Genomic DNA, 57,671 nt, shown 5'->3' on the forward strand with positions numbered 1-57,671 from the left:
CGGTCCTGCGGGTGGATTTGGCAGCGTCGGGCGCGGTGTCGGGCCAATGGGCGGCGCGGTCGGTGGCGTTGGTGGCTGCGCCCCGCGCAGGCGCGCTTCCGTTACCGGTGTGGCGTTCCCGTCCGGAAGAGCCCGGGCGGGTTGCTGCGGGGCGGTTGGCGCCGGTCCTGCGGGTGGATTTGGCAGCGTCGGGCGCGGTGCCGGGCCGACGGGTGGCGCGGTCGGTGGGGCTGGCGGCTGCGCGCCGTGCAGGCGCGCTTCCGTTACCGGTGCTGTGTTCCCGTTCGGGAGAGCCTGAGCGGGTTGCTGCGGAGCGGTTGGCGCCGGTCCAGCGGGTGGATTCGGTAGCGTCGGGCTTGGTGTCGGGCTGATGAGTGGCGCGGTCGGTGGGGCAGGCGGCTGCGCGCCGCGTAGCCGGGCTTCCATCACCGGTGCTGTGTTCCCGTTCGGGAGAGCCTGAGCGGGTTGCTGCGGAGCGGTTGGCGCCGGTCCTGCGGGTGGATTTGGCAGCGTCGGGCGCGGTGTCGGGCCAATGGGCGGCGCGGTCGGTGGCGTTGGTGGCTGCGCCCCGCGCAGGCGCGCTTCCGTTACCGGTGTGGCGTTCCCGTCTGGGAGAGCCTGAGCGGGTTGCTGCGGAGCGGTTGGCGCCGGTCCTGCGGGTGGATTTGGCAGTGTCGGGCGTGGTGTGGGGCCGACGGGTGGCGCGGTCGGTGGCGTTGGTGGCTGTGCCCCGCGCAGCCGCGCTTCCGTTACCGGTGTAGCGTTCCCGTCCGGCAGAGCCTGGGCGGGTTGCTGCGGCGTTGTCGGCACCGGCCCTGATGGCGGGTTTGGCGCCGTCGGACTTGGTACAGGGCCAATGGGAGGGGCGGTTGGGGGTGCTGGCGGTTGTGCTCCGCGCAGGCGGGCCTCAATTATTGGAGCAGCGTTCCCGCCCGGAAGAGCCTGAGCGGGTTGCCGTGTGGGAGCGGAAGCCTGTTCTGCCGCCGGCGTTGGGCGCGGTGTCGCGCCGACGGGTGGCGCCGGCGGGGCCGAGATTGGTCGTCCGCCCCCGGTCTCTGGCGGCGTGTCGGCAACGGTCTCGCCCGCTGGCGATGCGGGGGGAACGGGCTGGAGGGGTTGGGGGGCAACCTCTGCAGCCGCACGCGGCGATGGGCTGCCCGGTCCGGGAAGGGTGGGAGCGGCCAGGCGCTGTGGCTCTCTCTGCGGCAGGGGCAGCGGGGCCACGGTGTTGGCGGGCGCTGCCGGTGCCTGAGCATTCTCACCGACATAGGTTCGGATGGCTGCTGCGGGACTGGCCGAGCGGGCAACCGGTTGGGATGGCGGGGCTGCATCGAAATCGGCAAAGGTCAGCAAGCCGCTGGCCGGTGGTTGCGGCAAAGCCAGACGGCCGGGCCGGGGCGGCGGTAAGGGGGCCTCCGTCGCCGGCCTGTCTTTGACGACAGGGGTAGCGTTGCCGCCCGCTGCACCCTCCGATGGAAGAGCCGGTTCCGGTGCCGGTTGTCCCGATACTGGCGGGCTCACCAGCCCCGGCGCCGGCATGGGGGCTGCTGGTGGCGGGGGAAGCGGATTGGGTCCCGCCACCAGCAGTGCCGCCGCCGGCATGGGAAGCGGTGGGGCTGCTGGCGTGCCAGTGGCCGGTGGCGTGACGACTGGCACCGTCGGGGCGGCCGCACCCGGTGCAGGGGCGGCGGGGATCAGCGGTCCTGGCAGGGGCGTACCCGCTGGGGCTGGCAAGGGGTTCCCCCCTGGGACCGGCATCGGTGCCGGTTCCGGCAGGAGCGGCGCCGGTGGGGTGGCGGTGCCTTGTGCCACTGGCGGCTGAGGCCCTGTTGCCGCTGCCGGTGACGGCGTAGCGGGCAGGGGTGTTGTCGGCAAGGGTGTTGGCGCCGTAGACGCCGTTTGCGTCGGGCTGCCGCCTCCCTTGGACAGGCCCAGCAGCGTGGCCAGCGCCTCAGCATCCCGGTCGGGCGGTGGGGCTTGGGTGCTGGTCGCGCGCGGCGGGGGTGGCAGCACCACCACCGCTGACAGCACCGCGCCCTGGATGATCAAAGGCAGGGGGGGCTGCGGCGTGACGGCGGGTGTTGGAACCGGCGGGGGGGCTGTTGTCACCACCTGCGGGGCGGCAGCGGTGGCTGGCGGTGGCGGGGCCAGGGCGGTGGCGCGCGGCGCGGTGCCCGGCACGCTCACCGGGATTTGCAGGGTTACCGGCCGGTCGGTGGGCAGGCGCACCGGGGTTTCCAGCCGCACATCGCCGGCTGCGGTGCGCAGGGTGGCTTCGCCATCCCGCTGATCCACCACCATGCCGGACAGCACGACGGCGCGGTCAAACCGCGCCAGCCGCTCCGGCACGCGGGCCAGGGTAACCTCCGCCAGGGGCGCCAGATTGGGGCCGCTGCCACTGGTGGCATTCCCGGCAGCATTGCCAAGGGATGGCAGGGATGGCCCCGTCATGGTGCCGCCCCCCTTTCGGGTCAGCCGACAGTCAGGCGCTGGGCCAGCGCCATGATATCCTGGGCGGCATCAGAGGTGGGGGAACGCACCAGCAGCGGCGTCTGTGTCTTGATGCTTTCCCGTACCTTCATGTCGCGGCGGATCACCCCGGCCAGTTGCGGGCTTTTGCCCAAGAACTTACGGCAGGCAGCCAGCAGTGTCTCGTAGGTCTTGTTCCCCTCATTGCGGGTCTGGGCCATGTTCACCACGACGCGCAGATCGGCCAACGGGTTGGCCTGATAGGAGAGCTTCAGGAAGGCATAGGCATCGGTGATGCTGGTCGGCTCATCCGTGGTCACCACCAGGGAGACGCCGGCCGGACCGGAGAAGGTGCGGACATTGCGGTCCACCCCGGCACCCAGATCGATCACCACATTGTCATAGCTGCGCGCCATGTCGGTCAGATCGTTGCGCAACTGGGACAATTTTGCCGGGGGAAGATTTGCCAGGCTGCCGGAACCGGAACGGCCGGCAATAATGTCGAACCCGCCTTCCGGATAGCGCGTGGTGGACCCGGCCAGCGTCACCACCCCGTCAATCACCTGTCCCAGATCGCGCTTGGGCATCAGGCCCAGCTGGATATCCACGTTGGCCAGGCCCAGATCGCCGTCAAACAGCAGGGTCTTGCGGCCCAGCTTGGTCAGCGCGTGCGACAGGGTGATGGAGAAAAAGGTCTTGCCGACCCCGCCCTTGCCGCTGGCGACGGCGAAAATATTCCGCTGCCGCAAGGGCGTGACATTGGCGGGAACGGCCATGCTGGTGAAGTCGCTCATGCGTGCGTCCCCGTCTGTTTGGTGCGCCGTTCGTCGGCCTGCAGTTCCGGCATCATCATCTTGGCCAAAATGGTGGGCGTCAGGGGGATCAGCCCATCGGCCACTTTCGTTGTCGCGCTGACATCTGCAAAAGCCAGGCCAGCCCCATGGGCGGCGGCCAGCAGGCTGCCGTAACGGCGTGCCATGTCCAGTCGGGTGGATAACAGGCGCTTGGCACCGATCTGGCGGAAGGCCAGTGCCATATCCACCGCCTCCACCGGGTCCAGCCCGGCCGGCATCACCAGCACCGGTTCCATGTCGGCGGCAACCAGGAAGTCGCGCAAATCCTTCATATCGCTGGCGTTATAGGGGTTGCGCCCGGCACTGTCGACCAGCACCTGATCCATCCCGCGCGACACGTCCAGCGCATCGGCCAGTGCGGTGGGGTCTTCCACCGTCATCAGGCGCAGTTTCAGCACCCGGGTGAAGGCCTGTAACTGTTCGATGCCCCCGGCACGGATCGTATCGGTCGAAATCACCCCGACGGGACGTTTCTGCAGGGCGCAGCGGGCACAGAGCTTGGCCACTGTCAGTGTTTTGCCGCCACCCGGCGGCCCCACCAGCATGATCGGCCGGGTGGCCCGGCCATCGGGCAGCGGCTGGAAATGGAACACACTGTCCAGGGCTGCCGCCAGGGCCGACAGGGGATCGCGGGCATCCATGTCGGACAATGTATCCATCATCCGTTGGTTCAGCTCCGCCGGCACCCCATGGCGCAGCAGGGCCTCAGAAACGATATCAATCGGGTCGGGTGCGGCCGGTTCGGCGAAACGCAGCGGGCTTTGCGATGCCTGAATGGCGGGGTGGGGGGCCAGAACGCCCTCATCCTCCTCAATCGCCGCGGTGACGCGGACGCCCACACCTTCCTCTTCCCGCGTGGCCACGATGATGGCGTCATCGCCCAGCACCTCGCGGACCAGGCGCATGGCGTCCTGCATTGTCGGCGCGTGGAACGATTTCAGCCGCATTCTACCTCTGCTTTCCAGGCTGCCCGGTCACGGCCACAAGGCCCCGTCCGGTCACCCAATCCGATCATTATACGCGGCCCCATCATATTTGGCCCAGAGTCTTGATCTTCGCCTTGGGATGAATCTCATTTTGCGACATGACCACCGTGGCCGGCCGGAACCGCTCAATGATGGAGCGGACGAAGGGCCGGATCGCCGGTGATGTCAACAATACCGGTGCTTCGCCCTGCATGGCGAATTTTTCGAAGGTCTGGCGCACGGCGGTGATGAATTGCTGCAGGCGCGACGGCGCCATGGCCAATTGCCGGTCATCGCCTTCCTGAACGATACTTTCTGCAAAGGCCTGTTCCCATTCCGGCGACAGGGTCACCAGGGGGATATAGCCCAGATCATTGGTGTTGGAGTCGGAGATTTGCCGCGCCAGCCGCGCCCGCACATGCTCGGTAATCTGGGTCATGTTGCGGGTATAAGCTGTGGCCTCTGCCACCCCTTCCAGAATGGTCGGCAGGTCACGCACGGAAACGCGTTCGCCCAGCAGATTCTGCATCACCCGCTGCAGCCCGCCAATATTGATATGGCCTGGCACGACATCGGCCACCAGTTTCTGGTGTTCCTTGCCCATTTCGTCCAGCAGCTTCTGCATCTCCGCATAAGAGAGCAGGTCGGCCATATTATCTTTGATCACCTCTGTCAGGTGGGTGGTCAGCACGGTGGGCGGGTCGACCACCGTATAGCCCTTGAACAGGGCCTCTTCCCGATAGGCCATGTCGATCCACATGGCCGGCAGGCCGAAGGTCGGCTCCGTCGTCGCCTCACCGGGAAGGGAGATGCGGTCGCCGCGCGGGTCCATGCAGAGCAGCATGTTCGGCCTGATATCGCCCCGGCCCGCCTCAATCTCCTTGATGCGGATCAGATAGGTATTGGGCGGCAGTTGCAGATTATCCTGGATGCGCACGGCCGGCATGATGATGCCGATTTCGCCGGCCAATTGCCGGCGCAGCCCCTTGATCTGGTCGGTCAGCCGATGCCCGGCCTCCGTATTGATCAGCGACAGCAGGCCATAGCCCAGTTCCAGCCGCACCAGATCGATGGCCAGCGCGGTGGCAATCGGCTCCTCCGCTGCTGGGGCGGGGGCGGCGGCCTGCGCTTCCTGCTTGGCTTCCAGCGCCTGCTTCATCAGGCGGGAACGCGGCAGGAAATAGGCACCCGCCGCCAGACCAATGGCCAGCAGCCCGAAGGAGATTTTCGGCATCCCCGGCAACATGCCGACGGCCAGCACCACCGCCGCCGTCAGGCCCAGGGCGGTGGGATAGAAGGTCAGCTGGCCGACCACCGCCTTGTCGGTGGAGCCGGTGGAACCGGATTTCGACACCATCAGACCGGCGGCCAGTGAGACCAGCAGCGCCGGGATCTGGGAGACCAGACCATCACCCACGGTCAGCAGCGTGTAGCTGGCGCCGGCCTGGGTGAAGCTCATGCCCTTCTGGGCAATACCGATGATCATGCCGACGATGATATTGACGAAGGTGATGACCAGACCGGCCACCGCGTCACCGCGCACGAATTTGGAAGCACCGTCCATGGCGCCGAAGAACTGGCTTTCATCCTCCAGTTCCTTGCGTCGCCGCCGCGCCTCCCCCTCATCGATCAGGCCGGCCGACAGGTCGGCATCGATGGCCATCTGCTTGCCGGGCATGGCATCCAGGGTGAAGCGGGCCGCCACTTCGGCGATACGGCCGGAACCCTTGGTGATGACGCTGAAATTCACCAGCATCAGGATGCCGAACACCGTGACGCCGATGATGAAATTGCCACCCATGATGAAATTGCCGAACGTCTGGATGACGTGACCGGCCGCTGCCGCCCCATTATGCCCTTCGCCCAATATCAACCGGGTCGAGGCCAGGTTGAGCGAAAGGCGCAGCATGGTGGAGACCAGCAGAATGGTGGGGAAACTGCTGAATTCCAGCGGCTTCTGGATCGACAGCACCACCATCAGGATCAGGATGGAAAAACCGAACGAAATGGTCAGGCCCACATCCAGCAGGAAGGTGGGCAGCGGAATGATCAGTACGACCACGATGGTCAGAATGCCCAGCGCGAATCCCACCTCGCCGCGCTTCACCGCTTCCACGGTCAGGCGCAGGGCATCCTTGGTGGAGCCCAAGGGGGATTGTTGTTGCGGCTGGTCGGTCATGCCGGTTCGATCATTCTGCTTGGCAAAGTTTTATTCGATTCTCTTAGTGTCTGTCCGGAAAGTTTCACGCTATCTCAACGTCTTACACGTTTCATCTTTAAACAATCCCGTCACCCCGGCCTTCGCCGGGGTGACGGGATTAAAACATTAACATGTCGAGAAAGAGGGAAAACTTTTCAGACGGCCTCTCAACAAGGGTTCAGCCAAGGGCTTCCGATTCCATGCCACTGGCTGGCGGCGGCACGGCGATGCCGCCTTCGCTATATTCCTTCAGTTTGTTGCGCAGAGTGCGGATGGAGATGCCCAGGATATTGGCCGCATGGGTACGGTTACCCAGCGTGTGTTTCAAGGTATCGATGATCAGGTCACGTTCCACATCCGCCACCGTGCGGCCCACCAGCGTGCGGGTGGCACTTTCCCCGGTGGGGATCACCGGGGCTGGCTGGGCTGGGGGCGGCTGATAAGCGGGTTGTGGCTGGTAGGGGCTGGGCTGATAGGCCGGCGGCGGGGTGTAGCCGCCGGCATTGCCATAGCTGGCGGCCGCACGCGCCGCGGCCGGGGCCACCGGCGGGGCGGCTGCCGCCGGGGCGGTATAGCTGGGCTCGGCCCCTGTCAGCAGAATGGCGTCTGGCCCAATCTCCGTCCCGCGGGAGAGCAGCACCGCGCGGTGCATGGTGTTTTCCAGCTCACGCACATTGCCGCGCCAATGATGGCCCTGCAGCATGGCCATGGCCTGGGCCCCGACATTGCGCTGGGGCAGCCCGTTGGCTTCGGAGTATTTGGCGGCGAAATGCTGGGCCAGCAGGGCGACATCGGCCGGCCGGTCGCGCAATGGCGGCAGGTTCAGGCTGACCACGTTCAGGCGGAAATAAAGATCCTCGCGGAACCGACCGGCCTTCGCTTCTGACAGCATGTCGCGGTTGGAGGTGGCCAGGATGCGGATATCCACCTTCACCGGCTGGTTGCCGCCCACCCGGTCGATCACCCGTTCCTGAATGGCGCGCAGCAGCTTGGCCTGCAGGCGCAAATCCATCTCGCTGATTTCATCCAGCAGCAGGGTGCCGCCATTGGCCTCTTCGAACTTGCCGATGCGGCGAGCGACGGCGCCGGTGAAGGCGCCCTTTTCATGCCCGAACAGCTCGGATTCCAGCAGGTTTTCCGGGATGGCCGCGCAATTGACGGAGACGAAGGGCGCATTGGCCCGCCGGCTCTTGCGGTGCAGATAGCGGGCCATCAGCTCCTTACCCGTGCCGCTTTCACCGGTGATCAGCACGGAGGCGTCGGACGGGGCAATCTGGTCGGCCATGGCCAGGGCGGCGGCCATGGCAGGGTCGCGGCTGACAATAGCGTGGCTTTCCTCCGCCACCGCCTCCAGCACAGCGGCGATCAGGTTGGCATCCGGGGGCAGGGGGATATATTCCTTGGCGCCGGCGCGGATGGCACGGACGGCGGCCTGGGCATCGGTGCCCACGCCGCAGGCCACCACCGGCACGGCGAACCTTTCATTCTTCAGCTGATCGACCAGCATCCCGACGTCAAGCTTGACGTCGATCATCACCAGATCGGCCCCCTGACCGCCCCGCAGCGCGTTCATGGCGCCATCGATGCTGTCAGTATGCGCCACCTTCGCGCCCTTCTGCAGCGCGATCTTCCCGGCAGCACTGATATAGCCTTCCAGCGTTCCAACGATCAGTAGACGCATCGTCCTTACCCTCTTGCCGGTCGGTTCGGCCCAATCGAACAGTCACACATAAAACTCAGTCGAAGCTGCTGATCCGAAGATCGGGCGGCAGCATCGTATTGATCAGCATTTCCAGGCGGCGCGGATTTTCCTGCCGCGCCACCGATCCCGCCGCGAGCAGATAAAGCCCATCCACCAGGGCTTCGCGTTCCGCATTGCGGTCAATCTTGGCCGCCAGGGGGGATAGCACCATGCTGCCCAGGATGGCACCATAGAAGGTGGTGATCAGTGCCACCGCCATGGCCGGCCCCACCGATGATGGATCGGACAGGTTGCCCAGCATCTGCACCAGCCCCACCAGCGTGCCGATCAGCCCCATGGCCGGCGCCACCTCTGCCGCGCGGCGCAGCACGGCTGCCGCCGTGCGGGCGCGGGCCATGTTGGCCTCAATCTCCGTGCGCAGGATGCGTTCGGCATCGTCGGCCGGCAGCCCATCGACAATCAGTTCCACCGCCCGGTGCAGCACCGGCCAGCCCTTTGTCGCCGCTGCCAGCGGATGCAGCGACAGGGGACCGTTACGCCGCGCATGATCGGCCAGCGACAAGGCCGTGCGGGCAGCCGAGGCCACATCGGGCGTGCTGGCCACCATGGTGCGGCCGATGGCACGGGCCGCCGCCCGCATGTCGGGCACGGAGAAGGAGATGGTGGTGACCGCCGCCGTTCCCCCCAGCACGATCAGCACGGAGGCCAGATCGAAAAAGGCACCGGCACCGCCGCCCAGGGCCAGCGCGCCGATAATCAGCAGCAGGGCCGCCCCCAGACCCAGGATGGTGGCCAGATCCAGCCGTCGGCGCAGGCGCGGCAAGGCCGGCGGCCGGGCTGGGCGCGCACCAGCATCCGCCGCCGGCGGGCTGCTGGTGGGGGGCGGGGCCCCGGCGCGTGGTTGGGCGGCGCTGCGGTCGCTCATGACCGGTCCGTCTTGATGATTTCGGTCATGGTGACGCCCAGCCGGTCTTCCACCACCACCACTTCGCCACGGGCAACCAGCCGATTATTCACATAGATATCAATGGCTTCACCGACCTTGCGGTCCAGTTCCACCACGGCCCCCTTGTTCAGCCGCATCAGGGTGCTGACCTGCATGTTGGTCTTGCCCAGCACGGCGGAAATCTGCACCGGAATGTCGTAGACCGATTCCAGATCCTTGACGACGGGCAATGCCTCCAGTTCGCCGCCGCCGCCATTGCCGCGATTGCCGTCGAACTCGTTCAGGCTCATATCGTCTTTTGCCGCCATCTTGATCCCAATTTGTTCCGGCGTTACCGGTAACGCTTTTTTCTATCCGCTCAGGCCGCCTGGGCCGGGCCGCCCGGCATCTGCCGCAGCCCGTCCCCGGCAATCCGCTCGATTTCTGCCCAAAGACCATTCACATCCCGCTCCGCCCCGCCGGCGGTCCAGTCGGCCTTCACATCCATCTCATGCAGTTTCGGGTCTGCCAGCACGGTGACCTGCCCGGCAAAGCCGTGCCGCAGGGCCATATCACCGATCTTGCCGCGCAGCTCCTCAAACCAGCGTTCATGGACGCGGAACACCAGTTTCGGTTCTTCCGCCAGCTCTTCCAGAAAGCTGGCGATGACTGTTTCGATCTCTGCCAGCCCGTCGCGCGCCACCAGACCGGGCCACAGCTTGCGGATGATGGCCAGGACCAGCCGGCTGGTATTCTGACGCCGTAGCGCCGTTTCCTGGTTCTGCACTCCCAGCAGCTGGCCAAGGGCAGATTCAACCCCCCGCAAGGCTGCCGACAATTCCTGCTGGGCGGCGGTTTCCGCCTCCTGCATTCCCTGGACGCGGCCTTCCTGCAGGGCGGCCGCCCGCGCCTGCTCCCGCGCCATCCGCACCTGCGCCTGCAGCTCCTCCACCGAAAAGGTGGGGGGCGGGGGAGGTGGCGGCGGGGCGGGGGGCAGCTCCGGCTCGGGTTCCGGCTCGGGTGCTGCCAACATGGGGGCCGCCCCTTCGTCGAAATCCTGGTCGAAGACGAATTTTTTGATCGTTGCCATGGGCTGGTTCTATCCGCCTCAGCTTTCCTGGTAGAGCCAGTTGCGGATGATCGATACCGCCTCTTCCGGGTGCTTTTCCACGATCTCCCCCACCTTGCGCAGGGAAGAGGCGCGCACCCGGCCATCGACGCGGTTGATGTCGATCATCTGCTCCAGTTCCTCGTTGGCCTGGGCGGCCTCCATCGCCAGTTCGCGGGCCAAGGCCCCGCCACCGGGGCCGGCCAGTTGCGGCACGCCGCTGCCATCAGACAGCAGGTCGGGCTCTTCCTCCAACTGCGGTGTGCGGTCCAGCACGCGGGTGATCATCGGCTTGATCACCAGCAGGATCACCAGGATGGCAACGATGGCCATGATCAGCATCTCGGCGATGCGCAGCACATCTTCCTTCGGGATGCCCAGAATGGTCTCGTTCAGGCCCGCCAGCTCATCATCCGGCCGGGCGAACTGCATATTGACCACTTCGACCATGTCGCCACGGGCCGGATCGACGCCGACGGCCGACTGGACCAGCCGCTGCAGCTGCGCCAGTTCCGCCTCGCTGCGCGGCTGATAGGTCTTGGTCCCGTCTTCCGCCGTGGTGTAATTGCCATCCACCAGCACGGCAACGGACAGGCGGCGTACCAACCCCGTCTCCCGCTCATGCACCTTGGTGGTCTTGCTGATTTCGTAATTGGTGGTTTCCTCCGTCCGGTTCTTCTTCTCCGAAGAACCGCCGGCGGCATTGCTGGCAGCATCACCATTGGGCAGGTTGGCGGCCACCGTCACCGGATCAACGCCGTCCTTGTTCTGGCTTTCCGAATTCTCCGACACCGACTGGGTGCCGCGCACCACCTGACCATCAGGGTCATAAACCTCGCTGTTGGTGGTGATGCGGTCGAAATCCATTTCCACCGACACCCGGGCCTGCACCTTGCCATGCCCGACGGACCGGCCCAGCAATTCCTCAATGGTGGCGGTCAGTTCCTGTTCGCGGGCCAGCCGGCGTTCCTCCGCCGAGGCGGCCATGGCCTCCGGCGAATTCGCCTTGGCGCTGCGCGACAGCAGCTTGCCCTTGTCATCGATGATGGAAACGTTCGAGGGTTCCATCTGCGGCACGGCGGCTGCCACCAGGGTCTGGATGGCCAGTACCTGATCCTTGGAAAGCTGCGTGCCGGGGCGCAGTTTCAGCACCACGCCGGCCGTCGGCGTCTGGGCCTGCCGGGCGAACAGTTCCCGCTTGGGCAGCACCAGATGCACGCGCGCATTCATCACCGGCTGCAAGGTCTGGATGGAGCGGACCAGCTCCCCTTCCTTGGCGCGCAGCTGCTGCACATTCTGCATGAAGGCGGTGGTGCCCAGCCCTTCGGGCTGGTTGAAAATCTCATTCCCGACATTACCGCCGCTGGGCAGGCCCTGCTGGGCCAATGTCATGCGCAGCCGGCCGACCTGATCGGCCTGCACCTCAATCCGGGTGCCGTCCGCGCTGGCCTTATAGGGGATTTTCTGCGTTTCCAGCTGCTGGATGATCGCGCCGCCATCTGACGGCGACAGGTCGCTGTACAGCAGCGACATGGTCGGGGTGGACCAGGAACCGGCGAAATAGATGATGGCGCCGATCGTCAACAGAACGGCGGCGCCGATCCCGGCCAGACGCGCAGGGCCGAGACCCCGCAATGTTTGCAGAAACGACTCCACGGGAACCGCGCTCCTGTCAGGCAAGGATCGTAGGCCAGACTCTACAAGGGATTAGCTGTAATTTCGAGCAGGATCGCACGGCACCTGTGAATGTCGGGTTAATCAAGTGGGCAAATTTTGCCTGATTTTTTGCAGCTGTGGCATTTTTGGTACGAGATACATCGAATTTGTACCGACTCTGCAATCGTCTTTGCAAACTGCAACGGTGGCTCAACCCAGCGCGATCAGGGAAATGCCCCGCCCATAATCCGGCTCCCCGCGCAGGGTGGTGCGGCGATAGGAGAAGAAGCGGTCCTCCTGGGTCACCGTATCCTGGCCGGCATGGGCAATGCGGCTGATGCCGGCGGCGCGCAGCCGGTCATCGACATAGCCCGCCAGATCGAACATCCAGTGGCTTTCGCGCCGGCTGGGCTTGAACAGCTTTGCATTGTCGGCGGCCATGGCCAGGAACCGGTCACGGAATTCCGGCCCCACCTCGTAACTGTCCCAGGCGATATGGGGGCCGACGGCGGCGCGGATGCGGGCAGGGTTGGCCCCCAGCTCCGCCATGGCGGCGACGGTTGCCGACAGCACGCCACCTGCCGCCCCCTTCCAGCCGGCATGGGCGGCACCGATGACGCCGGCCTCTGCGTCGCAGAACAGCACCGGCACGCAATCGGCCGTCAGGATGCCCAGCGCGATGCCAGGCCGGTCGGTCACCAGGGCATCGGCGCGCGGTGCGTCGGCCGGGGACCAGGGGGCAGTGACACGGGCCACGTCGGGGCTGTGGACCTGATACACGGTGACCAGCGCCTCGGGCGGCAGGCCCAGCGCCTGCATCGCCCGGGCCCGGTTCTCCCGCACATGGTCGGGATTATCGTTGGAGCCCAGGCCGCAATTCAGCCCGGCATAGATGCCGGTGGAGACACCGCCTGCACGGGTCATGAAACCATGGCGGATGCCGGGCAGGTCGGCCAGCAGGGGCAGGGTGATCATCTCGTTCTCCTTCCCGATCAGGGATGGGGGGCAAAGCCGGCCGGGGGGCCGAAACCGGGGCTGGTCAGGGCGATGGTCTTGAACAGCCGCCCCATCTGCCCCGGCTCCGTCAGGCGGGCGAGCGCGTTGGCAATATCCGCGGCCTGTTGGGGGCTGGCCTGGCGGGAAAGGGCGGCAGCGCGTGCCTCAATCCCCAGGGCCCGCAGTAAGTCCCCCTGATCGATGGTGCGGCCGGGGCCGGGATGCGCGTCGGCCCCCCGCTGCTGGGCCGCCTGGGCCAGGGCGGTGAAATCCACATGGGCGGTCAGGTCTGCCAGGCCGGGATCATCCAGCACCGGCACCATGCGATGGGCCCGCAGGGCCTGCAGTGTATCGCCGATGGCGGGGCCGGCATAGCCATAGTCAACCAGCAGGGCGGCACCGGGTGCTTCGGCCAGCCGCTGGCCGATCTCCCGTGCGATACCGATCCCGGCAGGGCAGAGTTCCGCCACCGCCCCGGCTGGAATGCGCGGATCGGCGAAGACCGGGTGCAGGGCGGCGGCCACCGGTGCCGGTTCCAGCATGAAGCAGAGATCGCCGCTCTCATCCAGTCCGACCTTGCGTTCGGCCCAGCCGCGTGGGCCGCGCACAAACTGGCGGATGGGCAGGGCGTCGAAAAATTCGTTGGCGACCAGCAGCATCGGCCCGGCCGGCACATCGGCCAGACTGTCATGCCATTGCGGGGAATAATCCCCCAGAATGGCGGCCTGTCGGGCGCGCAGGGTGGGGCTGGTTTCCACCAGGGCCAGCCGCAGGGCGGCATGGAAGGCCGGCACCCGGTGGGTGGCGCGCAGCGCATCGGCCATCAGGGTGCCGCGCCCCGGCCCCAGCTCCACCAGGGTCACCGGATCGGGGCTGCCCAGCCGCAGCCAGCAATCGGCCAGCCAGACGCCCACCATCTCCCCGAACATCTGGCTGATTTCCGGGGCGGTGGTGAAGTCCCCCGCGCTGCCCAGGGGGTCGCGGGTGATGTAATAGCCATGCTCTGGATGGCCCAGCGCCTCAGCCATAAAGCTGGCGACGCTGATCGGCCCGCTCAGCGCGATGCGCCGGGTCAGCAGGGGTAGCAGCGCGCTGGTCACGGTGCCTTTTCCTGCGCCACCGGGGCCGGCACGGGCGTGCCGAACGGGGCCCGCAGCACCATCCACATGCCGGCCAGCAGCATCGGCACAGAAAGAATCTGCCCCATGGTGGTGCCAAAGGCCAGGAACCCGACCTGGGCGTCGGGCTGGCGGAAGAACTCACCCACGATACGGGCAATTGCGTAACCGATCAGGAAACAGCCGGACAGGGTACCGGTGCGGGCACGCAGCGCCTGATTGCGCACCAGAAGGAACATCACGATGAACAGGACAATACCTTCCAGCCCGGCCTGATAAAGCTGGCTGGGATGGCGCGGAATGTCACCGCCGGTGGGGAAGATCATGGCCCAGGGCACATCCGCCGGACGGCCCCACAACTCCCCATTGACGAAATTGGCCAGCCGGCCCAGCAGCAGCCCCACCGGGGCGGCGCAGGCCACCAGATCGCCCAGCGCGAAGGGGGAGAAACCCCGCCGCCAGGAGAAGATCAGCATGGCGACGATCACCCCGCTGAGACCGCCATGGAAGGACATGCCGCCGTGCCACACACGGAGAATTTCCAGCGGATCGGCCAGATAGGCATCCAGATTGTAAAAGATGACACTGCCCAGCCGGCCGCCGATCAGGATGCCGCCGGCCGCCCAGATCAGAAAATCCGACAAATCATCCGGAGTCGGCCGCAGGCCGGTATTGCGGGCCAGCCGCATCGTGTACCAGAGCGCGAAGGCAATGCCGACGGCATAGGCCAGCCCGTACCATTTTATCGAAACGGGCCCCAGGGACAAAGCCACGGGATCGAAGGCGGGAAAGGGGATGGCAAGCATCATCAGCACCGTCGTCGCGGTTGGCATCTGGTCGGCAGGTCCGCCGATCACCAGATGAAGGGGTAGGCGCGCCGTTGCGGCGTGTCCACTGTCGCGGCCTATATAGGTGTGTCTTGACAGGCGGGGCAAGCGGGGCGCGCTTGCGGCTAACGCCATGGACAGAGCCCGATGTCGTCACCATAATGCCGCCCGCTTTTGAAAGGGGTATCAACCCATGCAGATCGAGAACAAGCTGTTGGATGACCTGGCCCGTGTGGCCAGCGGCGCCGTCGGCGCCCTGTCGGGCATCCGCGCGGAGGTGGAGGCGCAGTTCCGCCAGCAGTTCGAACGCATCCTGTCACAGATGGATGTCGTTTCCCGCGAAGAGTTCGAGGCCGCCAAGACCATGGCGGCGGAGGCCCGCGCCCACCAGGAGGAACTGGAGGAGAAGCTGGCCGCCGCTGCTCCGTTGGAAGAACGCGTGGCCAAGCTGGAAGCCCTGGTGGCGGAATTGCAGGCAGCCCGCCAGGGCTGAATGACGCTTTATCGGTTTTACGGATTGCCGGCGCCCCGCCGCTTTGCGGTGGGGTTTTGCCATGGTCGGGAAGGCCGTCAGTAGAACATGTGACAAAGGGGGGTGGGCCGGCACTGGATTCAGGTTGCACACGCAAGTAGGCGCTGGCACCGTATCCATGGTGGCTCATCAACCATACGCCACAATATCTGGGTCAAACCAGGGTGGCGGGCCGGTCCCGGGGATCGGTGGGGGACTGAGGAGAGAGAGTATGACGGCCGTTTCCGTGGAACATGCGGCATCCACCCATAATCCGCTGGATATTCTGGAAGAGATCGTTGCTGCCAATGAGTGGGCCTTCGACCGCGTGAATGAAGAAGAGATGGTGGTGGAGATCACCGGTCGCTGGTGTGACTATCGCCTGTTCTTCATGTGGCAGTCGGAGGTGAGCGCGATGCAGTTCTCCTGCCAGTTTGACATGAAGGTGCCGGGTCCGCGCCGCGTCTCGGTGTCGGAATTGCTGGGGGAGGTCAATCCCAAGCTCTGGCTGGGCCATTTCGATGTCTGCCCAGATCAGGCGACACCGATGTTCCGCCAGACCACCTTGTTGCGCGGTGCCCGTGGCGCCAGTTCGGAACAGTTGGAAGACTTGGTGGACATTGCCCTGGCAGAGTGCGAGCGTTTCTATCCGGCCTTCCAGTTTGTCATCTGGGGTGGCAAGACAGCGCAGGAAGCGGTGGCCGCTGCCATTCTGGATACGGTAGGGGAGGCTTGAGAACCGGCTGACCTGAACCTCGTTCGAGGCAGGGGCCGGGCCAATGCTTTTCCGGGGAGGAATGTGATGAGCGCGAAATTGCTTCTGGTCGGTTGCGGCAAGATGGGCGGCGCCATGCTGGCTGGCTGGAAACAGGCCGATCCCGCCACCGTGATGGTGGTGGTTGAGCCGTTCGGCCCGCCCAAGGGGCTGCCTGACGATGTGCAGGTGGTGACCGATGCCGCCAACATTCCGGCGGATTTTCAGCCTGATGCCATTGTTCTGGCGGTCAAGCCGCAGATGATGGATCAGGTATTGCCGGCCTACGCTCGCTATGCCGACCGCGCGCTTTTCCTGTCCATCGCTGCTGGCAAGACGCTGGGTTATTTTCAGAAATTCCTGGGTGACGGGGCGCGCATCGTGCGCGCCATGCCCAATACGCCGGCCGCCGTTGGCCGGGGCATCAGTGCCCTGGTGGCCAACGCCAATGTCGACAGCCAGGGCCGCGCCCTGGCCCAGCAATTGCTCTCCGCCGTGGGGGAGGTGACCTGGGTGGCGGAGGAAAGCCAACTGGATGCCGTCACCGCCGTATCCGGCAGCGGTCCGGCCTATGTGTTCCTGCTGGTGGAAACGCTGGCGCGGGCGGGCGAGTCGGCGGGTTTGCCGCCCGATTTGGCGATGCAGCTGGCGCGCGCCACCATCGTGGGCTCGGGCGAGCTGCTGCGCCAGAGCCATGAATCAGCCGAACAATTACGCCGTAATGTCACCAGCCCCAAGGGCACTACCCAGGCAGCACTGGATGTGCTGATGGAGGAGGGGCCGCAGGGGATGGCGGCGCTGATGCGCCGGGCCATTGCCGCCGCGACCCAGCGTTCGCGTGAACTGGCGGGTTGATCGCCCATGGCCATCTCGCTCAGCCCCAGCGCCCAGAAGATTCAGAATCTGCTGAATGATCACGGGCACCCGATTCATGTGCTGGAATTCGCCGCGTCTACCCGCACCTCGGCGGAGGCAGCGGCCGCGATTGGCTGCGAGGTGGCGCAGATTGCCAAATCCATCATGTTCCGCACCCGTGACACTGCCCGGCCGATCCTGGTGGTGGCCTCGGGCAGCAACCGGGTGAATGAGGCGACGGTGGCGCGGCATCTGGCATCGGCCCTGGCCGGGGAACGTCTGGCCAAGGCCGATGCTGATTTTGTGCGGCAGAAGACCGGCTATGTCATCGGCGGGGTGCCGCCGGTTGGCCATAATGTGCCGCCCATCACCCTGTTTGACCGTGACCTGTTGGCCTATCCGGTGATCTGGGCGGCGGCCGGCACACCCAATACCGTCTTTCCCATCGCACCCGATGCCCTGGCGCGGCTGGTCGGCGGCCTGGTGGCAGACGTTACGTAGCCGGAACAAGCCGCCGGGCACCGCCGAAGCGGGTTTCGCCCTGGGCCTGCGCCCGTTCCAGCACCTGGGCCAACCTTTCAGCGGCCCGGCTGATCCTTTCCGGTGTAAAGGCGGCGTATCCCAGCAGCAAGGCGCCGGGATCGCCCGCCGGGGCCGGCCCATGGCGATAGTGCGAAAGGGCGGGCACATCCAGGCGGGCCGCCTGGGCCTGGGCCGACAGGCTGGTATCACCGATACCCAGCCCCGGTGCCAGCCGGGCCAGCAGATGCAGCCCGGCCCCGGCGGCCTCAAGGGTCAGCATCCCTTGCCAATAACGTTCGGCGGCGAACAGCAGCGCCTGCTGACGTTCCGCATAAAGCCGCCTTGTCCGCCGCAGATGGGAGCAGAAATGCCCCTCGGCCAGGAAATCATGCACCGCCATTTGTTCCGGCAGCGGAACGGTAATATCCATCCGGTTCCGTAACGATCTTGCAGCCCCCAGCAAGGCTGGTGGTACCACCAGCCAGGCCAGCCGCAGGGAGGGCACCAGGGTCTGGTCCAGGCTTCCCAGATGCAGCACCCGTTCGCTGTCATCCAGCCCCATCAGGGACGGTAGCGGCCGGCCGGTATAGCGATAACCGCCATCACGATCATCCTCCAGCAGCCAGGCGCCGGTGCGGCGGGCCCAGGTCAGCATGGCCATGCGGCGGCGCAGGGGCATGGTGCCGCCAAGCGGAAACTGCCAGCCGGGGCTGACCAGGGCCAACCGTGCATCCGGTGCCAGCCGTTGGGCGCGTTCCACATCAAGCCCGTCGCTGTCCATGGGGACGGGGACGGCGTGCAGGCCCCGGTTGCCGAAGACCAGATGTTGCAGGTTGCAGCCGGGATCTTCCAGCCACACCGTATCGCCCGCCCCCAGCAGCAAGGTGGCGGCCAGCTCCAGGGCGGTACGGCGGTCGGGCAGGATCAATATCTGTTCCGGGTCGCAGCTGATGCCCCGGCTGGTCTGCAGATGCCCGGCCAGCACGCGGCGCAGCGAGGCCCAGCCGGCGGCGGTATCGTTGCCCAGCAGCAGGCCGCCAGTATCGCGCCAGCGCTTGGCCAGCAGCCGGCGCCAGTTCTCCACATCAAATTCATCATAGGCCGGCACACAGGGCCGGAACGGCAGGATTTCGGCTCCGGCGGCCATCACCGGCAGGTTCTGCTTCGGCGGCCGGGGCGTGGCCAGCCGCAGGGCCGGGGCCATGGCATCATCGGGCAGGCTGCGGCTGACAAAGGTGCCGGAACCGATGCGGGCTTCCAGATAGCCCTCCGCGATCAGCCGGTCGATAGCGGCCACCACGGTATTGCGCGACACGCCCAGATCGGCCGCCAATGTGCGGGTCGAAGGCAGGCGTTCACCGGGACGGATGGCGCCATCCAGAATGGCGGCGCGCAGCCGGTCGAACAGGCGCTGTTGCAAGGGGGTGCCATCGGCATTGTCGAACAGGGACAGCAGGGGGCCTTGGGTGGGCTTCATGGGTCAGACCTCCTTCCGTTCAACAGGTAGGCTTTGGGTTCGGCGCGCTTCTCATGGTCTTGGTACCGGTGGGTGCTGGCCGGGATGGGGCCGGCAAGCACCCACCGGCCCGGTCGAAGGGGCGGCTGGTGGACAACCGGGAGCGCCGCCCCTTCCGCTGCCGGCAACGGGGATGGCCGGCAGCGGTTTGCGGGGGCCTTTATCAGCCCTTGATTTCGCCGGTGGCGGCGTCGATGGTCAGGGTCTTGAAGGGAATGCCATCGGCTGACTTCAGCACGACCTTGTATTCACCATTCCGTTGGGTGACATCGCCCACCCGGGCCTGCCGGACTTTGCTGTCCTTCAGATAGGTGCGGGCAATGTCGCGGGCTTCACGGCTGGTCAGCGGTTCGGTGCGGGCGACGGGGGCGGTGCTGTCCTTGGCGGCAACCTGTGCCGGTTCGGCTGCACCAGCGGCGGAAATACCGATAAAGGCGGCGGCGGCGATGGCGATCAGGGTACGCATGGGTGGTTCCTCACAGGTCGTCTCTCGGTCCATCCCGGCTCTCGTCCGTGGACAGTCTTAGGAAAACACCCTGATTTTTCTCCTCCATGACCAAGATGGGGGACTTGTGAAACACTGTGTTTCGGCCGATCAAAACGTTACCTTGCGTTAACAACATGGGCATCGGCAGATACCGGCCCACAGCGATAGAATTGCCGTCATGACCGATACAAGCACCCACCTTCTGGTCGTTGATGACGACCGCGAAATCCGCGATCTGCTGACGCGCTATCTCACCCGTCATGGCTACCGCGTCACGGCGGCCAAGGATGGGGTGGAGATGCGGCGCTTCCTGGCCGACCGCAATATTGACCTGATCGTCCTGGATCTGATGATGCCGGGCGAGGATGGTTTGTCGCTTTGCCGCGCCGTGCGGGCAGAGGGCGGGCCGCCCGTCGTCATGCTCTCCGCCATGGGGGAGGATGCGGACCGCATCCTGGGGCTGGAGATCGGGGCCGATGATTATCTACCCAAGCCCTTCAACCCGCGCGAACTGGTGGCCCGCATCAAGGCGGTGCTGCGCCGGGCCCAGACGGGCAGCAACGGCGCCCCCATCGCCAGCGGCAGCATCCAGTTCGCCGGCTTTCTGCTGGATCAGGCGCAACGCCGCCTGACCGACCAGAAGGGTGAAGAGATCACCCTGACCGCCGGTGAATATGAGCTGCTGGTGGCCCTGGCTACGCGGCCGCGCCGGGTGCTGTCCCGCGATGATCTGCTGGAAATCACCCGTGGCCGCTCTGCCGGCCCGTTTGACCGTTCCATCGATGTGCAGATCAGCCGCCTGCGCCGCAAGATCGAACAAGACCCGGCAGAGCCCACGATCATCAAGACCGTGCGTTCCGGCGGCTATATCTTCTCCCCGGAGGTGCAGCCGTCATGAGGGCGCTGACCGACCGCATGTCCTATTCCATTTTCGCCGTGCTGGTCGGGGGTATCCTTTTGTCCCAGGCCATTGCGCTGGGGCTTTACCGATCCGACCGGGCAGAGGCGGTGGCCGATGCCGAGGGCGGACAATTGGCCAATTGCCTGGACGGATTCGCCCGCGCCATTGAGGAACAGCCGACCGATGTGCGGCTGGCCGTGCTGCGCGGGCTGAAGGAACGGGAACTGACCGTGCGCACCAGCGCCGGTCACAACGTCATGCTGGATGTCTACGAGAAGGAACCGAAGAAGGAGGGGCAGCCGGAGAAATCGCCCGCCATCTCCATCCCGCCCTTCGGGATGCCGGTGCCGCCGCCGCCCGAACCGTCGGTGATCGAGGTGTCACGGCAACTGAAGGATGGCACCTGGATGCGGTTCCATGCCCCGGTTACGGCCACGGATGCGCTGCGCGAACCGGGTTTCCTGGCCTCACTGGCTGGCAGTGCGGCGGTGGCCATTCTGCTGTCGGCCTGGGTACTGGGTTTCACCACCAGGCCCTTGCGCCGTTTCGCCGCCGCCGCCAACCGGCTGGGCGTGGATATGAATGCCCCCTCACTGGATGAGGCGGGCCCGCGGGAGGTGCGGCTGGCCGCTGCCGCCTTCAACAAGATGCAGCGCCGCCTGCGCGCCTTTGTGGAGGATCGCACGCGGATGCTGGCTGCCGTCAGCCACGATCTGCGCACGCCCTTGACCCGGATGCGCCTGCGCGCCGAGTTCATTGATGATGATTCGGTGCGGGAAAAGATGCTGGACGATCTGGCGGAGATGGAGGCGATGATCGGCTCCACCCTGGCCTTTGCCCGCGACGAGGCGGCGCAGGAAGATATCCAGCCGTTGGAACTGAACGCCATGCTGGAACGGCTGGTGGAGGATATGCGTGATGGCGGCAAGCCGGCCAGCGTAACCCCCTCACCCTTTGCGGTGCCGATCATGGGCCGGCGGATGGCCTTGCGCCGGGCGATTGCCAACCTGTTGGAAAATGCCGTGAAATATGGTCAGCGGGCCGATATCGCCATCGCCATCACGGGTGAGAATGTCACCGTCACCATCGATGATGACGGGCCGGGCATTCCGGAGACTGAATTCGATAATGTCTTCCGCCCCTTCTTCCGCCTGGAAGGTTCGCGCTCGCGCGATACGGGCGGCACCGGGCTGGGCCTGTCGGTGGCCAATGATATTGTCCGCGCCCATGGTGGGGAGATCGGCCTGGCCAACCGACCAGAAGGGGGCCTGCGGGTCACCGTGGTGCTGCCGATGGCCGGGGAGGCCGTGGGGTAAGCAAAACGGGCGGCGGCAAGGTGGCGCCGCCCGTTTCTGACCCGCTTAATCTTCCAGCATATTGGCCAGCTTCATGGCCACGCCCATATTGCCCGATACTTTCAGCTTGCCGGTCATGAAGGCCAGGGTGGGGGCCAGCTTGCCTTCCGCCAGTTTCAGCAGATTGTCCGGGGAGATGGTCAAGGTGGTGTCCGGTGCATCACCCGTGCGGCCGACTACCGGCGGGGTGCTGCGGCCATTGATGAACAAGGCGTCGCCGCCACCGAAATCGAACTTAACCAGGGCACCCAGGCCGGTGAAATTCAACGCCCGCGCCCGCATCTGGGCTTCGATCTGGTCGATGTTCATCCCTAACTCCGCCTTTTGATATTAACGTTTACGTAAAGGGAATTATAGCGATTGCCGGATTAAACAGCAACAGGTGCCGTGGTGTCAGCGCGTGGCAACCGCGACAGCCACGCCCGCCATCAACCCGCCGGTGGCGCGGTTGATGACGCGCATATGGGATGGTTTGGCGATGAAGCGCCGGGCGCTGGCCGCCACCATCGCATAGGCCGTCATCACGCTGGTCAGCACACAGGCCATCAGGATGCATAGCTCCAGCACAGCCAGGGGTGTCATCTCATGCAAGTTGATCACCTGCGGCAGGATGGCCAGGAAGAAGATCATGGTCTTCGGGTTGCCCAGCGTCAGGGCGAGCCCGCCCATGGTCTGCCGCAGCCCATCCCCCTTCACTGCCGGCAATTCACTGGGCAGGGTGGCGGGGGCCCGCCACATTTTCCAGGCCATGTAGAGCAGATAGGCGGCACCAGCATATTTGATGATGGTAAAGACCATCTGGAAGCTCTGCGCCAGCACGCTCAACCCACCGGCCACCAGCCCGAACCAGGTGAGGTCGCCCAGCACGATACCGGCGATGAAGGGCAGGGTGCGGCGTGTATCCGTTGCCAGGGCGCGGGCCACGACGGCCGCCACGCCAGGGCCGGGGGAGGCCACGGCCACAGCATAGATGCCGGCAAAAATCACAAGCGCGGTCAGGTCGATCATGGTGGTGCCCAGCCAAAGAAAGTCGTTGCCAGCATCATAGCAGAAGGGCGGGCCGCTTACGCGCCCGCCCTTGGTGCAAATGGTGCTGTTCTGAAAGGCTTCAGGCACCCGGCTGGATGCGGATGTCACCCACCCGGTTCAGCGCTTTGGCCAGAGCATCCAACCGGCGCTGCACCGCCTCGCCGGTCAACATGGCGGCATCGTCGGGCAGCGCCAGGGTCAGGATCGACTCGCCCAGATGCAAGCTGGTGCGCTGCAGCAAGGTGGCGGCACCGCCCGTCAAGGTGTGAGCCAGCCGCAGGGCCAGCCCCAGCATGGTGGCGCGGGCCAGCACATTTTCCTTCAACAGCCCGCGCGCCGGGGCCAGCACGGCCCCTTCCAGCGTGCCGGCATAGCGGACATAGACACAGGCCGCCAGGAAGGCCCGCTCCCCATGGTCCACCCCGGCAAAGGGCATCCGCAGGATGCGCAGGAAGGCATGTTCGGCGCGGTAATCGGGATGTTCGATCCAGCCCAGATCTGACAGCAGGCAGGCCGCCTGCCGCAACCGCCGCGCCGCCGGGTCTTCCCCGGCGAATAGCGGCGCTGTCCAGGCCGACAGGATTTCCGCATGGCCAAAGCGCCCAATCCGGGCCGCCACATCGCCACAGCCGGTCAGCAGCGGGTCCATCTGCTGTTCTTCGGCCGGCAGCAAATCATAAAGATGACCTTCACGCAGCCCATAGGCGGAGAAGGTGACGCGGGAAGGCTGCACCGCCTTCAACACCCGCTCCATCACCAGGGCGGCGAGCGGCAGCGTATCCAGCCGCCGCTTGGAGACACCCTGCATCTTTTCCAGCGCCCCGCGCGAGGCGCGCGCCACCTGACCGGCGAATTCCGCCATCACGGAGCCATCCACCGAATATTGGTGGATGATGTGCAGCGGGTGGTTGATCTGCTCCAGATGCATCTTGGCCAGCGCGCGCCAGGCGCCACCAACCGGATAGAAGGACCGGCCCTTGCCCTTGGCCAGCCAATCCAGCTTGCCCAGATGCTGGTCGATCAGCTTGGCCGCACTGCCGGCTTTGCCCTCCGTCGCCTCCAGCAGGCGCAGCGGCCCCAGCGGGGTGGTCACCTGCGAACCGATCTGCCCCTTTTCCAGCAGCACCAGTTCCAGGCTGCCGCCGCCCAGATCGCCGGCCAGACCGTCGGCATCGGGGGCACCGGAAAGCACGCCCAGCGCCGCCAGCCTTGCCTCTTCCTCCCCCGACAGCACATCGACGGTGAAACCGGTCCGGCGGGTGATTTCTGCCACAAAGGCGGGGCCATCGGCGGCGTCACGCACCGCCGCCGTGGCCAGCACATCCACCCGCCGCACCTGCATCGCTTCCAGCAGGCGACGAAAGCGGGTCAGGTTGTCCAACGCCAGCCGAACCCCATCGGGATTCAGCCGGCCGGTTTTCTCCACCGTGCGGCCAAGGCCGGGCAGAACCTTTTCGTTGAACAGGGCGACAGGGGAACGGGTCAGCCGTTCATAGACCACGCAACGCATGGAGTTCGATCCGACATCGATCACCGCGAGGCGATCATCCGCATGGACATGATCCAAGGCCGTTTGGTCCGCTTTTAAGGATATCATCGAGAAAAATGACACCGATTTACGGGAAGTTACTCAATACCAGCTTCGGCGGCAGACGGGCGGCGCTCATCGCACTGCCCCGACCGGAGAGACTGGGATTGGTCATGAAGTAGGTATGTGCATTGAAGGCCTCAGTGCAAGGCTCCATACGGTGATAGGTGGCATCTGGCTGCAAAACCCAGCTCTGCGTATTGTCCTTCAGGTTGGCGACCATGATCTGGTCCAGCACCTGCTGATGCACGGTTGGATTTTCAATCGGCACCAGGGTTTCGATGCGACGGTCAAGGTTGCGCGGCATCCAGTCGGCCGAGGAAATGAAGATTCGCGCCTGTGGCGAGGGCAGGCCATGGCCATTGCCGAAGCAGACGACGCGGCCATGTTCCAGGAACCGGCCGACGATGGATTTGACGTGGATATTCTCTGACAGGCCCGGCACGCCGGGCCGCAGGCAGCAGATGCCACGGATGACCAGTTCGATCTTCACGCCCTGCTGCGATGCCTCATACAGCTTGTCGATCAATTCGGCATCAACAAGGCTGTTCAGCTTCACCCAGATCTGGGCCGGGCGACCGGCCTGGGCATGGGCGATCTCGGCATCGATCTTGTCCACCAGCCGCTGACGCAGGGTGGTGGGGGCGATGGCGATCTTCTCCAGCGATTTCGGCGTGGCATAGCCGGTCATGTAATTGAACATGTGGGCCGCATCATGGCCCAATGCCGGATCGCAGGTGAAGAAGGACAGGTCGGTGTAAACCTTGGCCGTGATCGGGTGGTAATTGCCGGTGCCGAAATGCACATAGGTGCGCAGGCCCTGGCTTTCCCGCCGCACCACCAGTGACACTTTGGCGTGGGTCTTCAGGTCCACGAAACCATAGACCACCTGCACGCCGGCGCGTTCCATGTCACGCGCCCAGCGGATATTGGCTTCCTCGTCGAAACGGGCCTTCAATTCCACCAGCGCGGTGACGCTCTTGCCTTGTTCGGCCGCCTCGATCAGGGCGGCAACGATGGGGCTGTTCTTGGAGGTACGATAGAGCGTCTGCTTGATAGCCAGCACATTGGGGTCGGCTGCGGCCTGACGCAGGAACTGCACCACCACGTCGAAGCTTTCGAACGGGTGGTGGACAACGATATCCTTCTGGCGGATGGCGGCGAAACAGTCGCCGCCGAAATCGCGGATTCGTTCCGGGAAGCGGGCATTATAGGGCGGGAACAGCAGGTCCGGCCGGTCATCGGTGATGATCTGCTTGGTATCGGACAGGCCGATCAGCCCATCCAGCACGAACACATCATCTGAGGAGACGTGCAATTCGTCCGTCAGGAAGGCCCGCAGCTCCTTCGACATGCCGGCATTGACGGCCAGCCGGATGACGCTGCCGCGCTTGCGGCGCTTCAGCGCGCTTTCAAAGGTGCGGACCAGATCTTCGGCTTCTTCCTCGATTTCCATCTCGCTGTCACGCAGTACGCGGAAAACGCCGTGACCCTTCAGGATGAAGGGCGGGAACAGCCTTTCGATGAAGGTCAATACCACCTGTTCCAGCAGCACATAGCGCGTATCGCTGCCCGGCAGGCGCACGAAACGGTCAAGCTGTTGCGGCAGCATCACCAGCGCATCGACATCCCCGCCGCGATGCGGGTCGAACAGCTGCAGAGCGAGCGCGAAGCCGCCGCTGGGCAGGAAGGGGAACGGGTGGGCCGGGTCGACGGCGATCGGCGTCAGCACCGGGAAGATATCGTCGATGAAGCGGGCTTCCAGCCAGTCATATTCGGACGGCGACAGCTCATCGATCTCCACCACGGCGATGCTCGCCTCGCGCAACAGGCCGCGCAGCATCAGCCAGCAGCTCTGCTGATCGCGCATCACCTCGGTCACCCGGTGGTTGATGGCGGCCAGTTGCTGGGCCGGGGTCAGGTTATCGTCCGATGGGGTTGTCACCTTGGCGGCCACCTGGGCCTTCAGGCCGGCGACGCGCACCATATAAAACTCGTCCAGATTGCTGGCCGAGATGGAGAGGAAGCGCAGCCGTTCCAGCAGCGGATGGCCGGGATTATAGGCTTCCTCCAGCACGCGCTGGTTAAAGGCCAGCCAGGAAAGCTCCCGGTTGATGAACCGTTCCGGGCTCTGCATGTCGATTTTGTCGGCATTGACGGCAGGGGCGGCGAAACCGCCACTGCTGGTCACGGACGGGGCAAAGTCGGGGTTGGCGGTCACGGTCGGCGTTTCCTTTGGTTCCGGGCGGTCCGGCAAAGTATATGTTGCTTCTGTGACGTTTTTCGGTTCGGTTGACACCGTTGTTGTTGTCGCCGCTGCGCGGCGGCGGCGTGGGGTTGAACCGCCTGTCGGGGTTCTGGGTGTCCGGGAAGTCGTCATGAAGAAGCTCTACCTGTTGCGACACGCCAAATCGGACTGGACCGATCCGAAACTGGCGGATCATGACCGGCCCCTCAACCCGCGTGGTGAGCGGGCGGCGCAGACGATGGCGAATTATTGGGCCACGCGCAAGGGTGGCCCGCCGCAACCGGATCTTGTTTTATGTTCCACCGCGCTGCGGGCCCGGGAAACCCTGCTGCGGGTGATGGCGGCATGGCCCGCCCCGCCGCCGGTGGAATATGAAGAAGGGTTATATCTGTGTGGGGAGGAATTGCTGCTGGACCGGCTGAAGGCGCTGCCGGACACTCTCGGTTCCGTCCTGCTGGTGGCGCATAATCCCGACCTGCAATTGCTGGCCCGCGATCTGTGCGGCCGGCAGGAACAGCCCGATGCGGCGGCCTTGATGGCTGAACTGACGGACAAGCTGCCGACCGGTTCCTTTGTGGCGATCGATCTGCCGGCAGGGCAGGGCTGGGCCGATCTGCGCTGGGGCTGTGGCCGGCTGGTGGATTTCGTGCGCCCGCGCGACATTGTGCCCAAACTGGGGGCTTAACCTAGGGCGCCGGCTGCGCTATCTGGACACTACCCTTCCTTTCCTTCTGGTATGGACCCGTCGGCACGTGAATGGCCTGAACAAAGCCCCTCTCCCCACCCCCGCCAACCAGTCGGTGCCGCGTGCCCGGCGTGGCGGCGGGCAGGAGATCGAGATCAAGCTGCTGGCGGCGCCTGCCGATCTGGGCCGGATCGCCGATCTGGCGCTTGTGCGCGCCATGATAAAGGGAGAGGTGCAGCGCGGGCGCGAATATACGACATATTATGATGCGCCGGACCTCAGCCTGGCCCGCCGCGGGCTGGCGCTGCGGGTGCGCCGCCGGGGTTCTTTGCGCATCCAGGCGGTGAAGACCTTGGGGCTGCGCGGTACGGCCGATGGGGCCGGTGTTGCCATCCGCCGGGAATGGGAATGGCCGCTGCCCGGCGACCAGCCGGATTTCACCCTGCTGCGCGGTGACGGGCTGGAGGAGATGATTCCGCCCGCCCTGACGGCCCGGCTGGCCGGTATTTTCAGCACCGATATCCAGCGCACCCTGATTCCGCTGCATCTGGGGGATGGGGTGGAGGTGGAAATGGCGCTGGACCTGGGGCAGGCGCTGGCCCTTTCCCGCGATACCGGTGCGGCGGCGGGCGGGCAGGCGCACCGCATCATCAGCGAGGTGGAACTGGAACTGAAGCGCGGCAGCATCGCCGACCTGTTCCGGCTGGCTGCCGCGCTGCATGGCCGGGTGCCGCTGCGCCTGTCCACCCGCAGCAAGGCCGATATCGGCTTTGCCCTGGTCACCGGTGCCCGGCCCGGCCCGACGCCGGCCCGGCCCCTGGCCATCACGCCCATCACCACGGTGACGGAGGCGTTCCGCCACGTCATGCGCAATGGTCTGGCGCATCTGCTGGATAATCAGGAAGCGCTGGTGACGGAGGATGGCACTGGCGATGCGCTGGCCTTGCGGGAACTGGCGGCGGCGACACGGCGGCTGGATGCCGGCTATGGCCTGTTCCGCCGGCTGATCCATACCGACCGGGGCGACGCGCTGCGCCGGGAACTGCGCCGCCATGCCAAACTGCTGGAGAAGGCCCGCGCCTGGCAGCGGCTGGCCCTGGCCCTGGGCAGTCTTGAGATGGATCAGCGCCGGCCCGTTGTGGGGGCGGTATCACAGGCCCGCGCCAAGGCGCTGGGCCGGGTGCGCCACTTGTTGAACGCGCCGGAATGGACAGCGTGGCAACTGGGTTTCGCGCAATGGCTGGAAGAGGGGGAATGGACCCGCCAGCCCCATGGCTGCCCCTTCGGCACCATGATGGATGAGATGGCGGGGCCGTTGCTGGCCAAGCGGATCGAGAAGGCCTTGCGAGTCGGCAGCCTGCCCGACCCGCGCCAGGTGCCCAGCCTGGAACAGGCGGCCAAGCTGGCCCGCCGGATGAAATATCTGCGCTACGCGTTGGATTATTGCCGCGCTGTCTGGCCGGCGGACCGGGTGCGGCCGCTGTTGGACATGGTGGATGCGCTGCTGGTCCCGCTGAAGGCGGCGTCGGGTGCGGCAGCCGGTGGTGCCATGCTGGACAAGTTGGGATATCCGGCGGCTGGCGATGCCATGCGCAACCAAGGGCGTGTTGCCCTGGCGCCGGTGCCGGCCCTGTGGGCCAGCTTCACCCCTTTGGCGGCCCGTTTCACTGAACGGCCAAAGGGGTGAATGGTTAATACCAAGGGTCATGATCCATGACCCTTGGAGGCCAGCGACCGCTGGCCCGCGGGCTCGTGCCCGCGCAAGCCAAGGGCGCGGATGCGCCTGCCCGGCGCTTGGGGCGCGGATGCGCCCGCCCGGCGCTTGAGGGAACCGCCAAAGCCTTAATGCGCCATCAGCAGGGTCAGTTCATTTTGATCCAACAGATCCTTGGTGACGCCACCCAGGATCAGTTCCCGCAGGCGGGAATGGCCATAGCCGCCCATGACCAGCATGTCGGCGCCAACATCACGGCATTGCGCCAGGATGCAGCCGGCCACCGTGGTGCCCTTGGCCGTCAGGCGGTGATGCGCCGAGGGAATGCCGTGCCAGGCCAGATATTCCTGTAACTGGTGCCCGCCCTCGGCATCCGTCTTGGGCGTGCCGACGGTGAGGATATGCACTTCGTCGGCCGTTTGCAGGACCGGCATGGCCAGCGCCACGGCGCGAGAGGCTTGCACCCGGCCATTCCAGGCGATGGCGACCTTGCGGCCCAGGGTGGAGGGCGGGTTGGCGGCGGAGACGATGACCGGCCGGCCGCCTTCCAGCAGCACCGCTTCCATGCCCGCCAGCACGGCCGTGCGCAATTCCTTGCTGAGCGGCGGGAAGACGGCGGCATCGGAAACGCGGGTGGCGCCCGTCAGCACATCCTCCGTCACGCCATCCACCTCCTGCCAGCAGGCGCTGACCTTGTCCGGCCCCGGCGCGCGGGCGCATTCAGAGGCGCCGACGGCGTTGCTGGCGGTCTTGAAATGCTGATAGGCCTGATCACCACGGGCCGCGTTTTCCTCCTCCAGCGACTTCATCACGTCCTGGATCATGGAGCCGGTCATGCCCTCACCGATCATCGGCATGGCGTCGCGCGGATCGTGACGCAGGAACAGGGCGCTGACATTGCCCTTGGTGGAGGCGACCAGGCTGAAGGCTGTCGCCAGGGCGGCGGCGTCACTGTCGGCGCCGGTCAGCACGCTGAGGATCTTGCGGTAGGCCATGGCGGGTTTCCCTTTCGCATTGTTGGGCGATACCATGGTTATGGGCATAGGCCGGATTGCAACCGCCGGCATTGACCTGGATCAGCCACTTTACACTTGCTGATCATCATAACATCGGCAGGGAAGGGGACGTTCCGCGTCCCCTTCATGGAAACCCGTCAGCGCCGCGCGCTTTCCACATGGCGCCGGGCGATGGCGGCGGTTTCACCCTCACTGCCATTGGCGGGGATCACCTCCCAATGCATGTCGCCCAAATCATAGGCGGCCTGCCGGCGCACGATATCGGCGTCGGCGTCAGAGGCATCGTCGCGCCGCCGTCTGACCCGGTCCACCTGGATGGCCTGATCGGCCACCAGCCACAGGCCGGTAAAGGGCGCACCAGCCGCCTTGGCCACCGATTCCAGTGTTTGACGCTGCTCCGGCTTGGCATAGACGGCATCGCAGATCACCGCATGGCGCCCATCCAGCACCAGCCCGGCCTGACCGGCCAGTTCGGCATAGGTGCGGTCGGTATGGGCGGGGCCGTAAAATTCCTTGGGCAGCGGTTGCAGCTCATCACAGCCGGCCAGTTTCTTGCGCAGCACGTCTGAACGCAGGATCACCGCGCCGGGTGCCGGGCCGATACCGGGGGCCAGCACGCGCGCCAGCGTACTTTTGCCCGTGCCGGACAGGCCACCGATGGCCACCACTTGCGCCGGGGGCGGGGAAAGCAGGCGGGAGGCCAGTTCCAGATAGCTTTGTGCCTCCGCCCGCAGGCCCTGGGCCTTCACGGCATCGGCCTGTCCCGCCACGGCCGCCGCGGTCAGATGCGCGCGGATGGCCGCCCGCACCGACATGAACAAGGGCAGCAGTGACAGTCCGGCCAGATCGCCCGTCAGTTCCAGATAACGGTTGAACAGGATATTGGCCAGGCTGCGCAGCCGCCGATGTTCCAGATCCATCAGCAGGAAAGCCAGATCATACAGCGTGTCGGTCACAGCGATGCGGTCGCCGAATTCCACACAGTCGAACGGCACCGGTTCCCCATCCAGCAGCACGATATTGCGCAGATGCAGATCGCCATGGCAGTGGCGGATATAGCCGGCATCCCGCCGCCGGTTGATCAGTTCCGCCTGGCTGCCCAGCACTGCCAGTGACTGGCGTAACAGCGCCTCCACCCGGCCCCGCTCAAACAGGCCATGCCGATGCATCTCCAGCGCGTTGGTTTCCACCAGATCGGTCATTTCCTCGGCCCCCGGCGCCATGGGGCGGGGTTCGGCGGCCTCATGGAACTGGGCGATGCCCTCCGCCAGCCGCCGCATGATGGCGGGCGTCAGCCGGCCTTCGGCGGCCATCCGGTCCAGCAGCATCTCCTGCGGGAAGCGGCGCATGGTGATGACATAATCCAGCACATCGGCCGCCGGCCCGCCGTCGGACCCGACCGGTGCATCCGCCACCAGCCGGAAGCCGCCGGCCCCATCCGCCACCAGCCCGCCGACCCCCAGATACAGTGTTGGTGCGGTGCGGCGGTTCAAGGCCACTTCCGCCTCACACGCCGATAGCCGTTGCGACAGGGTGCTGTAATCGAAGAAGGGGAAGGTGACGGCGCGTTTCAGCTTGTAGGCCCTGTCCCCGGCCAGGAAGACGGAAGCCGCATGGGTGTCAATCCGGTCCACCCGGCCATCCGACGGCAGGCCATGGGTTTCATTCCGGCCAAGCAAATCCAGCGCGCGAGCCTGATCGCGCGTGATATCTGCCTTTGCTGCTGCTGCCGGCTGATCGGCGTCATGCATCCGCGAACCCCATGGACGACCAATTATGTAAGGGTGCTGTGTTACAAACAACGCATCGTATCAAATAAGCTTGCATTGCGGATCGAATATGTCGGCGTTACCTAATCTGGCGTTGACAGAGGTAATGCCGTTACCTCACCCTGTGACGCTGCGCCGCAATAAGATGGCGCCCTCACCGATAACGGAAACGCTCCGATGCCGCTGGACCCGACGATGCCCAAAGCCGCCGCCCCCTCCGATCTGGAAACCCTGGCGACCACCACTGGCAAGGGGCCGTTGCTGTCCACCAAACAGGCGCGTTACACCCCCCCGAAGGGGCTGGATGCCAGGGCATTGGCCGGCGATCTGCTGGCCCAGTTCGACCGTTTTTCGGCCGAGGCCGGGCATGATCCCTTTGCCAACCCGGTGATGCTGCTGGCGCTGGACATCTCCCGCCGCCTGCAGGCCGGTGAGCTGTCGCCCGGTGCCCTGGAACAGTTGATCCATTACCTGTCCAGTGAGGGGTTCCTGGCCCGCGCCGCCCGCCTTTCCAATTATCTGGGGGAGGCGGGGCTGGATACCAATGCCGCCCGGCTGGAAGGGTTGCTGGAAACCGCCGCCGCCGGCAATGGCGGCCCGGCCCTGTCGTTCGAGGAATTCCAGAAGCTGGTGCAGAAGGAGGTGTTTGGCATCGTCATCACCGCGCACCCGACCTTCAACCTGTCCGGCGCCATGATGACGGCGCTGACCTGTCTGGCCACCGGCTATGACGCCACTGGCCGCAAGCTGACGGCCGAAGCGCGCGAGGCGCTGATCCGCCGCGTCGCCGCCTCCGACCATGCGCCGGAGGAGATGAGCCTGACGCGCGAGCATGAGCTGTCGCTGGATGCCATTGCCAATATCCAGCTGGCCATCCGCACGCTCTATCGCGCCGTGCTGCGCGTCGGCCGCCGCACCTATCCGGATCGCTGGACGGAGCTGACGCCCCGCCTGCTGACCGTGGCAAGCTGGGTCGGCTATGACCTGGATGGCCGTTCCGATATCCGCTGGTCCGACACGCTGCATAAGCGGCTGGTGGTGCAGCAGCGCCAGTTGAACCATTATCTGGTGATGCTGCGGGATATTCGCGGCCGCGTCCCGGCGCTGGAAGATTTGCGCCATACGCTCGCCCTGATCGAAAGCCGGCTGGCCCTGGCCCTCAATCAGGTAACGGATGAGATTGCCGCCTTTGGCGGGTCGGAAGCGCAGGATGTGGAACATCTGCGGCGCATCGCCAAGCGGATGCATGAAGGGCTGCCGCTGCGGCTGGTCGATGCGGGGGAGGCCATCGGTTTCGTTGACCGCGCCATCCGCCTCGCCGCGTCGGTGGAAGGGGATGATGCCATCCCGGTGGTGGAGGATCTGGCCGTGCTGCGGGCGGAACTGTCCGCCTTCGGCCTGGGCATGGCCCATACCCATGTCCGCCTGAACAGCACCCAGGTGCATAACGCCATCCGTAAGGCGGTGGGGCTGGAAACGGCGGCGGATGATCCGCGCTACCGTCAGTCCTATCTGAATTCCCTGACCGAGCTGCTGGACAAGGTGCAGCCGGTATCGATCAATTTCGGCAGCATCATCGCCGAACGCACCAGCGCCAAGCGCCTGTTCATGGTGGTGGCGCAGATGCTGAAATATTCCGATGCCCGCGTACCGATCCGCTTCCTGATCGCGGAATCGGAAAGCGCCTTCACCGTTTTGTCGGCACTGTATTTTGCCCGCCTGTTCGGCGTGGATGACCGGGTGGATATCTCCCCCCTGTTTGAGACGGAAAAGGCGCTGGAGGTGGGCAGCCGCGTCATCGAACAGTTGCTGGAAAACCCGCATTACCGCGATTATGTGAAGAAGCGCGGTCGCCTGTGCGTGCAGATGGGCTATTCCGATGCCGGCCGTTATCTGGGCCAGACGCCGGCCGCCGCCAGTATTGAACGCCTGCGCCTGCGCATCATGCGCCTGTTCAACCGCCATGCCCTGTCGGGCGTGCAACTGGTGATCTTCGACACCCATGGCGAAAGCATTGGTCGCGGCGGCCATCCGGCCAGCCTGACCAACCGGCTGGCCTATGTCAGCCCGCCGGCGACGCTGGCCTTTGCCGCCAAGCATGGGGTGGATTTCAAGCAGGAGGTCAGCTTCCAGGGCGGTGACGGATATCTTTATTTCGTCACGCCGGCCGGTGCCCTGGCCGTGGTCACCCGCATCCTGGAATATATGATCGGCACGGCCAAGCCCGATCTGGAACATGATGTGTTCTATGCCGAGGGGGACTATATCCGCGAATTCTTCACCACGGTGAAGGCCTTCCAGGTCAGTCTGGTGGAAGACCCGAATTATGGTGAGCTGCTGGCCGCCTTTGGCACCAACCTGCTGTTCCCCAGCGGCAGCCGCGCCATCAAGCGCCAGCATGACAGCGCGCCCGATGCCTCCGCCCAGACCATGGCCGGCCAGTTCCGCGCCATCCCGCACAATGCCATCCTGTTGCAATTGGGGCTGGCGGCCAATGTGCTGTCCGGTGTGGGGGAGGCGATTGACCGCAACCCCGACCAGTTCCGCCGCCTCTATGCCACCTCACCCCGGTTCCGGGAACTGATTGGCATGGTGGTCTATGGCGTCGGCGTCTCCAACGCCGACGCGCTGAAGGCCTATGTCGACACGCTGGACCCTGGCCATTGGCTGACCCGCGCCGCACGGACGGAGAATGTGGCCGAAGCGGAGGAAATGCGCCGCATCGCCGCCGTGCTGGAAGATACGCCGACGCATCAGCGCCTGATCCGCATCTTCCGCAAGCTGTACCGGGATTATGGCGTGCTGTTGCAGAATCTGGAGCGGGCAGGGGCCGCACCCGCCGCCAACCCCGATCTGGATCGCCATCTCAGCCTGCTGCACGGCGTCCGTCTGGCGCTGACGCACCAGATTTACAAGCACGCCATCCATATCCCGGAATTCTCCAGCCAGCATAACATCACCAATCAGGTGCTGGTGACGCGGCTGCTGCATCTGGATGTGCCATGGGCGCTGGAACAACTGGCCCGCATCTTCCCGGCCCGTGCCGATGCGACCGTCGATGAAGGGTTTGGCGAGGTCGCCACCTATGTCAGCGATGAGAGCCAGGATTACAGCCAGGAAAACCAGCATATCTTCAAGCCCATCGCCTCCCTGTATGAGCTGATCCGCCGTACCGGCAACGCGATGAGCCAGCGGATCGGCTTCTTCGGCTGATTGCTTTATCCCAACGGCTTGACGCCGGCCTCCCATGGCGCGACCCTTCCTTGATATGGACATCAGGGGAGGGGAAGCGCCATGGGGATGCAGTTCAGGGCATTGCTTGTCACCATCGCCATCGGGTTGATGGCAACCTCTGCCATCCGCGCGGCAGAGCCTGATCCTTATGCTGCCCTGGCGCCGTTTGTCGGCAAGGTCTGGCGGGGGGAAGGTTCGGGGCCGGATGGCAAGCCGATGGTGGATGTCACCCGCTGGGACTGGGCCTTGGGCGGCAAGGCGATCCGCACCACCCATGCCCTGACCAGCGCCCCCTATGGCGGGGAGACGATGATCTTCTGGGACAAGGCCACCAACGCCCTGATCTATCATTATTTCACCACCGCCGGCTTCCATACCCAGGGCACCATGGTGGCGGAAGCGCCGGGCCGGCTGGTGGCGGAAGAGGCGGTGAGCGGCCATCCCACCATCACCCGCGTCCGCTCCGTCTCTGTGCTGGACGCGGGGGGCAGCATGAATGTCTCGTCGGAATATCTGGATGGCGGGACATGGAAGCCCGGCCACAAGATGACCTATCGCCCGGCACCGGCGGGTGTGGAGCCTTTATTCCCCGATACCCGCCGGTGAACTCTGTCAGTTCACTGCACAGGCATCATTGCCCAACACCGGCGGATCATCGGGGCTCAACGGTGTCACATGGGTTGACACCGGCAGGCCTAAAGCCTTCAACCGGCCCGCCACCAGTGCTGCGATGGCACGGGCGCCCTTTTCGCTGAAATGCACATCATCGCTCACCCCATCCGGCCATTGTTTGTAACCGGCTTCCTTGGGATAGTGCAGATAATAGGCTTTCGACGGTTCCACACCCACTTTCTGCATATAGACGCGGCTGTCATAATTCAGGTCGATCAATGGGGTGGCGGTGGCGTACGCCACCTCCCGCGTGGCGTTGGCATAGGGTGTCAGGCTTTCACCGATGGCGCCCTTCTCATCAAAACGGCGGATGGCCACGGGGGTGATCAATACCGGCGTCGCGCCCTTTTCCCGCGCCATGGCGATGAAGCGCAGCAGATTGGTCTTGAATTCCGGGATGGGCGTATAGCGTTCCGGCTTCTTGTCATTGGCGTCATTATGGCCGAACTGGATCAACAATGTATCGCCGGTGGAAATGTCCTTGGCGATGGCGTCGAACCGTCCTTCCCCGATGAAGGTCTTGGTGGAACGCCCGCCCATGGCGCGGTTCTCCACGCTCTGGCTGCCATCCAGGCTGCATTTCAGCACCATGCCCCAGCCCATCTGCGGGAAACGGTCGGGCTTGTAGCTGGCTGCCGTGCTGTCGCCGGCGATGAAGATCTTGCCTTCCGCCAGCGCCGGGGCGGCCAGCAGCAGGGAACCCAGCGCCAGGGTGGCAAATCTCTTGGCCTTCGTCACGTTTCACATCCCCGATCTATTGGTTTCTTGAAATATGGAATATCATCCTGAAAAATGGAACTCACATTTGCGGGCTTGATCGGGGCAGCCATCGCGGGGCGGCACTTGTGGCGGGGTGGTTATGGCCCTTATAGTCCCGCGCTTTGGCCCTGCACGGGCCTGTTGCCAGGAATACTGCCCCCATGACACCCGCCGCCCGTCTGGCCACCGCCGTCGATCTGCTTGCCGAGGTGATGGACACGCCGCGCCCCGCCGATGCCGTCACCAGCGCCTTTTTCCGTGCCCGTCGCTATATCGGTGCCAAGGACAGGGCGGATATTGCACAGACGGTCTATGGCGTGATGCGGCGCTGGGCGCGGCTGCATTGGTGGCTGGAACGGGTGAACCATATGCCCGATCCCCGCGCCCTGGTGCTGGCCGATTGCATCCTGGCCGGCGGGCGCACCGCCGATGCCGTGGCCGGCCTGTTCAACGGTGCCAAATTCGCACCCGCCCCGCTGTCCGACCGCGAACGCAAGCTGATCCGCGCGCTGGATACCCATACGCTGGACCACCCGTCCCAGACGGAGGAAGTGCAGGGGGAGGTGCCGGATTGGGCCGCCGGCCCGATGCGCGCCGCCTTTGGCGACCGCTTCCTGGCGGAAATGGTGGCCATGCTGGGGGAAGCCCCGCTGGACCTGCGCACCAACCCGGTGAAGGGAACGCGCGCCGATGCGCTGAAGGCGCTGGTGGATGCCGGTTACAAGGCGGTGGAAACGCCGTTGTCGCCCGTGGGTGTGCGGCTGGCCACCCGCGCGCCGGTCATGGCGATGGATATCTATAAAAACGGCTTGATCGAAATCCAGGATGAAGGCTCCCAACTGGTCGCCTTCCTGGCCGATGCCAAGCCGGGGATGCAGGTGGTTGATTTCTGCGCCGGGGCCGGTGGCAAGACGCTGGCCATTGCCGCGATGATGGAAAACAAGGGCCGGGTGATTGCCAGCGACGTGCTGGCCGGCCGGCTGGAACGCGCCAAGGAACGGTTCCGCCGCGCGGGCCTGCATAATATCGAAACCCGCGCCCTGAAGAATGAGCGTGACCCCTGGGTGAAGCGCCACAAGGGCAAGTTCGACCGCGTGGTCATCGACGCTCCCTGTTCGGGCACCGGCACTTGGCGCCGGAACCCGGATGCGCGCTGGCGTCCGTTGGGGCCGGGGCTGACCGAACTGATGCCGCTTCAGGCCAGCATTCTGGACAGCGCCGCCCGGCTGGCCCGGCCCGGCGGGCGGGTGATCTATGCCACTTGTTCCCTGCTGCCGGAGGAAAATGAACATCAGGTGGAGGCGTTCCTGGCCAGCCATCCTGATTTCACCCTGGTGCCGGTGGCCGATGCCTGGCCCGAAGCCTGGGGCAAGCCGCCGGTCACCACGCCGATGCTGCGCCTGACCCCGGCCCAGCATGATACGGATGGCTTCTTCGCCGCCGTGCTGGAACGCCGCGCCGATGTGGTGGAGGTTGCGGACGAAACGGCCGCCGAACCGGCGGAAGCCGAAGCGCAGGATTAAAATTTTGAAATACTTGTCGGCCCTTCCGGTCATTGACCGGGCAGGGGCCGACAGGCATGGTAACGCCGCTTTTCAAAGCGAAGGGAGTATCCGCGTTGCGCGCGTTGATCCGTGAATGGGCGGGGCTGATCGGCTTTGTCGCCATCTTCTATTTTACCACCAACACTTTTCTCTTCGCCGGTTTCCATGTCCCTTCGGAAAGCATGTTGCCGACCCTGAAGGTGGGGGACCAGTTTTATGCGGCCAAATACGCCTATGGCTACAGCCGCTTCTCCACCTCCTTCGTGCCGCTGCCCTTCGGGGAAGGGCGCTTCCCCGATCTGATGCCGGAACGCGGCGACGTGGTGGTCGCCCGCATCCCGCGCATCGAGGAAGATTATGTGAAGCGGGTCATCGGCCTACCGGGCGACCGTATCCAGGTGATCGGCGGCCGCCTGCACATTAATGGGGAAATGGTGCCGCGCGAAAAGCTGCGGGACTATTCCTACCGTGACAATAGCGGCTTCGTCGTCTCCGTCACCGAATATAAGGAGACGCTGCCGGGTGGGCGCGAGCATCTGATCCTGGAACAGAGCGATAATGGCCGCGACGACAATACGCAGGTCTATGTCGTGCCTGAAGGCCATGTCTTCCTCATGGGCGACAACCGCGACAATTCCCAGGATAGCCGCTACCTGAATCAGGTGGGCTATGTGCCGATTGAGCGTGTGCTGGGCCGTGTCTCCATGGTCGCCTTTGCCCGGCGCGGCTGCAACGAGGAACCGGGCCTTGTCTGCCCCGGCGGTGGCTGGTTCGACCGGCTGTTCCACTGGATTCAGTGACTGCCCTCGGGCGCTTGCTCAAATAAAATGGCCCGGCACCGATCTCTGGTGCCGGGCCATTTTTGTTTCAAAATTTGTACAATTTCGTTATACTTATTAATAATGATCTACGTTGCGGGTTCATTCATACGAATTTGTGAACACATGCCATAATTTGTAAGAGTTTGTCGTAATCTCTGCGATTTTGCGGTAGTTTAGTCCGATTATTTTCGGCGACAATTGGACTAAAATAATCAACAGCCCAATCCCATAACTCCTTATCATTGAGTATTCTTGCGGCTGCCGGAATCGTATATTCGCTAAAAGTTTCAAAATATTGCCGTTCCTTGACATAGGGAACTGCAGCTGACAGGTCTGAAAAATTGGCAAGACGATCCAGATTGGATAAAATATGATCTTTGATTTCCTCCGCTGTGGCAACCACCGCCCCCTTCCGGTAGCTGGTCTTGACTGCGGCATCGAGGCTATCACTATCACTATAATAGCAGCCCAGATCCTCAATAAAGAGTCCATATAACTTAAGTTTAAAGCCGTCTACAGCTGGATCAGGCCATTCGGCTAATCTCGAAGATTTAATAAGAAGATTGTTGACGCTATCAAATCGCAATCCGCAACTAATTCTTAATTCCGACAAAATGCCATAGGTTGAAAAAAATGCAATAACGCCCTTTTTAAGTGGAAAAAAGAAACCCTCGCCGAACTCAGCACTGCGGAATCCATATGATTTCAAAGAGTCTCGAAGGTATTTTTTTGTCTCTCTGTGGAAATTGATCATGCCGTTCTCCTATAAGGATTTTTGATAAAAAAATTTGCACAAATTCAACTGGATCGAGCAACCGCCCTCGGGCGATTGCTCAAATAAAAAGGCCCGGCACCGATCTCTGGTGCCGGGCCTTTTTGCTTTCAGCGTTCGCCCTTGAAAATGGCAACCACGGGCTTCTGCCCCTCTGCCGCCATGGCCCGGTACATGCCGGATGTATTGAAGCTCCAGGCCAGGGTGCCGTCGGCGGCGACGGCAATCACCCCGCCATCCCCGCCCAGGGCCGTCAGTTGTTTCTGAATCACCGCGTCGGCGGCCTGTTGCAGGCTTTTGCCACCGTACCCGACCAGATTGCACACCTCCCGCGCCACGCCCAGGCGGATGAAATATTCCCCCGTACCGGTACCGGACACGGCACAGGATTTATCATCGGCATAGGTGCCGGCCCCGATGATCGGGCTATCACCCACCCGGCCCCACAGCTTGGCCGTGGTGCCCCCGGTGGAGGTGCCGGCGGCGACATGGCCGGCCCGGTCGCGGGCCACCACCCCGACCGTGCCGAACTTGCGGTCTTCCGGCAGCCCGTCGCCCTGGGCCAGCGCGGCCGGTTCCGGCCCCACACCCGGTGGGCGCGGGGGGATGGGCAGACCGTGTTCCTTCAGGCTCCGCTTCAGGGATTGCCAACGCTTCTCGGTGAAGAACCAGGAAGGATCGGCCTTCTCCACGCCTTTTTCGGCGCCGAACCGTTCTGCCCCCTGGCCGATCATCATCACATGGGGTGATTGCTCCATCACGGCGCGGGCCAGCGTGATCGGGTTGCGGATGCCGGTAATACCGGCCACGGCCCCGGCCTTCAGCGTGGCGCCATCCATGATGGCGGCATCCAGTTCGTTCCGGCCATCGGCGGTGAAGACGGCACCGCGCCCGGCATTGAACAGCGGATCATCCTCCAGCCCGCGCACCACGGCTTCCACCGCATCCAGAGCCGAACCCCCCTTGTCCAGCACGGCGGTGCCCCGATCCAGGGCAGCATTCAGGGCAGCGCGATAGGTTGCCTCCGTCTCTGCCGACATGGTTTCCCGATCCATCACCCCGGCCCCGCCATGCACAGCCAGGGCCCAGCCGGGCTTGGTGCTGGCCGGCGGTGCCTGGGTGGTGCAGCCACCGGCCAGCAAGGACAGGGCCAGCAGGAAGGGGGCGGAGCGGGGACGGGGCATGGGCAACCTGCCTTCAGCAAGGGGAGAGCTATCCCTTGATAGCAAAAAAAGGGCGGGACGGGTTTCCCCGTTCCGCCCTTGAAAGTCAGTTCCGTTATGGGAGGAGAGCGGTAGCCGCTCAGAAGCGGGCGCGCACGCCCGCGTAAATCCGCCGGCCGAACGTATCGAAGATCGTCCGACGGTAATCGCTGTTGGCATTCTCCACGCGGGTGGCATCCAGAATGTTCACAGCTTCCAGGAACACGGAATATTGATCCGTGACATTATAGCTGACGGAGCCATCCAACTGGCCGAAGGCTTCGCCAAATTCGGGGTTACCGCCACGGCCGCTGGCCGTGATCAGGTATTTCGAGCGCCAGTTATAGGAAACGCGGGCCGAGAAGGCTTCGTCTTCATAATAGGCGGACAGGTTGTAGCTGTTGCGGGACAGGCCGATGAAGCTCAGCTTCTCGCCCGTGAACTTGTCCATCCCCTGATAGCCGCTATCATCAGAGAAGGTGTAGTTGGCGATCACACCCATATTGTTGAAGGGTGCGGGCAGGAAGCCCAATCCATACTGCACGCCGGCTTCCAGGCCGTTGATCGTCACCTTCTCCGTTCCGTTGCTGGGAATGACAACACCATAGGTGAAGCCATCCACCACTTCCGGCACGGTGGTGTTCTGGATGAAGGAAGAGATTTCCTTACGGAAATAAGTGGCCGAGAAGAAGTCGGTACGGTTCAGATAATATTCCAGACCCGCATCATACTGCGTCGCCTCATAGGGCTTCAGGTCCGGATTACCGCGGGAACCGGTATAACCGACCGTATCCAGGGTGCGGCGCGGGGCCAGCTGTTGGGGTGTGGGGCGGGCCAGCACCTTGGTCGCCGTCAAACGACCCTGCAGTTTTTCCGGGATCAGGTCAAACTTCAGGTTCAGGGCTGGCAGGTACTTGGTGTACTCGCCATTATATTCAACGGGCGCATAGGTGATCACGCCCGTTGCGCTCTTGTTCTGGCTATAGCCCTTGGACGTTGTCCGGGTATTGACGGCGCGCACGCCGACCACGCCGGAAACCGGAACCAGGGCATCAAAGGCGAACGAGGCCTGGACATAGCCGGCGCGGTTCTTGTCCTCAACCTCCCAGCTATCCAGATATTGCGGGCTGCCATAGGGGTCCAGCAGGCCACCGGCCTCCACCACGCCATTGCCCAGATTCAGCCAGCGGGTGATGGAAGGATCAAAGCCCAGTGAACCGGTCTTGAAGAAGGGCACATCCCCCAGCGTGGCATTGCTGCCGACAATCTGCTGAATCTTGCCCAGCAGGGACGGGTTGGTGAAACCATTCAAAACATTGGAGGAGGAGTAATAACGGCTGTCAGCGGTCAGGTTGCGGATCTCGACACCGGCCTTGACCGCGGTGATGAAGCCGTCATCGAACTTATATTCCGCGTCGAACTTGCCGTCCCATTCATCCTGATCATTGATGCGCGGCTTGTGCGACAGGGTCAGCTGGTTCAGGCCCGCCGGGGTCGTCGGGTCGAAATTCACCCGGATATCGGGGGCGTGCTTGCTGTTGGTGTAATCCACCACCAGCCGGCTGAGGCCGATCACATCGCCGACGGCGTTGATTTCATCATTGAAGGCGCGCGCGTGGGCATAGGAGCCGCGGGCCGTCAGCGTCAGATTTTCCGTCGCTTCCCACTTGGAATTGATCGCCGTGTTCCACTGGGTGCGGGTCAGCGTACCCAGGATATTGCGATAGGAGCCGGTCAGTTGCTGGCCCTGGGCCAGCTTCGGATCATTGACGAATTCGATATGGGAGACGGTATTGTCTGGCCCAACGGTGGTCTTTGACTTGTCAACCAGGCTCTCGCTGCCGGCGGTGGCAAATTGCAGGAACTGGGAATCTACATCCTGCTTGCCCTTGGCATAGTTGCCGTCAATGCCCAGGCTGAACGTGTCGGTGGGGCGCCATTCGACGGCACCATTCAGGGCAACGCGTTCCGTTTCCAGGCGGTTGATGACATAGCGCGGAATGTCGGGGGCGAATTCCTTGATGCCATTGCCATTCAGGTCGCCGATTTGGCGCCAGCCGGTGGTGCGGGCCTCGTGGGTGGAGACATGGCGGTTTTCATAGGTCGCCCCCAGCACAACGCCAACCGTGTCGTTGGCCAGCGTGGTGCCGCCGATGATGGCGGCCTTGGGATCGAACTTCTCTGCGGTCTCGCTCCAGATCGTCTGCAGGGAGCCGGCAACAAACGGCTCATCGCTATCAAACGGACGGCGGGTGATGATGCGCACTGTGCCGCCCAAGCCGCCTTCGGTCATCTCCGGGGTGACGGACTTCACCACTTCCAGGCGGTTGATGAATTCAACCGGCATGTCACGGAAATCGACATCGCGGCCGCCGCCGACCGTGGTGGACAGGGCAGAGGTGCCGTTGACTTCCACGCGGTTCAGCGACGGGTCGGCACCACGGATCGAGACGGTGGCCCCTTCGCCATTGGTGCGGGAAATCTGCACGCCGGTGATGCGCTGCAGCGCCTCACCGATATTCTTATCGGGGAATTTACCGACATCTTCGGCCGAGATGGCATCCAGAACCTGGGCAGCGTCACGCTTGGCGCTGAGCGCCTGTTCCAGCGAACGGCGAATGCCGGTCACGATGATTTCTTCCAGCATTCCCGGTTCCCCAGAAACGGCGGGTGCTGCGGCATTCTGGCCCAGGGCCGGGGCGGCCATACCCAGCAGCAGCGCGAGACCGCCCACGGCCAGGGCGCTGGTGGAAGCGCTGCTGCGCAGGCGCGCACGCTGCCGGAACTCAACACTTCTCATGATTTCTCTCCCATCCTCTTCCCGGCGGTACGTGGCGCATCCGGGCGGTTTGATCATTCCGTCCCCGTCAGTGCCGGGTTCGGCGGAAAATCGCTGCTTTGTGGGTTCGAGCCCCATGGTTCCCGGCTCTGATGAGCCGATCACATCCCGTTCCCTGAACTCTTCGTTCATTATTTGGGATTATCTTTCACATTGCGGACGGGGCGTCAAGCAGGTTTCCGATGGGATAAGACAGAGACAAAAGGTGAAATTAGCAAAAAATAAACCCCGCTCTGGTTGAGCGGGGTTGGTTAATTTTCATTAACTAAGTTGATTGACCTTTGTATTCAGTCTGTTTGTTCGGCAGGCAGCCCCTGCCGCTCGGTGGATATCAGGGTGTCGTTTCCATCGGAAACAATGCCCTTGTCGGCGTTGCCGATAAGACGGGGGTTGTTTGTCTCCTGGAACAGCCGGCCCGCTTCCTGCTGTTCGGGCGGCGGTGCTGTGGCGCTGCCCGCCGCTTGGGCACGGGCGCGCAAATCCTCTTCAGCAATTTCCTGGCGCGCGCGTTCCCAGTGGTGCTGGTCGGCGCCCAGCGGACGGCCTTCACGCTCCCAAATCTCATGGGCGCGCTGGCGGATACGGTCTTCTTCCTGCATGAACCGGACTCCTGTAGTGAGTGATTTCCTGAAGGAAACACCCGATGCAGGGTCCGGTTCCGTTTGCGCTCAGTCCCGCAATTCCAGGATCACCGGCGTATGGTCAGAGGCCTTCTCCCGCCCGCGCGGTTCCCGGTCGATCTCGCAGGCCACCAGCCGGTCGGCGGCCTGGGGGGAGAGCAGGAAATGGTCGATGCGCAGGCCCTTGTCGCGCGGCCAGGCCCCGGCCTGATAATCCCAGAAGCTATAGGCGCGGGCCAGACCCGGATGCAGGGCGCGGAATGCCTCTGTATAGCCAAGCGCCAGGATTTCCTGGAATTTCAGCCTTGTATCCTGACGGAACAGCGCATCATCGGCCCAGCCGATGGGATCATAGACATCCATGGCCGCCGGAATGACGTTATAGTCACCCCCCAGTACCACCGGGATTTCGCGGGCCAGCAGGTCGCGCGCATGAAGCCGCAGCCGCTCCATCCAGCGCAGCTTGTAGGGGTACTTCTCCGTATCCACCGGGTTGCCGTTGGGCAGATACAGGCTGGCGATGCGCACACCGGCGATGCTGGCCTCCACATAGCGGGCCTGCTCATCCTCCGGCTCCCCCGGCAGCCGGGTGATGATGTCTTCCGCCGGCTGTTTGGAGAGCAGGGCGACGCCATTATAGCTTTTCTGCCCCACCGCCTGGACGTGGTAGCCCAGTTCCTGAAACGCGGCGGCGGGGAAGTTCGGCGTCTCGCACTTGATTTCCTGGAACAACACCACATCCGGGCTGGTAGCGGTCAGCCAGTCGGTGACGTTGGACAGGCGGGCCTTGACGGAATTGACGTTCCAGGTAGCGATCTTCACGGGGAATGTTCTTTCAGCCAGAAAAATCAAACAGAAAAAGAGGCGCCGCAGCCGCAGGAGGAGGCGGCATTGGGGTTGTTGACCTTGAAATAGCTGCCCATCAGGTCTTCGACAAAATCCACCTCGGCCCCGGCCAGCAGGTCCAGCGAGGTATCGTCCACCACCATCTTCGCGTTGTCGCGGGCGAACAGGTGATCATCCTCATTCACGGCGGTGTCGAAGCTGAAGCCATACTGGAAGCCCGAACAGCCGCCGCCAGACACCGTGAGGCGCAGCATCTGGTCGGGGTTACCCTCCAAAGCGGCCAGCTTGGCGATGCGGGCGGCGGCACTGGCCGTCAGGTTCATCACCCGGCCGGCAGGGGTATCGGACTGGTTTTCCGACAAAATCGACATGGCAGGCGATCCTTGATCCGTTAACGTCTGGACAAACGCTTGCACCCTATGTAAGCGCCGAACAGCCATCCGTCAAAGCGGTCGGCATCATAACACGGAGGGCGCCCAGAATGATGCGCTGGAACCAGCTTCTTTCCCGCCAGCGTCTGGCCAAGGAAGGGCTTGCCCCGGAGCTGCCTTACCGCAGCGCCTTTGAGATTGATATCGACCGCATCACCTTTTCCACCAGCTTCCGCCGCCTGTCCGACAAGCAGCAGGTGCATGGCATTGGCGGGTCGGACTATGTGCGATCCCGCCTGACCCATTCGATGGAGGCGGCCCGCGTGGGCCGGTCGCTGGGCAGTTGGGCGGGGGCGGAAATCATCGGGCGCTATGGCCAGGATGCCGTGCCGGCCACAGCCTTCGATATTGGCAATGTGGTGGCTGCCGCTGCCCTGGCGCATGATCTGGGCACGCCCTGCTTTGCCCATACGGGTGAAGATATCATCTCCGACTGGTTCCGCAGCGCCCCCCTGGGCCAGCGCATCCAGGATGGGCTGGATGGCCAGCAATGCAGCGAGCTGCGCAATTTTGAAGGCAATGCCCAGGGCTTCCGCGTATTGACGCGCCTGCAGGGCTGGCGGGCCAGCGGCGGGCTGCAACTGACCGCCGCCACGCTGGGGGCCTATGGCAAATATCCCTGGAGTGCCCCGGCCAGTGCCGATGAGGTGCGGCCGCATAAGCGCAAATATGGTTTCTTTGGCAGCGAAACCGGCTTCATGGCCGATGTGGCCAACGAGTTGGGCCTGATCCCCATCGGGCGCGATGCCTGGTGCCGCCATCCGCTGGCCTATCTGGTGGAGGCGGCGGATGACGCCTGCTATTCCGTCGTCGATATTGAGGATGCGGTGAAGATGCGGATGCTGTCCTTCGCCGATGCGGAGGAATTGCTGGAACCGCTGATCGAATGGGACCGCCAGGAATATAGCGCCATTGACGATGAGGATCGCCGCCTGATCTATCTGCGCGCCCGTGCCATTGATCGGCTGGTGCATGATGCCGGTCTGGCCTTTCAGGAAAAGCTGGCCGACATCATGCAGGGTAAGCCGGTCGGCCCGCTGCTGAACATGATCGAACGCAAGGACGCCCTGAAGGAGATTTCGGAGGTCAGCTATACCCGCATCTATCGCGGCCAGCAGCGTTGCGAGACGGATATCGTTGCCGCCCGCACCATTACCATCTTGCTGGAAGCCTATGGGGAGGCGATGCTGGCGCGCGAAGCGATCGGGCCGTCCGGGGAATTGCCGCGCCGCTTCGCCTCCCTGCTGGAAACGGTGCCGGGCATCCGCCGCATCCCCTATGATCGGGCCGGCTGGGTGCGGGCGCTGCTGGATTACATTGCCGGCATGACCGACCGTTTCGCCATCCGGCAGGCGCAATTGATTGCGGGGTAGGTTTCTGCCCCTGATCGCCTCAGCCCTGCCTAACCACTTCTGCCACATTCCCGCCCTTCATATCTGCACACTGTGCGTTGCGGGATGATCGGTGTAGGGTGCCATGATGACCCCGTACCGGTGCCCTGGCGCCGGGCCGTGGGCGCTCTGCCCGGACCTTGAGTCAAGCCTGGAAAAATGAACGTCTTCAAAGATTTCGAAGCCAAGATCGTTACGGCGCTGGAACAGATGGTGGCGGCGGGGGAACTGCCGGCCGGGCTTGATTTCGCCCGAATCACCGTGGAGCCGCCGCGCGATGCCAGCCACGGCGATGTCTCCACCAATGCCGCGATGGTCCTGGCCAAGCCGGCGGGCAAGCCGCCGCGCGCCATTGCCGAGGCACTGGTGGCCCGCCTGAAGGGCATGGATGCCGTGACGGAGGCCAGCGTGGCCGGCCCCGGCTTCGTCAATCTGCGCATTGATGCCGGCTGGTGGCTGACCCGCATGGCGGACATCCTGACGGCAGGGGACGCCTATGGCGAAAGCAAGCTGGGTGCCGGCCGCCGGGTGAATGTGGAATTCGTTTCCGCCAACCCCACCGGCCCCATGCATGTGGGTCACACCCGTGGCGCGGTGGTGGGCGACGTGCTGGCGCGTCTGCTGGCCAAGGTCGGCTATGACGTCACGCGCGAATATTACATCAATGATGCCGGCGCCCAGGTGGATGTGCTGGCCCGTTCCGCCTATCTGCGCTATCGCGAGGCGCTGGGTGAGACGGTGACGATCCCGGAAGGACTGTATCCCGGTGACTATCTGAAGCCGGTCGGCCAGGCCCTGAAGGATCAGGATGGCGACCGTTGGCTGCAGGCGGAGGAGGGCGAATGGCTGCCCTATTTCCGCAGCTTCACCGTTGCCCGCATGATGGTGATGATCAAGCAGGATCTGGTTCTGCTGGGCGTCGAACATGACGTCTTCTCGTCCGAGAAGGCGGTGGTGGATGCCGGTGCGGTGGATACGGCGCTGAAGGCGCTGGAAGATCAGGGCCTGATCTATACCGGCGTGCTGGAGCCGCCCAAGGGCAAGAAGCCCGAGGATTGGGAGCCGCGCCCGCAGACCCTGTTCCGCGCCACCCAGTTTGGTGACGATGTGGACCGGCCGCTGAAGAAGTCGGACGGTTCCTGGACCTATTTCGCCAACGACATCGCCTATCACTATGACAAGTTCCGCCGCTCTGGCGAGCTGCTGATCGACGTGCTAGGTGCTGACCACGGTGGCTATGTCAAGCGGATGCAGGCCGCTGTCACGGCCATCACCGGTGGCAAGGGCGCGCTGGATGTGAAGATCTGCCAGCTGGTCAACCTGCTGGATGATGGCCAGCCGGTGAAAATGTCCAAGCGCGCCGGTCGCTTCGTCACGCTGCGCGACATTGTGGAGGAAGTGGGGGCGGGTGTCGTCCGCTTCATCATGCTGACCCGCCGCAATGACCAGACGCTGGATTTCGATCTGGTCAAGGTCACGGAAAAGTCCAAGGAAAACCCGGTTTTCTATGTGCAGTATGCCCATGCACGCTGCCATTCCGTGCTGCGCCACGCCGAAGAGGCAGGCTATGTGCTGGATGCGGCCGGGCTGGCCGCCGCCCCGCTGTCCCGACTGGACGCGGATGAGGAAGTGGCGCTGGTCAAGCTGATGCTGTCCTTCCCCCGCACGGTGGAAGCGGCGGCAGAAGCGCATGAACCGCATCGGATTGCCTTCTACCTCTATGATCTGGCCTCGGCCTTCCATGGGCTGTGGAACAAGGGCAAGGATGACGCATCCATGCGCTTCCTGATCGAAGGTGATGCGGAACTGACCCGCGCCCGTCTGGCGCTGATCACTGCCGTTGCCCAGGTCATCGCGGCCGGGCTGCACATTCTGGGCGTTGAGCCCGTCAAGGAAATGCGCTGAGGCGAAGAAGCCATGTCTTACCAGGACGATGAGGAAGAAGGCGGCCTGCACAATCCCGCCGATCCGGCGGGGCAGGGCCGTCCGCGTCCGCAATCGGGCTTGCGGGCTGATTTCCGGGCCGATCCGGCCTGGAACGGGCGGGGGGGCGCACTGCGCCCGCCCGAACCGTCGCTGAGCGCCGATTATTCATCCCCGGCACCGCCACCACCCAGTCATGACCCGAATGCCGGGTACGAGGCGGATTATGTGGAGCCGGCACGCGGGCCGTCCACGGCGGGATATCGCGCGCCGGCACCCGATCCCTATCAGCCGCGCGTGCAGCCACAGCCCCCCGTCTATGCCGATGACGGCTATGATGATGGCCAATATGCTGATCCGCAGGCCTATGGGGAGCCGCCGGCAAAGCGGCGCGGCATCATCAATGCGGCCATCGTCGCCGGTGGTCTGGCCGTGTTTGGCGGCATCATCTTCTATGCCTATAATCAGGGGATGCGGGCCGGTACGGAAAGCGTCGCCCCGATCCTGCGGGCCGATGCCTCCCCCACCAAGGTCAAGCCGGAACAGCCGGGCGGGCTGGAAGTGCCGCACCAGGATCGTTTGGTCTATGACCGGCTGAATCCCTCTGCCAATGGCGATGAGGGGGAGGTGGAACGGCTGCTGCCCCCACCGGAAACCCCGATGGAACGGCCGCGCGCTGGGGCCGAGCCACCGGCGGAAGAGCCGATGATGCCGATGGCGGAAGAAGGTGAGGGGGAATTGGCCGGTGGCCGCCATGCGGCGGCCCCGCCGGAGCCCGTGTTGCCGCCGCCGCAACAGCCGGTGACGCAGCAGCCCAGTTACAAGCCCACGGCTCCCGCCAGCCAGCCGACCTCGGCCCCGGCGCAGCAAAATGCCGTGCCGCCCGCCCATGCGGGGGCAGCGCCGGCAACAACGGCCACGGCACGGCCGCAGCAATTGGTGCCGCCGGCACCGGCCGCACCGCCCAAGCCGACCTCGCAGGTGGCACAGGCGCCGGTTGCCGCACCACCGGTGCCCAAGCCGACCCCGGCCCCCGCGCCGACGGCCAGCACCGCCACCGGTTCGGTCCGCCTGCAGGTGGCCGCTGTGGATAGTGAGGCCAAGGCCGCAGCCGAATGGTCGCGGCTGCAGCGCAAGTTCCCCGGAGAGCTGGGCGGGCTGTCCATGCGCACCGTGCGGGTGGATCTGGGGCCAAAGGGCATTTTCTACCGTATCCAGGGTGGACCGGTGGATGAAGCGCGGGCCAAGCAGATTTGTACGGCGCTGGCGGCCCAGGGGGCGGGGTGTGTCCTTGTCCGCTAAGCGTCCGCTTGCCCTTGTGCTGGGCTGTGCCGGTCCCCGGCTGTTGCCGGAAGAGAAGGCGTTCTTTCGGGATGCCGACCCGTTCGGCTTCATCCTGTTCCGGCGCAATGTCGAAACGCCGGAACAGGTGCGTGCCCTGGTGGCCGATCTGCGCGACAGCGTGGGGCGGGATGCCCCGGTGCTGATTGATCAGGAAGGCGGCCGGGTGGCGCGGTTGCGCCCGCCGCATTGGCCGGAACTGCCGGCGGCTGCCCGGATCGGTGCGCTGGGGGATGATGCCCCGCACGCCGCCTGGCTGCATGGCCGCCTGCTGGCCGCCATGCTGTCCGATCTGGGGATCGATGTGGATTGCGCGCCGGTGGCCGATGTGCCGGTGCCGGGCGCACATGATGTGATCGGCGACCGCGCCTTTGCCGGCGATCCGGCGCGGGTGGCCTTACTGGCCGCTGCACAGGCGGAAGGGCTGCTGGATGGCGGCGTGCTGCCCGTGGTCAAGCATATACCCGGCCATGGCCGGGCCTTTGCGGACAGCCATCTGGAACTGCCGGTGGTCACCACGCCACTGGCGGAGCTGGATGCCTGGGACTTTGCCCCCTTCAAGGCATTGGCCGGGCTGCCGCTGGCCATGGTGGCGCACGTCGTTTATACGGCCATCGATCCAGATCGGCCCGCCAGCGTGTCGCCGCAGGTGATCGGACAGATCGTGCGCGATGCCATTGGTTTTGATGGTCTGCTGTTCAGCGACGATCTCTCCATGCAGGCACTGAGCGGCAGCGTGGGTGACCGCACGGCCGCCGTGCTGGCGGCGGGCTGCGACATTGCCTTGCACTGCAATGGCAAGATGGACGAAATGCGCGACGCCGTGGCCCGTGCCGCCCCGCTGACACAGCTGGCGGGTGAACGCTGGGAACGTGCGCAGGCCCAGCGCCGGCCGGTTCCCCCGGCGGCAGAGGCGGCGGGCCTGCGGGCGGCTTTGGCGGATTTGCTGGCGGGAAGGATGGCTTGAGGGCCGATGCTCGATATTGAAAACATCCTGCTGCAGATTTCCGTCATGGCCTTGCCGGCGCTGCTGGCCATCACCTTGCACGAGGCGGCACACGGCTATGCCGCGCTGCATTTCGGGGATGATACAGCCAAGCGGCAGGGGCGCCTGAGCCTGAATCCGTTGCGCCATATTGATCCACTGGGCACCGTTATCCTGCCGCTGGTGATGTTTGCCACCACCGGCTTCATGTTCGGCTGGGCCAAGCCGGTGCCGGTGGATTTCCGCAATCTGCGCAACCCACGCCGGGATATGGTCTGGGTGGCGGCGGCCGGGCCGGCGGTGAATATCGTGCTGGCCCTGGTCTCCGCCCTGTTGCTGCACACCGCCAATCTGGTGCCGGATTTCATGGCGGAATGGTTCATGCGTAATCTGGCGATTTCCTTGCAGTTCAACGTACTGCTGGCCTGTTTCAACATGATCCCGCTGCCGCCACTGGATGGGGGCCGGGTGGCGGTGGGGCTGCTGCCCGATGCGCTGGCCTTTCCACTGGCGCGGCTGGAACGCTATGGCATGTTCATCCTGATCGGCGTCGCTTTCCTGATCCCCTTTATTGCCGGCAAACTGGGCTATGATTTCAGCCCCTTGGGGATGGTACTGTTGCCAGTGGTGGATATGGTGGTGGACTGGATCGTTCGGCTGACAGGGCTGATGTAATGCCCGTTTCATCCCGTTGAGCGGGCGGTAAGACGCACGATGGCTTTCATGGAAGATGCGGCGGACACCGGCGACACAGCGCCGGAAGAGGCGCTGTTGCTGGATATTGATGGCTATGAAGGGCCGATTGACCTGCTGCTGTCGCTGGCCCGCGACCAGAAGGTGGACCTGACCCGCATTTCCATCCTGCAACTGGCTGAACAATATCTGGCCTTCGTGACGGAGGCGCGGCGCTTGCGGCTGGAACTGGCAGCCGATTATCTGGTGATGGCGGCTTGGCTGGCGTACCTGAAATCCCGCCTGCTGCTGCCTGATCCGCAGCCCGATGAACCCTCGGCGGAGGTGTTGGCGGCGGCCCTGACCTTTCAGCTGCAGCGGCTGGAGGCGATGCAGGGGGCGGCTGCCCGGCTGATGGCAAGGCCCCGCCTGGGGCGTGACCGGTTTGCCCGCGGCGCGCCGGAGGATTTGCCCATCTTCGCCCGCTCCCGCCATGATCTGGGGCTATACGATCTGCTGAAGGCCTATGGCGCCGTCGGTTCCCGCCAGGCCCGGATCAGCCCCTTCACCATCCCGGTGACGGAGCTTTATTCGATTGAGGAAGCCGTGGCCCGGCTGGAGGCCATGCTGGGCCGCTTGCCGGACTGGGCACAGCTGGAAGCGCTGCTGCCGGCCGGCTGGCGCGGGCAGGGGGTGAAGGCGCGTTCCCTGTTGGCCAGCAGCTTTGTGGCCGCCCTGGAACTGGCCAAGGGCGGCCATCTGGAATTACGGCAGGAAACTGCATTCGCGCCCATTCAGGTCCGGGCGCGGCGGGAGCAGGCATGAGTGATCTTTTCGACAGTGACTTTCAGCTGATCCGCTTGCTGGAAGCGATCCTTTTTTCCTCCGCCGAGCCGGTGGCCGAATCTGTACTGCAGGAACGCGTCGGCGCGGTGCCGGTGCGTCCGCTGTTGGCGCAACTGGAAAATCTCTACCGCCATCGCGGCATCAATCTGGTGGCCAGCGGCGGGCGTTGGGCCTTCCGCACCGCTGCCGATCTGGGAGACCGCTTGCGCACCGAGATTGAGGTGACAGCCAAGCTATCCCGCGCGGCGGTGGAAACACTGGCGATCATCGCCTATCACCAGCCGGTGACCAGGGCGGAGATTGAGGCGATTCGCGGTGTTGCCACCTCCAAAGGCACGCTGGATATCCTGATGGAAGCAGGCTGGGTGATGCCCGGCCGCAGACGGGAAACGCCCGGCCGGCCGCTGACCTGGGTGACCACGTCAGATTTTCTCGACCATTTCGGCCTTGGCTCCCTGCGTGACCTGCCGGGGGTGGACGATCTGCGCGCCGCCGGTCTGCTGGATCGCTCCGCCCCGATGCCCCGCATCCCGGGGCTGTCGGTGGAGGGGGAGGGCTGAAGGCCGCGGCGCTCCGCAGTACGATGGCATTGCAGAAAGGGGGCTTTGGCCCCTTTTTTGTTGCCCATTTCTGTGCGCCTATTTATAGATCGAGCAATCGGTTTATTATTGGATCCTTAATCTATGCGCACAGTCAATCCGGCGCTTCACGCCAGCCGCCGGGCGGCGATCATGGTGGCGGCCCGCAAATGCTTCGCCCGAAATGGCTTCCACCAGTCCAGCATCGCGGACATCAGAACCGCGGCCGGCATCAGCAGCGGCACCTTGTTCCATTATTTCCCCAACAAGCAGGCCCTGGTGCTGGCCATCGTGGCGTCGGAGGGGGAGCAGGTAGCGCTGTGTCTGAGCCAGTTGGCAGAAATCGCCGACTGCCGGGATGCCTTGAACCTGCTGCTGCAATTGATTGCCGAACTGGCAGCAGATGGGGATGCCAACGCGCTGGCCATTGAGATTGCCGCTGAATCCCGCCGCGACCCGGATGTTCGCGCCCTTGCAGCTGATAATGACACCGTGTTGCGTGAAGGTTTGGAGGGGCTGATCCGCGCAGGCATCGCGCGGGGACAGGTAAGCAACACGGTGGATGCGGCCCTTGTCGCCCAATGGTTGATGAGTTGGATCGACGGCGTGTTTTCCCGCGCTTCTGTCGATCTAGCTTTCAAGCCGATGGATCAACTGCCGTTGATGCGGCAACTCCTGGACATGGTGCTGACTGGCGGCCGGGTGCTGTCATGACGGGATCGGCCAAGGCCGGTCGTATACAGACCGTCGATGCGCTGCGCGGCTTTGCCCTGTTCGGTATCCTGCTGGTGAATATCGAGGTTTTTGCCAATCCGTTCTATGCCATGGGGCTGCCCAACCCGGATTTCGCGGGCCCGGTGGCCCAGGGGACGTCGTGGCTGGTGACGGCGTTGTTTGAAACCAAATTCTACCTGATCTTCTCCTTCCTGTTTGGTTACAGTTTGACCTTGCAGATGGCGGCGGCGGAACGCGATGACCAGCCATTCCGGCCACGTTTCCTGCGCCGCCAGGTCATGTTGTTCTGCCTTGGCGTATTTCATGCGCTGGCGCTGTTTCATGGTGACATCCTCACCACCTATGCGGTGCTGGGGTTGGCGCTTTATGCGTTACGGCATCGCAACGATAAAAGCCTGCTGTGCATCGCCGCCGGCCTGATCTTCTTTGTCACGCTGATCTGGTTCTTGATACTGCTGGCCCAGATTTATCTGCTGCCGCAGGTACCGGAAGCATTGGTGCTGCAACATGTGCGTCAGGCGCAGGCAGCCTTTACCGGTGGTGTTTCCAGCCTGTTGAATCAGCGCCTCTCGGAACTCTCCAACCTCTGGATTGTCCTGGGCTTCATGCAGGGGCCTTGCGCGCTGGCCATGTTCCTGCTGGGGCTGATTGCGGGGCGGCGGCGGGTGTTGGCTGATATTACGGCCCTACAGCCGCTTTTGCGGCGTATCATCCTGATCGGCGTGCTGGTCGGGTTGCCGGGCGGAATATTCTATGGCTGGACCGCCATTCAACCCTATGATCCGGTTCGCGATCTTGTCGCGGTCGTGGTTGATCTGGCGACGGCGCCATTCCTGGCGGCGGCCTATATTGCCGGTATGGCCCTGCTGCTAAATGCGGCGGCCGATCGGGGCTGGGTGGCGATGCTGGCGACGGCCGGGCGCATGGCCCTGTCCAATTATCTGTTCCAGTCGCTGCTCTGTGCCCTGCTGTTCCATGCCTATGGTTTGCGGCTGATGGGGCAGGTGTCGCCGCCGCTGGTCGTGGCCCTTGCAATGGGCATCTTCGCCCTGCAACTGGTGCTCAGCCGGTTCTGGCTGTCGCGCTTCCGCAATGGCCCGGTGGAATATCTGCTGCGCTATGTCACTTATGGCGGCAGCCGGTCCTGACAGAAAAAGGGGGGCGTGGCTTTCTTCGCCGCGCCCCCCTTCCTGTATCAACCCAGCCAAACCGCCAGATCGGCCAGGGCCCGCCGGCTATAGGCCAGCTTGCGGTCCTTGCCGTGCAGTTCCTTGCCATTGGGCTGGCGTTCCGTCACTGGCGGGAACAGGCCGAAATTGACGTTCATCGGCTGGAAGGTCTCCGCCTCCGCCCCGCCGGTGATATGGGCCAGCAAGGCACCCAGGGCCGTGGTGCGTGGCGGCAGGGCCGGTTCCTGCCCCAGCCGGTCGGCCACGGCGAAGCGGCCGGCCAGCAGGCCGACGGCCGCACTTTCCACATAGCCTTCGCAACCGGTGATCTGGCCGGCAAAGCGCAGGCGCGGCATGGATTTCAGGCGCAAGGCCCCATCCAGCAGGCGCGGGGAATTGATGAAGGTGTTGCGGTGCAGCCCGCCCAGCCGGGCGAATTCCGCATTTTCCAGACCGGGGATCATGCGGAACACCCGCACCTGCTCGGCATATTTAAGCTTGGTCTGAAAGCCGACCAGATTATAGAGCGTGCCCAGCGCGTTATCCTGGCGCAACTGCACCACGGCATAGGGGCGCTTGCCCGTATGCGGATTGGTCAGGCCGACCGGCTTCATCGGGCCATAGCGCAGCGTATCCACGCCGCGTTCCGCCATCACTTCAATGGGAAGGCAGCCCTCGAAATAGGGCGTGTTCTTTTCCCATTCCTTGAAATCGCCCTTCTCCCCCTCGATCAGGGCGCGGATGAAGGCCTCATACTGCTCCTTGTCCATGGCGCAGTTGATGTAATCCTTGCCCGTGCCGCCGGGGCCGACCTTGTCATAGCGCGACTGAAACCAGGCCTTGGACAGGTCAATGCTGTCGGTATGCACGATAGGGGCGATGGCGTCGAAGAAGCTCAACTGCTCCTCGCCGGTGAAGGCCCGGATCGCCTCGGCCAGTTTCATGCTGGTCAGCGGGCCGGTGGCGATCACCACATTGTCCCATGCTTCCGGCGGGATACCGGCCACTTCGCCCCGTTCCACCGTCACCAGCCGATGGCCGATCAGGGTTGCGGTGACCTTTTCGGCGAAATGGTCGCGGTCCACCGCCAGCGCCCCGCCGGCCGGCACCTTATGTTCATCCGCCGCCGCCAAGATCAGCGATTTGGCGCGGCGCATTTCCTCATGCAGCAGGCCGACGGCATTATATTCCGCATCGTCGGAGCGGAAGGAGTTGGAGCAGACCAACTCCGCAAAATGCTCCGTCTGATGCGCGTCGGTTTTCACCACCGGGCGCATCTCGTGCAGAACGACGGGGATACCGGCTTGTGCGATCTGCCAGGCTGCTTCGCTGCCCGCCATACCGCCGCCGATCACATGGATGGGGCTGTGCTGTGTCATGGGATAAGGGTTTGGCGCGCGGCCCCCTGATCGTCAAGCCCCGGCCCATGCATGGGCCGGGCGCATCGGGCTTGGAGAGATAAAAAAGCACCCATGATGGATGAAACATCGTCCTGGGGCGTTCGCCTGCCAGTTCCACATCGGCAACTGGATTTTCCATGTCGCTTCCCTCCCTGCTGCCAGGTGAGCCCGCACCCTGGTTTGTCGCCCCATCATCCCGGGGTGAACAATTTCATTTCAGTTCGTTGGGCGGCCGCTATGTCGCCCTGCTGTTTCTGGGAAGCCTGTCGCCCGAGCCGGTACAGGCAGCCTTGGGGCTGGTGCGGCAGCGCCGGGCGCTGTTCACTAGCCCCAAGGCCTGCTTCTTTGCGGTCAGCATGGACCCGGCCGACCAGGCCTCCCTGTCGGCCACAGCGGAGGAGCCGGGCATCCATTATTTCTGGGATCCCCAGGGGGCGATCTCCCAGCGTTATGGCGCGTTGGTGCCGGGGGACGCTGCGGCGGGTGGCGGGCGGCATTATCGTCCCTTCTGGCTGGTGATGGACCCGTTCCTGCGGGTGATGGCCCGCTTTGCCTTGCATGAAACCGATCAGGCGCTGGATTTTGTCGCCCGGCTGCCACCGGTCGATCTTCACGCCGGGATGGAAATACCGGCCCCGGTGCTGGTGCTGCCGCGCGTATTCGAACCGGAATTCTGCGCCGAGATGATCGCGCATTACCAGAATTCCACCCCGGTCGATTCCGGCTTCATGCGGGATGTCGGCGGCAAGACGGTCGGCATCCTCGATCCGAAATTCAAGCGCCGTTATGATGTGGAAGTGGATGGCGTGCTGCGGGAAGGGGCAAAGCGCCGGATTGAACGCCGGCTGGTGCCGCAAATCCAGAAGGCTTTCCAGTTCCAGGCCACCCGGATCGAGCGCTTCCTGGTTGCCTGTTATGATGGGGACCGGGGCGGCTTCTTCGGTCGCCACCGCGACAACACCACCAAGGCCACGGCGCATCGCCGCTTCGCCGTTACCATCAATCTGAACGCCGACGGCTTTACCGGGGGTGAACTCTGCTTCCCTGAATTTGGCAGCCGCACCTATCGGGCGCCCACCGGTGGGGCAGTGGTTTTCTCCTGCGCCCTGCTGCATGAGGCG

General features: G+C 64.3%; 51 protein-coding genes (1 of these 51 running past the window's edge). 24 read left to right on the top strand and 27 right to left on the bottom strand.

Annotated features, from left to right (window positions below):
* Positions 1-1,276 precede the first annotated feature (1,276 nt).
* Together PCJ49_RS03930 and PCJ49_RS03935 are read left to right on the top strand one after the other, a co-directional pair.
* Positions 1,277-1,822 carry a hypothetical protein gene (locus PCJ49_RS03930; protein WP_269909825.1) on the top strand — a complete coding sequence of 182 codons (546 nt, stop codon included), beginning with the start codon at positions 1,277-1,279 and terminating at the stop codon, positions 1,820-1,822.
* A gap of 99 nt (positions 1,823-1,921) precedes the next feature.
* The gene (locus PCJ49_RS03935) at positions 1,922-2,290 is read left to right on the top strand and encodes a hypothetical protein (RefSeq protein WP_269909826.1); all 369 of its coding nucleotides are present in this window, start codon (positions 1,922-1,924) and stop codon (positions 2,288-2,290) included.
* 181 nt (positions 2,291-2,471) lie between these two features.
* Here the strand turns inward: PCJ49_RS03935 and PCJ49_RS03940 are convergent, their stop codons facing one another.
* From PCJ49_RS03940 to lgt, 11 genes are all read right to left on the bottom strand, one after another.
* Complete coding sequence (locus tag PCJ49_RS03940) at positions 2,472-3,263, bottom strand: MinD/ParA family protein (RefSeq protein ID WP_089289695.1); 792 nt, start codon at positions 3,261-3,263, stop codon at positions 2,472-2,474.
* Positions 3,260-4,270, bottom strand: a complete 1,011-nt coding sequence (locus PCJ49_RS03945; RefSeq protein WP_269909827.1) for a GTPase — start codon at positions 4,268-4,270, stop codon at positions 3,260-3,262. Before PCJ49_RS03945 ends, PCJ49_RS03940 begins: the two co-directional genes overlap by 4 nt.
* Positions 4,271-4,352: 82 nt before the next feature.
* Entirely contained in the window at positions 4,353-6,467 is a 2,115-nt protein-coding gene (gene flhA / locus PCJ49_RS03950) for a flagellar biosynthesis protein FlhA (protein WP_269909828.1), read from the bottom strand.
* 199 nt (positions 6,468-6,666) lie between these two features.
* Entirely contained in the window at positions 6,667-8,169 is a 1,503-nt protein-coding gene (locus PCJ49_RS03955; RefSeq protein WP_269909829.1) for a sigma-54 dependent transcriptional regulator, read from the bottom strand.
* 55 nt (positions 8,170-8,224) lie between these two features.
* Positions 8,225-9,115, bottom strand: a complete 891-nt coding sequence (locus tag PCJ49_RS03960; RefSeq protein ID WP_269909830.1) for a MotA/TolQ/ExbB proton channel family protein — start codon at positions 9,113-9,115, stop codon at positions 8,225-8,227.
* The gene (gene fliN / locus PCJ49_RS03965) at positions 9,112-9,444 is read right to left on the bottom strand and encodes a flagellar motor switch protein FliN (protein WP_089289690.1); all 333 of its coding nucleotides are present in this window, start codon (positions 9,442-9,444) and stop codon (positions 9,112-9,114) included. The genes PCJ49_RS03960 and fliN overlap by 4 nt, the downstream gene beginning before the upstream one ends.
* 50 nt (positions 9,445-9,494) lie before the next feature.
* Positions 9,495-10,205: a FliH/SctL family protein gene (locus PCJ49_RS03970; RefSeq protein ID WP_089289689.1), complete on the bottom strand. Its 711-nt coding sequence runs from the start codon at positions 10,203-10,205 to the stop codon at positions 9,495-9,497.
* Positions 10,206-10,223: 18 nt separating this feature from the next.
* On the bottom strand, positions 10,224-11,879 hold the full coding sequence (gene fliF, locus PCJ49_RS03975; RefSeq protein ID WP_269909831.1) for a flagellar basal-body MS-ring/collar protein FliF: 1,656 nt from the start codon (positions 11,877-11,879) through the stop codon (positions 10,224-10,226).
* 210 nt (positions 11,880-12,089) lie between these two features.
* A complete protein-coding gene (gene pgeF / locus PCJ49_RS03980; protein WP_269909832.1) occupies positions 12,090-12,854 on the bottom strand; it encodes a peptidoglycan editing factor PgeF in 765 nt (254 codons plus the stop codon).
* A gap of 17 nt (positions 12,855-12,871) precedes the next feature.
* Positions 12,872-13,975, bottom strand: coding sequence for an SAM-dependent methyltransferase (locus PCJ49_RS03985; RefSeq protein ID WP_269909833.1), 1,104 nt, complete (start codon positions 13,973-13,975; stop codon positions 12,872-12,874).
* Positions 13,972-14,802, bottom strand: a complete 831-nt coding sequence (gene lgt, locus PCJ49_RS03990) for a prolipoprotein diacylglyceryl transferase (protein ID WP_269910496.1) — start codon at positions 14,800-14,802, stop codon at positions 13,972-13,974. Before lgt ends, PCJ49_RS03985 begins: the two co-directional genes overlap by 4 nt.
* Positions 14,803-15,013: 211 nt before the next feature.
* Here lgt and PCJ49_RS03995 point away from each other — a divergent pair, with 211 nt between their 5' ends.
* The 4 genes from PCJ49_RS03995 to PCJ49_RS04010 all read left to right on the top strand — a co-directional run bounded on the left by PCJ49_RS03995 (position 15,014) and on the right by PCJ49_RS04010 (position 17,441).
* Positions 15,014-15,313: an accessory factor UbiK family protein gene (locus PCJ49_RS03995; protein WP_269909834.1), complete on the top strand. Its 300-nt coding sequence runs from the start codon at positions 15,014-15,016 to the stop codon at positions 15,311-15,313.
* Positions 15,314-15,563: 250 nt separating this feature from the next.
* Positions 15,564-16,067 (top strand): YbjN domain-containing protein, encoded by a 504-nt coding sequence (locus tag PCJ49_RS04000; protein WP_089289685.1) that lies wholly within the window; start codon positions 15,564-15,566, stop codon positions 16,065-16,067.
* Positions 16,068-16,133: 66 nt separating this feature from the next.
* Positions 16,134-16,940 carry a pyrroline-5-carboxylate reductase gene (proC, locus tag PCJ49_RS04005; protein ID WP_269909835.1) on the top strand — a complete coding sequence of 269 codons (807 nt, stop codon included), beginning with the start codon at positions 16,134-16,136 and terminating at the stop codon, positions 16,938-16,940.
* Positions 16,941-16,946: 6 nt separating this feature from the next.
* Positions 16,947-17,441, top strand: coding sequence for a YbaK/EbsC family protein (locus PCJ49_RS04010; RefSeq protein WP_089289683.1), 495 nt, complete (start codon positions 16,947-16,949; stop codon positions 17,439-17,441).
* Here PCJ49_RS04010 and PCJ49_RS04015 read toward each other — a convergent pair.
* Together PCJ49_RS04015 and PCJ49_RS04020 are read right to left on the bottom strand one after the other, a co-directional pair.
* Entirely contained in the window at positions 17,434-18,939 is a 1,506-nt protein-coding gene (locus tag PCJ49_RS04015; protein WP_269909836.1) for a PLP-dependent aminotransferase family protein, read from the bottom strand. The two genes, PCJ49_RS04010 and PCJ49_RS04015, sit on opposite strands and share 8 nt — an antisense overlap.
* Positions 18,940-19,141: 202 nt before the next feature.
* The gene (locus tag PCJ49_RS04020; protein WP_269909837.1) at positions 19,142-19,444 is read right to left on the bottom strand and encodes a hypothetical protein; all 303 of its coding nucleotides are present in this window, start codon (positions 19,442-19,444) and stop codon (positions 19,142-19,144) included.
* Positions 19,445-19,643: 199 nt separating this feature from the next.
* On the opposite strand from PCJ49_RS04020, the gene PCJ49_RS04025 reads away from it, so the two are divergent.
* Both PCJ49_RS04025 and PCJ49_RS04030 read left to right on the top strand, forming a co-directional pair.
* A complete protein-coding gene (locus PCJ49_RS04025) occupies positions 19,644-20,363 on the top strand; it encodes a response regulator (protein WP_089289680.1) in 720 nt (239 codons plus the stop codon).
* A complete protein-coding gene (locus PCJ49_RS04030; protein ID WP_269909838.1) occupies positions 20,360-21,682 on the top strand; it encodes an ATP-binding protein in 1,323 nt (440 codons plus the stop codon). The genes PCJ49_RS04025 and PCJ49_RS04030 overlap by 4 nt, the downstream gene beginning before the upstream one ends.
* A 45-nt stretch (positions 21,683-21,727) precedes the next feature.
* On the opposite strand, the gene PCJ49_RS04035 is transcribed toward PCJ49_RS04030, so the two are convergent.
* From PCJ49_RS04035 to PCJ49_RS04050, 4 genes are all read right to left on the bottom strand, one after another.
* Complete coding sequence (locus PCJ49_RS04035; protein WP_089289679.1) at positions 21,728-22,030, bottom strand: SCP2 sterol-binding domain-containing protein; 303 nt, start codon at positions 22,028-22,030, stop codon at positions 21,728-21,730.
* 84 nt (positions 22,031-22,114) lie between these two features.
* Positions 22,115-22,837: a LysE family translocator gene (locus tag PCJ49_RS04040; RefSeq protein WP_269909839.1), complete on the bottom strand. Its 723-nt coding sequence runs from the start codon at positions 22,835-22,837 to the stop codon at positions 22,115-22,117.
* Positions 22,830-24,317: a Ppx/GppA family phosphatase gene (locus tag PCJ49_RS04045; RefSeq protein ID WP_269909840.1), complete on the bottom strand. Its 1,488-nt coding sequence runs from the start codon at positions 24,315-24,317 to the stop codon at positions 22,830-22,832. Before PCJ49_RS04045 ends, PCJ49_RS04040 begins: the two co-directional genes overlap by 8 nt.
* A gap of 49 nt (positions 24,318-24,366) precedes the next feature.
* Entirely contained in the window at positions 24,367-26,559 is a 2,193-nt protein-coding gene (locus PCJ49_RS04050; RefSeq protein ID WP_347710420.1) for an RNA degradosome polyphosphate kinase, read from the bottom strand.
* A gap of 157 nt (positions 26,560-26,716) precedes the next feature.
* Here PCJ49_RS04050 and PCJ49_RS04055 point away from each other — a divergent pair, with 157 nt between their 5' ends.
* Positions 26,717-27,271, top strand: a complete 555-nt coding sequence (locus tag PCJ49_RS04055; RefSeq protein ID WP_269909842.1) for a histidine phosphatase family protein — start codon at positions 26,717-26,719, stop codon at positions 27,269-27,271.
* A 67-nt stretch (positions 27,272-27,338) separates the two neighbouring features.
* Positions 27,339-28,958: a CYTH and CHAD domain-containing protein gene (locus tag PCJ49_RS04060; RefSeq protein ID WP_269909843.1), complete on the top strand. Its 1,620-nt coding sequence runs from the start codon at positions 27,339-27,341 to the stop codon at positions 28,956-28,958.
* A gap of 155 nt (positions 28,959-29,113) precedes the next feature.
* Here the strand turns inward: PCJ49_RS04060 and PCJ49_RS04065 are convergent, their stop codons facing one another.
* Positions 29,114-29,980, bottom strand: a complete 867-nt coding sequence (locus PCJ49_RS04065) for a universal stress protein (RefSeq protein WP_269909844.1) — start codon at positions 29,978-29,980, stop codon at positions 29,114-29,116.
* Between the two features lie 158 nt (positions 29,981-30,138).
* Entirely contained in the window at positions 30,139-31,752 is a 1,614-nt protein-coding gene (locus PCJ49_RS04070; protein WP_269909845.1) for an AAA family ATPase, read from the bottom strand.
* 195 nt (positions 31,753-31,947) lie between these two features.
* Here PCJ49_RS04070 and PCJ49_RS04075 point away from each other — a divergent pair, with 195 nt between their 5' ends.
* Together PCJ49_RS04075 and PCJ49_RS04080 are read left to right on the top strand one after the other, a co-directional pair.
* The gene (locus PCJ49_RS04075) at positions 31,948-34,983 is read left to right on the top strand and encodes a phosphoenolpyruvate carboxylase (protein ID WP_269909846.1); all 3,036 of its coding nucleotides are present in this window, start codon (positions 31,948-31,950) and stop codon (positions 34,981-34,983) included.
* A gap of 81 nt (positions 34,984-35,064) precedes the next feature.
* On the top strand, positions 35,065-35,610 hold the full coding sequence (locus PCJ49_RS04080) for a hypothetical protein (protein WP_269909847.1): 546 nt from the start codon (positions 35,065-35,067) through the stop codon (positions 35,608-35,610).
* Positions 35,611-35,616: 6 nt separating this feature from the next.
* Here PCJ49_RS04080 and PCJ49_RS04085 read toward each other — a convergent pair whose 3' ends face one another.
* A complete protein-coding gene (locus tag PCJ49_RS04085; protein ID WP_269909848.1) occupies positions 35,617-36,414 on the bottom strand; it encodes a rhamnogalacturonan acetylesterase in 798 nt (265 codons plus the stop codon).
* A gap of 182 nt (positions 36,415-36,596) precedes the next feature.
* On the opposite strand from PCJ49_RS04085, the gene PCJ49_RS04090 reads away from it, so the two are divergent.
* Together PCJ49_RS04090 and lepB are read left to right on the top strand one after the other, a co-directional pair.
* Positions 36,597-37,958, top strand: coding sequence for an RsmB/NOP family class I SAM-dependent RNA methyltransferase (locus PCJ49_RS04090; RefSeq protein ID WP_269909849.1), 1,362 nt, complete (start codon positions 36,597-36,599; stop codon positions 37,956-37,958).
* 95 nt (positions 37,959-38,053) lie between these two features.
* On the top strand, positions 38,054-38,779 hold the full coding sequence (gene lepB, locus PCJ49_RS04095; protein WP_269909850.1) for a signal peptidase I: 726 nt from the start codon (positions 38,054-38,056) through the stop codon (positions 38,777-38,779).
* A 124-nt stretch (positions 38,780-38,903) separates the two neighbouring features.
* On the opposite strand, the gene PCJ49_RS04100 is transcribed toward lepB, so the two are convergent.
* The 6 genes from PCJ49_RS04100 to erpA all read right to left on the bottom strand — a co-directional run bounded on the left by PCJ49_RS04100 (position 38,904) and on the right by erpA (position 45,450).
* Positions 38,904-39,554, bottom strand: coding sequence for a hypothetical protein (locus PCJ49_RS04100; RefSeq protein WP_269909851.1), 651 nt, complete (start codon positions 39,552-39,554; stop codon positions 38,904-38,906).
* Between the two features lie 128 nt (positions 39,555-39,682).
* On the bottom strand, positions 39,683-40,756 hold the full coding sequence (locus PCJ49_RS04105; RefSeq protein WP_269909852.1) for an isoaspartyl peptidase/L-asparaginase: 1,074 nt from the start codon (positions 40,754-40,756) through the stop codon (positions 39,683-39,685).
* A 118-nt stretch (positions 40,757-40,874) separates the two neighbouring features.
* A complete protein-coding gene (locus tag PCJ49_RS04110) occupies positions 40,875-43,574 on the bottom strand; it encodes a TonB-dependent receptor (RefSeq protein WP_269909853.1) in 2,700 nt (899 codons plus the stop codon).
* 326 nt (positions 43,575-43,900) lie between these two features.
* The gene (locus PCJ49_RS04115) at positions 43,901-44,212 is read right to left on the bottom strand and encodes a DUF2934 domain-containing protein (RefSeq protein ID WP_269909854.1); all 312 of its coding nucleotides are present in this window, start codon (positions 44,210-44,212) and stop codon (positions 43,901-43,903) included.
* A gap of 69 nt (positions 44,213-44,281) precedes the next feature.
* Complete coding sequence (gene xth / locus PCJ49_RS04120; RefSeq protein ID WP_269909855.1) at positions 44,282-45,055, bottom strand: exodeoxyribonuclease III; 774 nt, start codon at positions 45,053-45,055, stop codon at positions 44,282-44,284.
* A gap of 26 nt (positions 45,056-45,081) precedes the next feature.
* Positions 45,082-45,450 carry an iron-sulfur cluster insertion protein ErpA gene (erpA, locus tag PCJ49_RS04125; RefSeq protein WP_269909856.1) on the bottom strand — a complete coding sequence of 123 codons (369 nt, stop codon included), beginning with the start codon at positions 45,448-45,450 and terminating at the stop codon, positions 45,082-45,084.
* Positions 45,451-45,560: 110 nt separating this feature from the next.
* Between erpA and dgt the strand changes: the two genes are divergently transcribed.
* The 9 genes from dgt to PCJ49_RS04170 all read left to right on the top strand — a co-directional run bounded on the left by dgt (position 45,561) and on the right by PCJ49_RS04170 (position 55,129).
* Positions 45,561-46,883, top strand: a complete 1,323-nt coding sequence (dgt, locus tag PCJ49_RS04130) for a dGTP triphosphohydrolase (protein ID WP_269909857.1) — start codon at positions 45,561-45,563, stop codon at positions 46,881-46,883.
* Between the two features lie 177 nt (positions 46,884-47,060).
* The gene (argS, locus tag PCJ49_RS04135) at positions 47,061-48,806 is read left to right on the top strand and encodes an arginine--tRNA ligase (protein WP_269909858.1); all 1,746 of its coding nucleotides are present in this window, start codon (positions 47,061-47,063) and stop codon (positions 48,804-48,806) included.
* 12 nt (positions 48,807-48,818) lie between these two features.
* A complete protein-coding gene (locus PCJ49_RS04140; RefSeq protein ID WP_269909859.1) occupies positions 48,819-50,126 on the top strand; it encodes an SPOR domain-containing protein in 1,308 nt (435 codons plus the stop codon).
* Positions 50,116-51,132, top strand: a complete 1,017-nt coding sequence (gene nagZ, locus PCJ49_RS04145; RefSeq protein WP_269909860.1) for a beta-N-acetylhexosaminidase — start codon at positions 50,116-50,118, stop codon at positions 51,130-51,132. The genes PCJ49_RS04140 and nagZ overlap by 11 nt, the downstream gene beginning before the upstream one ends.
* 6 nt (positions 51,133-51,138) lie before the next feature.
* A complete protein-coding gene (locus PCJ49_RS04150; protein WP_089289658.1) occupies positions 51,139-51,825 on the top strand; it encodes a site-2 protease family protein in 687 nt (228 codons plus the stop codon).
* Positions 51,826-51,864: 39 nt separating this feature from the next.
* Entirely contained in the window at positions 51,865-52,647 is a 783-nt protein-coding gene (locus PCJ49_RS04155) for a ScpA family protein (RefSeq protein ID WP_269909861.1), read from the top strand.
* Positions 52,644-53,228 (top strand): SMC-Scp complex subunit ScpB, encoded by a 585-nt coding sequence (gene scpB / locus PCJ49_RS04160; protein ID WP_153203615.1) that lies wholly within the window; start codon positions 52,644-52,646, stop codon positions 53,226-53,228. Before PCJ49_RS04155 ends, scpB begins: the two co-directional genes overlap by 4 nt.
* Before the next feature lie 123 nt (positions 53,229-53,351).
* On the top strand, positions 53,352-53,960 hold the full coding sequence (locus PCJ49_RS04165) for a TetR/AcrR family transcriptional regulator (protein WP_269909862.1): 609 nt from the start codon (positions 53,352-53,354) through the stop codon (positions 53,958-53,960).
* Positions 53,957-55,129: a DUF418 domain-containing protein gene (locus tag PCJ49_RS04170; RefSeq protein WP_269909863.1), complete on the top strand. Its 1,173-nt coding sequence runs from the start codon at positions 53,957-53,959 to the stop codon at positions 55,127-55,129. The genes PCJ49_RS04165 and PCJ49_RS04170 overlap by 4 nt, the downstream gene beginning before the upstream one ends.
* Positions 55,130-55,176: 47 nt before the next feature.
* Here PCJ49_RS04170 and trmFO read toward each other — a convergent pair whose 3' ends face one another.
* Positions 55,177-56,529 carry a methylenetetrahydrofolate--tRNA-(uracil(54)-C(5))-methyltransferase (FADH(2)-oxidizing) TrmFO gene (gene trmFO / locus PCJ49_RS04175; protein WP_269909864.1) on the bottom strand — a complete coding sequence of 451 codons (1,353 nt, stop codon included), beginning with the start codon at positions 56,527-56,529 and terminating at the stop codon, positions 55,177-55,179.
* Positions 56,530-56,687: 158 nt separating this feature from the next.
* Here trmFO and PCJ49_RS04180 point away from each other — a divergent pair, with 158 nt between their 5' ends.
* Positions 56,688-57,671: the 5' portion of a 2OG-Fe(II) oxygenase gene (locus PCJ49_RS04180; RefSeq protein ID WP_269909865.1), read on the top strand. It continues 108 nt past the right edge of the window; only the first 984 of its 1,092 coding nucleotides appear in the window; the start codon lies at positions 56,688-56,690; its stop codon lies beyond the right edge, outside the window.

The sequence above is a fragment of the Niveispirillum sp. BGYR6 genome, from assembly GCF_027568365.1.
Classification (GTDB): domain Bacteria; phylum Pseudomonadota; class Alphaproteobacteria; order Azospirillales; family Azospirillaceae; genus Niveispirillum.

Bases quoted from the DNA above. Each gene is read 5' to 3' on its own strand.
- PCJ49_RS03930 (WP_269909825.1), top strand. From the start codon at position 1,277: ATGGCTGCTGCGGGACTGGCCGAGCGGGCAACCGGTTGGGATGGCGGG.
- PCJ49_RS03940 (WP_089289695.1), bottom strand. From the start codon at position 3,263: ATGAGCGACTTCACCAGCATGGCCGTTCCCGCCAATGTCACGCCCTTG.
- PCJ49_RS03945 (WP_269909827.1), bottom strand. From the start codon at position 4,270: ATGCGGCTGAAATCGTTCCACGCGCCGACAATGCAGGACGCCATGCGC.
- flhA (WP_269909828.1), bottom strand. From the start codon at position 6,467: ATGACCGACCAGCCGCAACAACAATCCCCCTTGGGCTCCACCAAGGAT.
- PCJ49_RS03955 (WP_269909829.1), bottom strand. From the start codon at position 8,169: ATGCGTCTACTGATCGTTGGAACGCTGGAAGGCTATATCAGTGCTGCC.
- PCJ49_RS03960 (WP_269909830.1), bottom strand. From the start codon at position 9,115: ATGAGCGACCGCAGCGCCGCCCAACCACGCGCCGGGGCCCCGCCCCCC.
- fliN (WP_089289690.1), bottom strand. From the start codon at position 9,444: ATGGCGGCAAAAGACGATATGAGCCTGAACGAGTTCGACGGCAATCGC.
- PCJ49_RS03970 (WP_089289689.1), bottom strand. From the start codon at position 10,205: ATGGCAACGATCAAAAAATTCGTCTTCGACCAGGATTTCGACGAAGGG.
- pgeF (WP_269909832.1), bottom strand. From the start codon at position 12,854: ATGATCACCCTGCCCCTGCTGGCCGACCTGCCCGGCATCCGCCATGGT.
- lgt (WP_269910496.1), bottom strand. From the start codon at position 14,802: ATGATGCTTGCCATCCCCTTTCCCGCCTTCGATCCCGTGGCTTTGTCC.
- PCJ49_RS03995 (WP_269909834.1), top strand. From the start codon at position 15,014: ATGCAGATCGAGAACAAGCTGTTGGATGACCTGGCCCGTGTGGCCAGC.
- PCJ49_RS04000 (WP_089289685.1), top strand. From the start codon at position 15,564: ATGACGGCCGTTTCCGTGGAACATGCGGCATCCACCCATAATCCGCTG.
- proC (WP_269909835.1), top strand. From the start codon at position 16,134: ATGAGCGCGAAATTGCTTCTGGTCGGTTGCGGCAAGATGGGCGGCGCC.
- PCJ49_RS04010 (WP_089289683.1), top strand. From the start codon at position 16,947: ATGGCCATCTCGCTCAGCCCCAGCGCCCAGAAGATTCAGAATCTGCTG.
- PCJ49_RS04015 (WP_269909836.1), bottom strand. From the start codon at position 18,939: ATGAAGCCCACCCAAGGCCCCCTGCTGTCCCTGTTCGACAATGCCGAT.
- PCJ49_RS04020 (WP_269909837.1), bottom strand. From the start codon at position 19,444: ATGCGTACCCTGATCGCCATCGCCGCCGCCGCCTTTATCGGTATTTCC.
- PCJ49_RS04025 (WP_089289680.1), top strand. From the start codon at position 19,644: ATGACCGATACAAGCACCCACCTTCTGGTCGTTGATGACGACCGCGAA.
- PCJ49_RS04030 (WP_269909838.1), top strand. From the start codon at position 20,360: ATGAGGGCGCTGACCGACCGCATGTCCTATTCCATTTTCGCCGTGCTG.
- PCJ49_RS04035 (WP_089289679.1), bottom strand. From the start codon at position 22,030: ATGAACATCGACCAGATCGAAGCCCAGATGCGGGCGCGGGCGTTGAAT.
- PCJ49_RS04055 (WP_269909842.1), top strand. From the start codon at position 26,717: ATGAAGAAGCTCTACCTGTTGCGACACGCCAAATCGGACTGGACCGAT.
- PCJ49_RS04065 (WP_269909844.1), bottom strand. From the start codon at position 29,980: ATGGCCTACCGCAAGATCCTCAGCGTGCTGACCGGCGCCGACAGTGAC.
- PCJ49_RS04070 (WP_269909845.1), bottom strand. From the start codon at position 31,752: ATGCATGACGCCGATCAGCCGGCAGCAGCAGCAAAGGCAGATATCACG.
- PCJ49_RS04075 (WP_269909846.1), top strand. From the start codon at position 31,948: ATGCCGCTGGACCCGACGATGCCCAAAGCCGCCGCCCCCTCCGATCTG.
- PCJ49_RS04080 (WP_269909847.1), top strand. From the start codon at position 35,065: ATGGGGATGCAGTTCAGGGCATTGCTTGTCACCATCGCCATCGGGTTG.
- PCJ49_RS04090 (WP_269909849.1), top strand. From the start codon at position 36,597: ATGACACCCGCCGCCCGTCTGGCCACCGCCGTCGATCTGCTTGCCGAG.
- PCJ49_RS04100 (WP_269909851.1), bottom strand. From the start codon at position 39,554: ATGATCAATTTCCACAGAGAGACAAAAAAATACCTTCGAGACTCTTTG.
- PCJ49_RS04105 (WP_269909852.1), bottom strand. From the start codon at position 40,756: ATGCCCCGTCCCCGCTCCGCCCCCTTCCTGCTGGCCCTGTCCTTGCTG.
- PCJ49_RS04110 (WP_269909853.1), bottom strand. From the start codon at position 43,574: ATGAGAAGTGTTGAGTTCCGGCAGCGTGCGCGCCTGCGCAGCAGCGCT.
- PCJ49_RS04115 (WP_269909854.1), bottom strand. From the start codon at position 44,212: ATGCAGGAAGAAGACCGTATCCGCCAGCGCGCCCATGAGATTTGGGAG.
- erpA (WP_269909856.1), bottom strand. From the start codon at position 45,450: ATGTCGATTTTGTCGGAAAACCAGTCCGATACCCCTGCCGGCCGGGTG.
- dgt (WP_269909857.1), top strand. From the start codon at position 45,561: ATGATGCGCTGGAACCAGCTTCTTTCCCGCCAGCGTCTGGCCAAGGAA.
- argS (WP_269909858.1), top strand. From the start codon at position 47,061: ATGAACGTCTTCAAAGATTTCGAAGCCAAGATCGTTACGGCGCTGGAA.
- PCJ49_RS04140 (WP_269909859.1), top strand. From the start codon at position 48,819: ATGTCTTACCAGGACGATGAGGAAGAAGGCGGCCTGCACAATCCCGCC.
- PCJ49_RS04150 (WP_089289658.1), top strand. From the start codon at position 51,139: ATGCTCGATATTGAAAACATCCTGCTGCAGATTTCCGTCATGGCCTTG.
- PCJ49_RS04155 (WP_269909861.1), top strand. From the start codon at position 51,865: ATGGCTTTCATGGAAGATGCGGCGGACACCGGCGACACAGCGCCGGAA.
- scpB (WP_153203615.1), top strand. From the start codon at position 52,644: ATGAGTGATCTTTTCGACAGTGACTTTCAGCTGATCCGCTTGCTGGAA.
- PCJ49_RS04165 (WP_269909862.1), top strand. From the start codon at position 53,352: ATGCGCACAGTCAATCCGGCGCTTCACGCCAGCCGCCGGGCGGCGATC.
- PCJ49_RS04170 (WP_269909863.1), top strand. From the start codon at position 53,957: ATGACGGGATCGGCCAAGGCCGGTCGTATACAGACCGTCGATGCGCTG.
- trmFO (WP_269909864.1), bottom strand. From the start codon at position 56,529: ATGACACAGCACAGCCCCATCCATGTGATCGGCGGCGGTATGGCGGGC.